Annotated in this window: 55 protein-coding genes and 1 tRNA gene (2 of these 56 running past the window's edge); 18 read left to right on the forward strand and 38 right to left on the reverse strand. The window is 60.4% G+C overall.

The genetic code is table 11. The features are described from left to right. The 3 genes from ICY20_RS11515 to ICY20_RS11525 all read left to right on the forward strand — a co-directional run. On the forward strand, positions 1–413 hold the end of the coding sequence (locus tag ICY20_RS11515; protein WP_194937514.1) for a CynX/NimT family MFS transporter. It extends 757 nt beyond the left edge of the window; the window shows 413 of its 1170 coding nt (coding positions 758–1170); the start codon falls outside the window, past its left edge; the stop codon is at positions 411–413. A gap of 97 nt (positions 414–510) precedes the next feature. After that, on the forward strand, positions 511–1431 hold the full coding sequence (locus tag ICY20_RS11520) for a LysR family transcriptional regulator (RefSeq protein WP_159960768.1): 921 nt from the start codon (positions 511–513) through the stop codon (positions 1429–1431). A gap of 113 nt (positions 1432–1544) precedes the next feature. Next, complete coding sequence (locus ICY20_RS11525) at positions 1545–1859, forward strand: hypothetical protein (protein WP_194937516.1); 315 nt, start codon at positions 1545–1547, stop codon at positions 1857–1859. 3 nt (positions 1860–1862) lie between these two features. On the opposite strand, the gene ICY20_RS11530 is transcribed toward ICY20_RS11525, so the two are convergent. Further along, a complete protein-coding gene (locus ICY20_RS11530; protein WP_159960764.1) occupies positions 1863–2936 on the reverse strand; it encodes a fatty acid desaturase in 1074 nt (357 codons plus the stop codon). 100 nt (positions 2937–3036) lie between these two features. On the opposite strand from ICY20_RS11530, the gene ICY20_RS11535 reads away from it, so the two are divergent. Continuing rightward, the gene (locus tag ICY20_RS11535; protein ID WP_159960762.1) at positions 3037–4041 is read left to right on the forward strand and encodes an AraC family transcriptional regulator; all 1005 of its coding nucleotides are present in this window, start codon (positions 3037–3039) and stop codon (positions 4039–4041) included. A 60-nt stretch (positions 4042–4101) separates the two neighbouring features. On the opposite strand, the gene ICY20_RS11540 is transcribed toward ICY20_RS11535, so the two are convergent. After that, positions 4102–4461 (reverse strand): response regulator, encoded by a 360-nt coding sequence (locus ICY20_RS11540; RefSeq protein WP_194937518.1) that lies wholly within the window; start codon positions 4459–4461, stop codon positions 4102–4104. 100 nt (positions 4462–4561) lie between these two features. Between ICY20_RS11540 and ICY20_RS11545 the strand changes: the two genes are divergently transcribed. Both ICY20_RS11545 and uraH read left to right on the forward strand, forming a co-directional pair. Further along, positions 4562–5035: a GlcG/HbpS family heme-binding protein gene (locus ICY20_RS11545; RefSeq protein ID WP_159960758.1), complete on the forward strand. Its 474-nt coding sequence runs from the start codon at positions 4562–4564 to the stop codon at positions 5033–5035. A gap of 23 nt (positions 5036–5058) precedes the next feature. Further along, the gene (gene uraH, locus ICY20_RS11550) at positions 5059–5469 is read left to right on the forward strand and encodes a hydroxyisourate hydrolase (RefSeq protein ID WP_122489353.1); all 411 of its coding nucleotides are present in this window, start codon (positions 5059–5061) and stop codon (positions 5467–5469) included. A gap of 1 nt (position 5470) precedes the next feature. Here uraH and ICY20_RS11555 read toward each other — a convergent pair whose 3' ends face one another. Further along, positions 5471–6163, reverse strand: a complete 693-nt coding sequence (locus ICY20_RS11555) for a Crp/Fnr family transcriptional regulator (RefSeq protein WP_194937519.1) — start codon at positions 6161–6163, stop codon at positions 5471–5473. A gap of 83 nt (positions 6164–6246) precedes the next feature. Here ICY20_RS11555 and ICY20_RS11560 point away from each other — a divergent pair, with 83 nt between their 5' ends. Continuing rightward, positions 6247–6774: an Mpo1 family 2-hydroxy fatty acid dioxygenase gene (locus ICY20_RS11560; RefSeq protein ID WP_194937521.1), complete on the forward strand. Its 528-nt coding sequence runs from the start codon at positions 6247–6249 to the stop codon at positions 6772–6774. 128 nt (positions 6775–6902) lie between these two features. Here ICY20_RS11560 and ICY20_RS11565 read toward each other — a convergent pair whose 3' ends face one another. The 6 genes from ICY20_RS11565 to dibA form a co-directional block, all read right to left on the reverse strand. Continuing rightward, positions 6903–7883 carry a sulfate/molybdate ABC transporter ATP-binding protein gene (locus tag ICY20_RS11565; protein WP_159960752.1) on the reverse strand — a complete coding sequence of 327 codons (981 nt, stop codon included), beginning with the start codon at positions 7881–7883 and terminating at the stop codon, positions 6903–6905. Between the two features lie 3 nt (positions 7884–7886). Further along, on the reverse strand, positions 7887–8759 hold the full coding sequence (cysW, locus tag ICY20_RS11570) for a sulfate ABC transporter permease subunit CysW (protein WP_169379036.1): 873 nt from the start codon (positions 8757–8759) through the stop codon (positions 7887–7889). A 13-nt stretch (positions 8760–8772) separates the two neighbouring features. Then, positions 8773–9591, reverse strand: a complete 819-nt coding sequence (cysT, locus tag ICY20_RS11575) for a sulfate ABC transporter permease subunit CysT (RefSeq protein WP_017736173.1) — start codon at positions 9589–9591, stop codon at positions 8773–8775. Between the two features lie 165 nt (positions 9592–9756). Continuing rightward, on the reverse strand, positions 9757–10767 hold the full coding sequence (locus ICY20_RS11580; RefSeq protein WP_095014237.1) for a sulfate ABC transporter substrate-binding protein: 1011 nt from the start codon (positions 10765–10767) through the stop codon (positions 9757–9759). 75 nt (positions 10768–10842) lie between these two features. Beyond that, the gene (oscA, locus tag ICY20_RS11585) at positions 10843–11025 is read right to left on the reverse strand and encodes a sulfur starvation response protein OscA (RefSeq protein ID WP_003170956.1); all 183 of its coding nucleotides are present in this window, start codon (positions 11023–11025) and stop codon (positions 10843–10845) included. Between the two features lie 311 nt (positions 11026–11336). Next, positions 11337–13244: a phosphodiesterase DibA gene (gene dibA / locus ICY20_RS11590; protein WP_194937523.1), complete on the reverse strand. Its 1908-nt coding sequence runs from the start codon at positions 13242–13244 to the stop codon at positions 11337–11339. Between the two features lie 166 nt (positions 13245–13410). Between dibA and desA the strand changes: the two genes are divergently transcribed. Together desA and ICY20_RS11600 are read left to right on the forward strand one after the other, a co-directional pair. Continuing rightward, positions 13411–14595 (forward strand): delta-9 fatty acid desaturase DesA, encoded by a 1185-nt coding sequence (gene desA, locus ICY20_RS11595; protein ID WP_194937524.1) that lies wholly within the window; start codon positions 13411–13413, stop codon positions 14593–14595. A gap of 188 nt (positions 14596–14783) precedes the next feature. Further along, positions 14784–15785 (forward strand): sensor domain-containing diguanylate cyclase, encoded by a 1002-nt coding sequence (locus ICY20_RS11600; protein WP_159960742.1) that lies wholly within the window; start codon positions 14784–14786, stop codon positions 15783–15785. An 83-nt stretch (positions 15786–15868) separates the two neighbouring features. On the opposite strand, the gene ICY20_RS11605 is transcribed toward ICY20_RS11600, so the two are convergent. From ICY20_RS11605 to gabD, 3 genes are all read right to left on the reverse strand, one after another. Beyond that, on the reverse strand, positions 15869–17077 hold the full coding sequence (locus tag ICY20_RS11605) for an HDOD domain-containing protein (protein WP_159960740.1): 1209 nt from the start codon (positions 17075–17077) through the stop codon (positions 15869–15871). A 139-nt stretch (positions 17078–17216) separates the two neighbouring features. Beyond that, positions 17217–18494 (reverse strand): 4-aminobutyrate--2-oxoglutarate transaminase, encoded by a 1278-nt coding sequence (gene gabT, locus ICY20_RS11610; RefSeq protein ID WP_194937526.1) that lies wholly within the window; start codon positions 18492–18494, stop codon positions 17217–17219. A gap of 182 nt (positions 18495–18676) precedes the next feature. After that, positions 18677–20119, reverse strand: a complete 1443-nt coding sequence (gabD, locus tag ICY20_RS11615; protein WP_194937528.1) for an NADP-dependent succinate-semialdehyde dehydrogenase — start codon at positions 20117–20119, stop codon at positions 18677–18679. Positions 20120–20489: 370 nt separating this feature from the next. Here gabD and ICY20_RS11620 point away from each other — a divergent pair. After that, positions 20490–20566, forward strand: a tRNA-Arg gene (locus tag ICY20_RS11620). Positions 20567–20791: 225 nt separating this feature from the next. Beyond that, entirely contained in the window at positions 20792–21799 is a 1008-nt protein-coding gene (locus ICY20_RS11625) for an Abi family protein (RefSeq protein ID WP_194937532.1), read from the forward strand. A gap of 125 nt (positions 21800–21924) precedes the next feature. Here the strand turns inward: ICY20_RS11625 and ICY20_RS11630 are convergent, their stop codons facing one another. From ICY20_RS11630 to ICY20_RS11640, 3 genes are all read right to left on the reverse strand, one after another. Continuing rightward, the gene (locus ICY20_RS11630; protein ID WP_194937533.1) at positions 21925–22530 is read right to left on the reverse strand and encodes a hypothetical protein; all 606 of its coding nucleotides are present in this window, start codon (positions 22528–22530) and stop codon (positions 21925–21927) included. Continuing rightward, positions 22527–23099 carry an RNA polymerase sigma factor gene (locus ICY20_RS11635; RefSeq protein WP_194937534.1) on the reverse strand — a complete coding sequence of 191 codons (573 nt, stop codon included), beginning with the start codon at positions 23097–23099 and terminating at the stop codon, positions 22527–22529. Before ICY20_RS11635 ends, ICY20_RS11630 begins: the two co-directional genes overlap by 4 nt. 154 nt (positions 23100–23253) lie before the next feature. After that, the gene (locus ICY20_RS11640) at positions 23254–24885 is read right to left on the reverse strand and encodes a vWA domain-containing protein (protein ID WP_194937535.1); all 1632 of its coding nucleotides are present in this window, start codon (positions 24883–24885) and stop codon (positions 23254–23256) included. Between the two features lie 209 nt (positions 24886–25094). On the opposite strand from ICY20_RS11640, the gene ICY20_RS11645 reads away from it, so the two are divergent. Together ICY20_RS11645 and ICY20_RS11650 are read left to right on the forward strand one after the other, a co-directional pair. Continuing rightward, positions 25095–25664, forward strand: a complete 570-nt coding sequence (locus tag ICY20_RS11645) for a hypothetical protein (RefSeq protein WP_228758408.1) — start codon at positions 25095–25097, stop codon at positions 25662–25664. Continuing rightward, the gene (locus ICY20_RS11650; protein WP_159960726.1) at positions 25661–26248 is read left to right on the forward strand and encodes a hypothetical protein; all 588 of its coding nucleotides are present in this window, start codon (positions 25661–25663) and stop codon (positions 26246–26248) included. Before ICY20_RS11645 ends, ICY20_RS11650 begins: the two co-directional genes overlap by 4 nt. Positions 26249–26318: 70 nt before the next feature. Here the strand turns inward: ICY20_RS11650 and lepB are convergent, their stop codons facing one another. From lepB to ICY20_RS11745, 19 genes are all read right to left on the reverse strand, one after another. Then, entirely contained in the window at positions 26319–27107 is a 789-nt protein-coding gene (gene lepB, locus ICY20_RS11655) for a signal peptidase I (protein WP_194937538.1), read from the reverse strand. A 51-nt stretch (positions 27108–27158) separates the two neighbouring features. Next, entirely contained in the window at positions 27159–27596 is a 438-nt protein-coding gene (locus ICY20_RS11660; RefSeq protein WP_194937539.1) for a hypothetical protein, read from the reverse strand. A gap of 10 nt (positions 27597–27606) precedes the next feature. After that, positions 27607–28104, reverse strand: coding sequence for a hypothetical protein (locus tag ICY20_RS11665; protein ID WP_194937540.1), 498 nt, complete (start codon positions 28102–28104; stop codon positions 27607–27609). A gap of 22 nt (positions 28105–28126) precedes the next feature. Then, positions 28127–28684, reverse strand: coding sequence for a hypothetical protein (locus ICY20_RS11670; RefSeq protein WP_159960718.1), 558 nt, complete (start codon positions 28682–28684; stop codon positions 28127–28129). A 69-nt stretch (positions 28685–28753) separates the two neighbouring features. Beyond that, positions 28754–29578 carry a hypothetical protein gene (locus ICY20_RS11675; protein ID WP_194937541.1) on the reverse strand — a complete coding sequence of 275 codons (825 nt, stop codon included), beginning with the start codon at positions 29576–29578 and terminating at the stop codon, positions 28754–28756. 15 nt (positions 29579–29593) lie between these two features. Further along, a complete protein-coding gene (locus ICY20_RS11680) occupies positions 29594–30451 on the reverse strand; it encodes a PoNe immunity protein domain-containing protein (RefSeq protein ID WP_159960852.1) in 858 nt (285 codons plus the stop codon). A 688-nt stretch (positions 30452–31139) separates the two neighbouring features. Beyond that, positions 31140–31622 (reverse strand): poly-beta-1,6-N-acetyl-D-glucosamine biosynthesis protein PgaD, encoded by a 483-nt coding sequence (gene pgaD, locus ICY20_RS11685; RefSeq protein WP_194937543.1) that lies wholly within the window; start codon positions 31620–31622, stop codon positions 31140–31142. Positions 31623–31624: 2 nt separating this feature from the next. Beyond that, a complete protein-coding gene (pgaC, locus tag ICY20_RS11690) occupies positions 31625–32965 on the reverse strand; it encodes a poly-beta-1,6-N-acetyl-D-glucosamine synthase (protein WP_159960712.1) in 1341 nt (446 codons plus the stop codon). A gap of 2 nt (positions 32966–32967) precedes the next feature. Further along, complete coding sequence (gene pgaB / locus ICY20_RS11695; RefSeq protein WP_194937544.1) at positions 32968–34965, reverse strand: poly-beta-1,6-N-acetyl-D-glucosamine N-deacetylase PgaB; 1998 nt, start codon at positions 34963–34965, stop codon at positions 32968–32970. A 12-nt stretch (positions 34966–34977) separates the two neighbouring features. Continuing rightward, positions 34978–37458 (reverse strand): poly-beta-1,6 N-acetyl-D-glucosamine export porin PgaA, encoded by a 2481-nt coding sequence (gene pgaA, locus ICY20_RS11700; RefSeq protein WP_159960708.1) that lies wholly within the window; start codon positions 37456–37458, stop codon positions 34978–34980. Positions 37459–37756: 298 nt separating this feature from the next. Continuing rightward, on the reverse strand, positions 37757–39253 hold the full coding sequence (locus tag ICY20_RS11705; protein ID WP_159960697.1) for a YdgA family protein: 1497 nt from the start codon (positions 39251–39253) through the stop codon (positions 37757–37759). 148 nt (positions 39254–39401) lie between these two features. Then, positions 39402–40034 (reverse strand): NADH:ubiquinone oxidoreductase subunit N, encoded by a 633-nt coding sequence (locus ICY20_RS11710; protein ID WP_122489325.1) that lies wholly within the window; start codon positions 40032–40034, stop codon positions 39402–39404. Between the two features lie 81 nt (positions 40035–40115). Then, positions 40116–41558, reverse strand: coding sequence for an efflux transporter outer membrane subunit (locus tag ICY20_RS11715; protein WP_194937545.1), 1443 nt, complete (start codon positions 41556–41558; stop codon positions 40116–40118). Further along, on the reverse strand, positions 41555–42427 hold the full coding sequence (locus ICY20_RS11720) for an efflux RND transporter periplasmic adaptor subunit (protein ID WP_159960693.1): 873 nt from the start codon (positions 42425–42427) through the stop codon (positions 41555–41557). The genes ICY20_RS11715 and ICY20_RS11720 overlap by 4 nt, the downstream gene beginning before the upstream one ends. Further along, on the reverse strand, positions 42424–42633 hold the full coding sequence (locus ICY20_RS11725; protein WP_159960691.1) for a DUF1656 domain-containing protein: 210 nt from the start codon (positions 42631–42633) through the stop codon (positions 42424–42426). Before ICY20_RS11725 ends, ICY20_RS11720 begins: the two co-directional genes overlap by 4 nt. Next, complete coding sequence (locus ICY20_RS11730; RefSeq protein WP_159960689.1) at positions 42630–44708, reverse strand: FUSC family protein; 2079 nt, start codon at positions 44706–44708, stop codon at positions 42630–42632. The genes ICY20_RS11725 and ICY20_RS11730 overlap by 4 nt, the downstream gene beginning before the upstream one ends. Then, positions 44705–45115: a MarR family winged helix-turn-helix transcriptional regulator gene (locus ICY20_RS11735; RefSeq protein ID WP_159960850.1), complete on the reverse strand. Its 411-nt coding sequence runs from the start codon at positions 45113–45115 to the stop codon at positions 44705–44707. Before ICY20_RS11735 ends, ICY20_RS11730 begins: the two co-directional genes overlap by 4 nt. Before the next feature lie 253 nt (positions 45116–45368). Then, positions 45369–45614 (reverse strand): DUF2789 domain-containing protein, encoded by a 246-nt coding sequence (locus tag ICY20_RS11740; RefSeq protein WP_194937546.1) that lies wholly within the window; start codon positions 45612–45614, stop codon positions 45369–45371. A gap of 36 nt (positions 45615–45650) precedes the next feature. Then, positions 45651–47216: a glycosyltransferase family 39 protein gene (locus ICY20_RS11745; RefSeq protein ID WP_324187951.1), complete on the reverse strand. Its 1566-nt coding sequence runs from the start codon at positions 47214–47216 to the stop codon at positions 45651–45653. Positions 47217–47382: 166 nt separating this feature from the next. Here ICY20_RS11745 and ICY20_RS11750 point away from each other — a divergent pair, with 166 nt between their 5' ends. From ICY20_RS11750 to ICY20_RS11770, 5 genes are all read left to right on the forward strand, one after another. Then, positions 47383–49548, forward strand: coding sequence for an outer membrane assembly lipoprotein YfiO (locus ICY20_RS11750; RefSeq protein WP_194937548.1), 2166 nt, complete (start codon positions 47383–47385; stop codon positions 49546–49548). Next, positions 49545–50249, forward strand: a complete 705-nt coding sequence (locus ICY20_RS11755; protein WP_194937549.1) for a DUF3142 domain-containing protein — start codon at positions 49545–49547, stop codon at positions 50247–50249. Before ICY20_RS11750 ends, ICY20_RS11755 begins: the two co-directional genes overlap by 4 nt. Positions 50250–50318: 69 nt before the next feature. Beyond that, positions 50319–50948 carry a hypothetical protein gene (locus ICY20_RS11760; RefSeq protein ID WP_159962951.1) on the forward strand — a complete coding sequence of 210 codons (630 nt, stop codon included), beginning with the start codon at positions 50319–50321 and terminating at the stop codon, positions 50946–50948. A gap of 14 nt (positions 50949–50962) precedes the next feature. After that, entirely contained in the window at positions 50963–51649 is a 687-nt protein-coding gene (locus ICY20_RS11765; RefSeq protein ID WP_159962952.1) for a hypothetical protein, read from the forward strand. After that, entirely contained in the window at positions 51646–52317 is a 672-nt protein-coding gene (locus ICY20_RS11770) for a protein phosphatase 2C domain-containing protein (protein WP_194937551.1), read from the forward strand. Before ICY20_RS11765 ends, ICY20_RS11770 begins: the two co-directional genes overlap by 4 nt. A 56-nt stretch (positions 52318–52373) precedes the next feature. Here ICY20_RS11770 and ICY20_RS11775 read toward each other — a convergent pair whose 3' ends face one another. The 4 genes from ICY20_RS11775 to ICY20_RS11790 form a co-directional block, all read right to left on the reverse strand. Further along, positions 52374–54827, reverse strand: a complete 2454-nt coding sequence (locus tag ICY20_RS11775) for a TonB-dependent siderophore receptor (protein ID WP_194937552.1) — start codon at positions 54825–54827, stop codon at positions 52374–52376. Between the two features lie 92 nt (positions 54828–54919). Next, the gene (locus ICY20_RS11780) at positions 54920–55870 is read right to left on the reverse strand and encodes a FecR domain-containing protein (RefSeq protein WP_194937554.1); all 951 of its coding nucleotides are present in this window, start codon (positions 55868–55870) and stop codon (positions 54920–54922) included. After that, a complete protein-coding gene (locus tag ICY20_RS11785) occupies positions 55867–56376 on the reverse strand; it encodes a sigma-70 family RNA polymerase sigma factor (RefSeq protein ID WP_122489315.1) in 510 nt (169 codons plus the stop codon). The genes ICY20_RS11780 and ICY20_RS11785 overlap by 4 nt, the downstream gene beginning before the upstream one ends. A gap of 73 nt (positions 56377–56449) precedes the next feature. Beyond that, a protein-coding gene (locus ICY20_RS11790; RefSeq protein ID WP_194937556.1) for an efflux transporter outer membrane subunit crosses the window boundary here: on the reverse strand, positions 56450–56528 show its 3' portion. Its footprint extends 1367 nt past the window's final position; only the last 79 of its 1446 coding nucleotides appear in the window; the start codon falls outside the window, past its right edge; it ends in the stop codon at positions 56450–56452.

Genomic DNA, 56528 nt, shown 5'->3' on the forward strand with positions numbered 1-56528 from the left:
CCGCGTTGCTGATGCCGGTGCTGGCGCAGCGCGGCGTCGACCGCCGTCCGCTGCTGGGTATCAGCCTGCTGGCGCAGACCGTGGGCTACCTCGGGCTGATCCTGGCCCCGCTGCAATTCCCTCATCTGTGGGTGGCGTTATGCGGCTTTGGCCTGGGGGCGTGTTTTGCCCTGAGCCTGCTGCTGACCCTCGACCACCACCGCGACCCGCGACAAGCCGGGCAATTGGCGGCCTTTGTGCAAGGCGTGGGCTTTTTGATCAATGCGGTTTCGCCGTGGATGACCGGCTGGCTGCGTGAGCTCACCGGTAGCTTTGTCAGTGCCTGGGTGTTGCTGGCGGTGACTGCGGTAGCGATGCTGGTAGTGACCCGCGTGTTCAGCCCCGCCACCTACCGCACGGCACCCGCTCTATAGATATGCATTTAAGATCTACATAAAACAAACATGCTTCATTGACGGAATAAGCACGCCCCTTAAAATCCCGGTTCCCCTCTTGGACGCCGGGCGCCCCATGGATCTTCGCCAACTGCGCTATTTCATCGCGCTCAACGAGCACCGCAGTTTCGTGCGCGCCGCCGACGCCATGGGCATCACGCAGCCGGCGTTCAGCCGCAGTATCCAGGGCCTCGAGCAGGAATTCGGTTGCGTACTGGTAGACCGCGCCCACAAAGACCTGCGCCCTACCCCCGAAGGCCAGGTGGTGCTGCAACATGCCCTGAGCCTGGTGCAGGGCGCTGCGTTACTGAGCCATGAAGTCACGCGTATGAGCAAGCTCGACGCCGGTGAACTCCTATTTGGCAGCGATGTGGTGGCGGCAGTAAATCTGGTGCCCCAAGCGATAGCACATTTCATCGGCACACATCCTAGGGTGCGCAGTAGTTTAGTGGTGGATAACTGGGAAAAACTGGGGCACAAACTCAGCCGCGAAGAAATCGAATTTTTTGTCGCCGATATACGCCACTTCGAGGCCGATCCGAACTTTCAAACCCAACCCCTAACCCGCCGGCGCAACCAGTTTTTCTGCCGCGCCGGGCACCCCTTACTGGCCAAGGACAGCGTGTCAACCAATGACCTGTTCGAATACCCGCTGGCCACACCGTTGATCCCCCCAGGAGCTCGCAAGTTGTTGGCCAACCTGAGTGGGCGTATCAACTTTTCGTCAGCCATTGAGCTGGAACACTTCTCGGCATTGGCAGCCATCGTGATGCAGTCCGATGCGATTGGTCTTGGAGCTACCGAAGCGTTTGTCGATGGCTTCGCCACTGGAGAACTGGTGGCACTGCATTGGCGCAATGTGCCGCAGAGCTTCGACAGCCTGAACAACCACTGCGGAATCATCCACCGCGCCGGGTATCGCTTGTCGCCCGCGGCCTGGAGAATGATTGAAACGTTGGTGGCGGTAGATAAGCAATACGCAAGCATTGCCATTTAGCCTCAAGATTGCCAATGACACCCCCGCCCTACGATGGCTGAAAAAGGCACCCGGATGGGGTTCATTGTATCGACTCAACGTTTTTTGGTTCTATTTACTCAGGAAGAGTGCCCATGACTGCCCTGCCCCATTTCATCCCTTCAATAGCCCTTTTTTTGCTGCCTCTGTTAGCCCAGGCCGAGCCCGTCTCGCCCGCGGTCGAAGGTTCTTTCATAGAAGTCGTGAACAAAACCAAGACCCCGCTGGATATTGTTCAGGGGAAATGGACTACCGTGGTTCTGCCGGGAGCAAGCTTGCGGGTCGAAGATACGAAAAATCCCCCCCTGACGATCGCCACGAAAACCCGCGGAGCCGCTATCCGATTTGTAACACTCTCGCACGCTCGAGGCTGTAAGGCGCAAACCTGCCTGCTGATTACAGGCGAATAAGCATCATCTAGGGGCAGGATGGTTTATCGCCAACCGAGCCTGCTCCCCACACTCATAACGATTGGCCCGCGCAAACGTCCCGAAATCATTGAAACGCACACCCATCTCGGCCATCACTTTATGCGCGACCCTGGCCGTCATCTGACGAATGTAGAACGGTTCCTTCACCACAAAATGGTGGATGCCGTGGGTGCTGCCGAAGTTGAAGCAAAACGCCTGCAACGGCCACATCCACCAGGGGTTCAGCACCTGGGTTTGCTGGATCACGTTGCCCAGCTCCACATCTCCGTAGTAATGCATGTTGGAACTGACAAAGTGCAGGCAGAACGTGCGCAACACGTTCGGGCCGATGATCACCACGGCAGCGATATCGATCACCTGCATCATCTGCAAGGTACCGGCTGACCACTCGATGGGCGCGCCCAAGAGGCTGGCGATGCCATTGGCCGCATGAAAGCCAAGGAACACATACCACGCGCCCCAATGCAGCAGCGCCAGCGGTGCGTACACCAGCAGCGAGCGCTTGAGGATGCTGAATTTGTGCTTCCAGGTCTTGGCCCGCAGCATGCGGATAAACGCCGACATGACGTTATCGCCTACCATCAACAACCGCGCGAACCCCCATGGCTCGCCGTTGGTGATGGCGCGTTCTTCCATATCGGTCTCGGTGCCCGACACCTTGTGATGGTTGAGGTGTAAGTGGCGGCGTATCCACGGGTTGATGGTGCTCGGCCGCGCCAGCCACACCAGGCCCATCATCAGGTTGTGGGGCAGGCGTTGCTTGCGAAAGTACATGCTGTGGATCAGGTCGTGTTCCAACTCGTGGGTCAGCGAGGCCAGGAATGCGTTGAGCAACAAGCACACCCACCACGCCATGTGACCGGTGATATAGAGCGCTGCCGAGCCGATCATCCCGAGCAAGGCAAACGCCAGGATGCCCGCGCCCAACGCATCCTGATGCAGCAGCCAGGGGTGTTGCTGGCGCAAGCGCACGCCTTCGGCCAGCACCACTTCGCGGATATGCGCCGAACGCTGTTGCGCGTTCATCTGCTGGGGACTTGCAGAAGTACCGTCCATGATCACATCCTCTGTTTATCGATGCGTTCATCCTGCCCCAAGCGATCTGGCAGGACGCTAGCCCCGGACGCCAACCTGTTGACCGCAAGCGCCAATCGACATGAGTGAACCCACCTCCCTTGCCAGCTGGACCCGCGCCCTGCGCAAGCAGCTCGACGCCCTGGGCCTCGACAGCGCGGCGCTGTGCCTGCAAGCCGGGCTCGATCCGCAGCAGATGGACAACCCCAATGCGCGCTACCCGCTATCTGCCACCACACGCCTGTGGGAATTGGCGGTGCAGGCCAGCAGCGACCCGGCGATCGGCTTGCGGGTATCGCGGTTTGTGAGCCCCACCACGTTTCATGCGCTGGGGTATGCATTGGTGGCCAGCGGCAGCCTGCGGGAGGTGTTCGAGCGCATCGTGCGTTATCACCAGGTGGTCAGCGATGCACTGACGCTGGAGCTTATGGGCGACGGCGAGCGTTACCGCTTTCGCCTGTTGCAACCGCCGGGCAGCCCGGCGCCGGCGTTTGAAGCCATTGATGCGTTTGCGGCGATTTATGTGCGCACCTGTCGCAACCGCCTGGGCCGCGACTATGCGCCGTTGGCCGTGTATCTAAGGCGCCCGGAACCCGCCGACCCTACGCCGTGGCACACGGTGTTTCGCGCACCGGTGTTTTTTGGCGCGCAGGAAGACCGCCTGGAGTTCGCCGCCCGCGACTTCGACAGCCACCTGGACGACGCCAACCCGGAGCTGGTCGAGCACAACGAAACCGTGCTCAAGCGCACCCTCGCCCAGCTGCAACCACTGACGTGGGAGCGCAAAGTGCGGCGAGTGATTGAAGCGCAGTTGCCCGATGGTGAACCCAGTGCCGAACGCGTCGCGCAGGAGCTGCACTTGAGTTTGCGCAGCTTGCAACGGCATTTGGCAGATGAGGGGTGCAGGTTTGATGCGTTGCTCAATGAGTGCCGGGAGAATTTGGCGTTGTTGCATTTGCGAGACCCGCAGTGCTCATTGGCGGAGATCAGTCATTTGTTGGGGTTTGCTGATACCAGCAGTTTCAACCGGGCGTTCAAGCGGTGGACGGGGATGACGCCGGGGCAGTTTCGGGAGGGGTTGAGGTAGGGGATTTGTGGCGGCTGGAAGGGCCTCATCGGGGGCAAGCCCCCGATGAGGCCCTACCAGTCACCGCCCACGCCGAAGCAGTTTCCTCACCCGCACCACCAACGCCTTATCCTCAAACGGCTTGAGCAAATAATCATCCTCATGCAGCTCCAACCCACGCAGACGGTCTTCAATCCCATCCGCCGTGGTCAAAAACAGCACCGGCGTGTCGCCTTTGTGCCGAATCGCCTGCTGCAATTTCCAGGCGTTCAAGCCAGGCAACATCACATCCAGGATCACCAGGTCGTATTCGCTGCTTTCAACAAACCGCAGCGCCGCCATGCCATTGGCCGCGACTTCTACGGTGAAACCCGCCTCACTCAGGCCCCGGGCCATGCGCTGCGCCAGTTGGGGCTGGTCTTCCACTAACAACACCTGCATGCCTTACCTCGTGGTTTGATTACAACTTTGTCATCAAATTGTGCGGTTTCTGACCCCGTGCGCTGGCTACCGTGACGGCCTGCTTTATGGAGCCTTCACCATGTATCGCACTGCCCTGTTCTTGAGTCTCGCCTTCTGCACTGCCGCCCAGGCGACGCCGCAACTGCCACGTCACGCCGAGCTTGATCTGCGCACCGCGCGCCAATTGGCCGATGCCAGCCTGGCCCACTGCACCGCAGCACTGACCGTGCTCGACCGCGGCGGCAACCTGTTGCTGGGCCTGCGGGCCGATGGCGTGGGCCCGCACAACAGCGTCGCCAGCCAACGCAAGGCATACACCGCGCTGTCGACCAAAACCCCGACCCGCTTGTTTGCCGAGCGCGCCCGCAACAACCCCGAAGCGGCCAACCTTAACAGCTTGCCCGAGTTGCTGTTGCTCGGCGGCGGCGTGCCGCTGTTTGCCGATGCCGAACTGGTCGGTGCGCTGGGCATCGCCGGTGCCGGCGGCGCTGCGCAGGATGAAGCCTGCGCCGTGCAGGCGGCCGAGCAATTGGGCTTGAAAACTACCCGCTGATCCCTCCTCGAAAGGACTTCTCAATGAAAACCTTAAGCATGACCCTCGCCGCCCTCAGCCTGAGTGGCCTGTGCAACCTGGCACTGGCGGACGGCAACCCCCTGAGCGTCCACGTGCTCAACCTGGAAAACGGCCTGCCGTCTGCCGGTGTGAGCGTCACTCTGGAGCAACAGGTGGGCGATCAATGGCAGTCGCTGTCTGAAGGCGTTACCAATCAGCAAGGCCGCATCGCCGAATTGTTCCCGGCCAACCGCAGCATGAAGCCGGGTGAGTATCGCGTGGTGTTCAAGACCGGCGATTACTACAAAAAAGCGGGCCGCGAGACGTTCTTCCCTGAGGTGCCGGTGATTTTCCAGGTCAAGCAGGCCGACCAGCATTACCACATCCCACTGTTGCTCAGCCCTTATGGGTTTTCCACGTATCGCGGTTCGTAGTTCAACCGCCGACGCCTGCGGCCTGCCGCAGGCGTTGCAGGTCCAGCACCTCAATAGCCGCGTAGCTCAAGCCGATGATGCCCTGCTGTTCCAGCGTCTTGAGCTGACTGTTGGTGGTCTGGCGCGACAGGCCCAACATCGCCGCCAGGTCTTCCTGCGGCAACTGCAAGACGCGGCGCGCCTGGGCGATTTCGCCGTAGCCTTCAGCGATCATCAGCAGCCGGTGGGCCAGGCGCTGCGACGTGCTCATCAGGCTGATCTGCTCGATGTTGATCAATGACAAGCGCAGCTTGTGGCTCATCAACAGTGCCATGTCCCGCCAATACACTGGTTGCTCACCCAGAATTTCGAGCATTTGCGCCTGCGGCACCTGCACTAGCGTGCAAGGCCCCATCGCCAATGCATCGTGGGTACGCGGCAAGCTGTCGAATAGGCAGATTTCACCGAACCAGTAGGGTGATTCGACCAGGCTCAATACCGCTTCCTTGCCCTGGGCATTCACCGCGCTGACCCGCACCGCACCTTCCAGCACGGCATACAGGCCGCAGGGCGGGTCGCCGCGCTTGAACAGGTACTCTCCAGCCGTCAGCGAGCGCAACCGCGCCGCCGCCAGCAGACTACGCTGTAGCTCAATGGGCAAGTGGCTGAACCAATGGCCGGCGACCAACCGGGCGTGCCATTTCGACGCGATCATGAGAACTCCACAGAGTGTCGCCCAGTTGACAGTTAGGCGAAGGCTGACAGGGCATGATCAAACATCCTACAGGAGGAATAACAATGAAAAGCCTCGTCGACCACCTCAGCCAATACGCCGCCTACCACCGCGACCCGCGCAATATTGCCAGCCACTTTATCGGCATCCCCTTGATTGTGGTTGCGGTGGCGGTGTTGCTGTCGCGTCCCGAATGGCCCGTGGGTGGGTTGTGGCTATCGCCAGCTGTGCTGCTTGCGCTGTTTTCGGCGTGGTTCTACCTGCGCCTTGAGCTGGCGCTGGGCGCACTGATGACCGTGTTGATGGGTTTGTCGGTGTGGGCCGGGCATGTGCTGGCAGCGCAGAGCACGCTGGTGTGGCTAAGCAGCGGCATCGGGATGTTTGTGGTGGGCTGGGTGATTCAGTTTGTCGGGCATTACTACGAAGGCAAGAAGCCCGCGTTTGTGGATGATGTGTCGGGGCTGATTGTGGGGCCGTTGTTTGTGGTGGCGGAGGTGGCGTTTTTGCTGGGGTTGCGGGATGACCTCAAGCAGCAGATTGAAGACCGCTCTGGGCCGGTGGCACGCCGCGTTCTAAAGCCGAGCGAAGTCTAAATGTGGGAGGGGGCTTGCTCCCGATAGCAGTGGATCAGTCAGTACACCTGTCACTGATAGACCGCTATCGGGGGCAAGCCCCCTCCCACATTTTGATCCCATTTCCACATTGGGTTATGGGGTGAGGTTTAGGCTTTTTGCCAGACCTTGGGTTTGAAGAACAAGGTCTCACCACGGGCCAGGCCGGTGAGGCTGTCGTGGTCTTTCACCACTTCGGCTTCAATCAGTTCGCTCTGCCCTTCTACCTTCAAGGTCACGCGGGTGGTCGCACCCAGGGGGCGGATGTCGCGCACTTCGGCGGCGTGGTGGTCTTCCAGTTCATGACGCGACAGCGACACTTCGTGGGGACGGAACAGCACGTGCTTGTCTTCACCCAAGTGCAGGCGGTTGGAGTCGCCCAGGAAGTGGTACACAAAATCGCTCGCCGGGTTTTCGTAAACTTCACCCGGTGAGCCGATCTGCTCGATCACGCCCTTGTTCATCACCACGATACGGTCGGCGACTTCCATGGCCTCTTCCTGGTCGTGGGTCACAAACACCGAGGTCAGGTTGATGTCTTCGTGCAGGCGTGCCAGCCAGCGGCGCAGTTCTTTACGCACCTTGGCGTCGAGGGCGCCGAAAGGTTCGTCCAACAATAGCACTTTAGGCTCAACCGCCAGGGCGCGGGCCAGGGCGATACGTTGGCGCTGGCCACCGGAGAGTTGTTCCGGGTAGCGGTCGGAAAGCCAATCGAGCTGCACCATGTTCAGCAGCTCATGCACTTTGCTGGCGATCTGGCTTTCGTTCGGGCGCTGGTTTTTCGGCTTCATGCGCAGGCCGAACGCGACGTTGTCGAACACGGTCATGTGGCGGAACAACGCGTAGTGCTGGAACACAAACCCGACGTTGCGATCACGCACGTCGTGGCCGGAGACGTCTTCACCGTGGAACACGATGCTGCCGTCATCCGGGGTTTCCAGGCCTGCGATGATGCGCAGCAAGGTGGTCTTGCCGCAGCCGGACGGGCCCAACAACGCCACCAGCTCGCCACTCTGGATATCCAGATTGATGCTGTTCAGGGCCTTGAAGGCGTTGAAGTTCTTGCTGACATTACGGACTTCGATCGACATGACTTATTCCTCACCGGCACTGTTGCGCAGGCGGTTGATACGGTTCTCGCTCCACTGCTTGAGCAGCAGGATGAAGAGCGCCAGGATCAGCAGCAGGCTGGCCACCGCAAACGCGGCAACGTGGTTGTATTCGTTATAGAGAATCTCGACGTGCAGCGGCAGGGTGTTTGTGACGCCGCGAATGTGGCCGGACACCACCGACACCGCGCCGAACTCACCCATGGCCCGTGCGGTACACAGCACCACGCCGTAGATCAGGCCCCATTTGATATTCGGCACGGTCACGTGCCAGAACATCTGCCAGCCATTGGCACCCAACAGGCGCGCTGCTTCCTCTTCCTGGGTGCCCTGCTCTTGCATCAGCGGGATCAGTTCACGGGCCACGAACGGCACGGTGACGAAGATGGTCGCCAGCACGATGCCGGGCAAGGCGAACACGATCTGGATGTCGTGGTCTTGCAACCACGGGCCAAAAAAGCCCTGGGCGCCGAACATCAACACGTAGACCAGGCCCGCGATCACCGGCGACACCGAGAACGGCAGGTCGATCAGCGTCACCAGGATGCTCTTGCCACGGAACGAGTATTTGCTCACGCACCAGGCGGCGCTGACGCCGAACACCACGTTGAGCGGCACCGAAATCGCCACGGCGATCACCGTGAGTTTCAGCGCCGACAGTGCATCGGGTTCGAGGATTGCGGTGAAGAACGCGCCGAGGCCGTTCTTCAAACCCTGGGTCACCACGATCAGCAGCGGCAACAGCAGGAACAGCACGAACACCAGCCAGCCGAGGCCGATCAGGATACGTCGCGACACAGCGCTGCCACGACGGGCAGCATTGGCCGAGGACGCGGCGGAAATAGACGATTGGGACATGTTCCGCGCCTCCTTATGGACGTTCGATGCGCCGCTGCAACAAGTTGATCAGCAGCAGCAAGACAAAGGAAACCACCAGCATCAGCACACCAATGGAGGTTGCGCCGCGGTAGTCGTATTGGTCGAGCTTGACCATGATCAGCAGCGGCAAAATCTCGGTCTTCATCGGCATGTTGCCGGCGATGAAAATCACCGAGCCGTACTCACCCACGCCACGGGCAAACGCCAGGGCAAAACCGGTCAACCAGGCGGGCAGCAACGCCGGCACCAGGATGTAGCGGAACACCTGCAACGGCTTGGCCCCCAGGCAGGCGGCGGCTTCTTCGATTTCCCGGGGGATATCGGCCAGTACCGGCTGCACCGTGCGCACCACAAACGGCAAGGTGACGAAGGTGAGCGCGAGGGTGATGCCCAACGGGGTGTAGGCGATTTTGAAGCCCAGGTCGGCGGCGAATTGGCCGACGAAGCCGTTAGGCGTGTACAGCGCCGTCAGGGCGATACCGGCTACAGCAGTTGGCAAGGCGAACGGCAGGTCGATCATCGCATCGATGATCTTGCGGCCGGGGAAGGTGTAGCGCACCAGCACCCAAGCCAGCAGCGTGCCGATCACGCCGTTGATCAACGCGGCGTACAGCGCGGTGCTGAAGCTCAGTTTCAGGGCCGCGAGCACGCGCGGGGCGGAGATGATGTTCCAGAACTGATCCCAGGTGAGTTGAGCGGCGTGTACAAACATCGCCGCCAGCGGGATGAGTACGATCAGGCTGAGGTACACCACGGTGTAGCCCAGCGTCAGCCCGAAGCCGGGTATGACGGGGGAGATACGACGCGACATAAGAGTCCTTGGTTAAAGGGTAGAAACCACTGTAGGAGCGCGCTTTCTGTGGGAGCCGGGCTTGCCCGCGATGCAGACACCTCGGTGTGTCAGTCACACCTTGGTGATGCTATCGCAGGCAAGCCAGCTCCCACAGAAAAGCGAGGCTCCTACAGGTACTTTGGCTTACTGCGCCGTGTAGATCTGGTCGAACACGCCACCGTCGTTAAAGAATTTCGGTTGGGCAGTTTTCCAGCCGCCGAAGTCTTTGTCGATAGTCACCAGGTCCAGTTTCGGGAACTGCTGGGCGTATTTGGCGGCCACTTTTGCATCACGTGGGCGGTAGAAGTTTTTCGCCGCGATCTCTTGGCCAGCCGGGCTGTACAGGTGCTTCAGGTATTCGGTGGCGATTTCAGTGTTGCCCTTTTTCTCGGCGTTCTTGTCGACGACAGCCACTGGCGGCTCGGCCAGGATCGACAGGGACGGCACGACGATATCGAACTTGTCGGCGCCGCCGTCTTCTTTCAGGGCCAGGAACGCTTCGTTTTCCCAGGCCAGCAACACGTCACCCTGACCGTTGTTGACGAAGGTGATGGTCGAGCCGCGAGCGCCGGTGTCCAGAACAGGCACGTGTTTGAACAGCTCTTTCACGTATTCCTGGGCCTTGGCTTCGCTGCCACCGGTTTTCAGGCCGTAGGCCCAAGCGGCGAGGAAGTTCCAGCGAGCGCCGCCGGAGGTTTTCGGGTTCGGGGTGATCACGGAGACGTCTTTCTTGATCAGGTCGCCCCAGTCCTTGATGCCTTTAGGGTTGCCCTTGCGCACCAGGAACACGATGGTCGAGGTGTACGGGGTACTGGCGTCCGGCAGGCGGGTCTGCCAGTTTTCCGGGAGGGTCTTGCCCAGTTTGGCGATTTCGTCGATGTCACCGGCCAGGGCCAGGGTCACTACGTCGGCGCGCAGGCCGTCGATCACGGCGCGGCCTTGCTTGCCCGAACCACCGTGGGACTGCTGGATTTTTACGGTGTCACCCGGGTGGGACTGCTTCCAGAAGTTGGTGAACTCAGCGTTGTAGTCCTGGTACAGCTCACGGGTTGGGTCGTACGAGACGTTGAGCAACTCGTAGTCCTTGGCAACAGCGGAACCTGCAAACACGGCGCTGGCCAGGGCGGCCAGGGCGTAACGGCGAATCGACGACATAGAAGCTCCTGAAAATTCTGGGGTGTTGGCTTTTTCTTATAAGTGCGGGTCTAGCATGCGAATCGCCGTTACTGCTTAGCTCGGTTTGTTACCCGGGTTTTGCAGGCGGAATTTTTCTTTGCGTTCGATCTGTACCACTTGGGCGTTATGCACAGTGATTTCCACCGCGCCAAACCGCAGATCGCGCAGTGCGCTCTGGATCTCACGCAAAATGGCTGCTTCGTCCTGGCCGTCGACGCTACGTAGAGATGCGCTCATGGTCTCGCTCCTGAAATGAAATGTGCGTGCCGTGCAGTGGCGGCACTGCGTGTGGCGTGAGGGCGATAGTAGATAAGCGCGGATATTCTTAAAAATACTATTTAAGAATGTTTATATAACCAGAAAGAATTTTCTGGTGGGACGTGGGGTTGCGAGCGGGTTTTTTGTGATGTCGCCGAAATTAAGCCCTGCGACGATCAAAATGTGGGAGGGGGCTTGCTCCCGATTGCAGGGTGTCAGGCACAGATGTGCTGGCTGACCCACCGCTATCGGGAGCAAGCCCCCTCCCACATTTGGACTGCATTCCACATTCAGAGACTGGGGGCCCAGCCCCAATCAATCTCCTCGGCCGGCACCGGTTTGCCAAACCAATACCCCTGCCCCAGATCGCACTCCTGCTCCAACAGAAACCGCGCCTGCTCCAACTGCTCGATCCCTTCGGCGTGCACCTGCATGCCCATGCTTTTGGCCAGGGCGATGACCACGCGCACAATCGCCGCATCATCCTCATCCCACGGCAACCCGGCGACAAAGCCCTGGTCGATCTTGAGTTTCTGCACCGGCAAGCGTTTGAGGCGCAGCAATGATGAATAACCGGTGCCGAAATCATCGATGGCCAGGCGCAAGCCCAGCTCGCGCAGGCGATGCAGTTGTTCCAGGGCTTCTTCGGGGTCGTCCATCACCGCGCTTTCGGTGACTTCCAGCTCAAGGTAGACCGGGTCCAGGCCAGTATCGTGCAGCACTTGGGCCACTTGCCCGTAGAGCTCGCGCCGGGCAAACAAGCGACTGGAGACGTTAACGGCAATAAAGCTCAACGGCGCGCCATCCGCTAGCCATTGGCACATCTGGCGGCACGACTGGTCCAGCACCCAGGCGTCGATATCGGCGATCAAGCCGGTGCGTTCGGCGATAGGGATAAACTCACCTGGCGGCACCAGACCTCGTTCCGGGTGTTGCCAGCGCACCAAGGCTTCGACGCCCACCAAGCGGCTGTCTTGCAGGTCGTGCACAGGCTGGTAGTAGACGCGCAGCTCTTGCTGCTCAAGGGCACGACGCAGTTCACCGGCGATTTCCACGCGGTTTTGCGCGTGGGCGGTGAGCTCTTCGGTATATAAGGCATAGCCTTCGCGCCCGACGCTCTTGGCCTTGAACAGCGCAGAGTCGGCGTTGCGCAGCAGTTGTTCGGCGCTCAGGGCATCGCTGGGGAACAAGCTGATGCCGATGCTGGCGCTGATGAACAGCTGGTGCCCGTCAAAGATGAACGGCTGCTTCATCGCCTCCAGTATCCGATGGGCCAACGCGGCGGCCTGCGCTACCTGTGGACAACTTTCCGCCAACACCGCGAACTCATCGCCCCCCAGACGAGCCAGGGTTACACCGGAGCCGAACAGACCCCGGAGTCGCTCGCCCACCAGCTTGAGCAACTGGTCGCCGACGTTGTGGCCGAGGCTGTCATTGATGATTTTGAAGTGGTCCAGGTCCAGCAACAGCAGGGCGCAGCCGCGCTTGTGGGTTTGCGCCGAGGCCAGCGCCTGCTCGGCACGGTCGGTGAACAGCAGGCGGTTGGGCAAGTCGGTGAGGGGGTCGTGATGCGCAAGGTGGGCCAGCTCGTGCTCGGAATCCTTGATGGCGCTGATATCGGAAAACACCGCGACATAGTGGCTGACCTGGCCTTGGTCATCGTGAATCACGCGGATGGTTTGCCACTGTGGGTAAATCTCGCCGCTTTTGCGCCGATTCCAGATTTCACCGCTCCATTCGCCGGTGCGCTCCAGGCTCTGGAACATCTGTTGGTAAAAATTCGACGAATGGCGCCCTGACTTAAACAGGCTGGGTTGCTGGCCCATGACATCTTCGCGACGGTAGCCCGTGATCTCCATAAAGGCCCGATTCACATGCACGATCAGCCCTTTGGCGTCGGAAACCAAAACCCCTTCACGGGTGCAATCGAACACGGCGGCGGCCTGGCGCAGGCGTTCGCGATTTTCTTTCAAGGGCTGCTGCAACAGGTTGGCCCGGGCAAAACGGGCACATAGCAGGTAAATAGCCAAGGCACTCAGGGCCACCCACACGTAACCGCGTACCTGCAACCAGTGCCCCAGCTCACGTGGCTCATCGAGAAAGTTGATCAATACCTGGTTACTGAGCTGGAGCCACACGATGGAAACCAGCAGGTAGATCAGCCCCACACGTAGGGCACCTCGGTATGAAAACAGCATATCGTCAGTAATCCTTACCAAAAAAACAGAATCGCCCTACAAAGGCTGCGGATTATAGAATAAGAAACATCCAGTCACTCCTATCTGAAAGGGTGTCTGGTTTTCTCTGCAGGCTTAGTGATAATGCGTGAGCTGTTTTTTTCTTTATCTGAGGGCCATACAGCCTATGTGGTACAACGGTTTTCTTGACCTGTCAGCCTGGCAACTGGTGGCAGTCACTCTGTTGATGACCCACGTGACCATTGTTGGGGTCACCGTCTATCTGCACCGTTACTCAGCCCATCGCTCCCTGGAGCTGAATGCCGGCCTGAAACACTTCTTCCGCTTCTGGCTGTGGCTGACCACGGCGCAGAACACCCGCGAGTGGACTGCCATCCACCGTAAACACCATGCCAAATGCGAAACCGTCGACGACCCGCACAGCCCGGTGATCAAGGGTTTGTCGACCGTTCTGCGCAAGGGTGCCGAACTGTACCGCGCCGAAGCGGAAAACCCCGAGACCCTGCGCATCTACGGCAAAAACTGCCCGGACGACTGGATCGAACGCAAGCTCTACACGCCCTACCCGCTGCTGGGCGTGGCGATCATGGGCGTGATCGACCTGCTGCTGTTCGGCACCATCGGCATCACCATCTGGGCGATCCAGATGATGTGGATCCCGTTCTGGGCCGCCGGCGTGATCAACGGCCTGGGCCATGCCATCGGCTACCGTAATTTCGAATGCCGTGACGCGGCGACCAACCTGGTGCCGTGGGGCATCATCGTCGGTGGCGAAGAGCTGCACAATAACCATCACACCTACCCCAACTCCGCCAAGCTGTCGGTGAAGAAGTGGGAGTTCGACCTGGGCTGGGCCTGGATCAAGGTGTTCAGCTGGCTGCGCCTGGCCAAGGTGCAGCGTGTTGCACCGATTGCCCACCGCGTCGAGGGCAAGGGGCATCTGGACATGGATACCGCCATGGCGATCCTCAACAACCGTTTCCAGATCATGGCTCAGTACCGCAAGTTGGTGATCGGCCCGCTGGTCAAGCAAGAGCTGGAAAAGGTCGATCATTCGGTACGCCATCAATTCCATCGCGCCAAGCGCCTGTTGTCGCGGGAAACCAGCCTGCTGGATGACCGCCATCACCTGCGCATTCAGAGCATGCTGGAGCACAGCCAAGCACTGAAAGTGATCTACGAAAAGCGCCTGGCGTTGCAACAGATCTGGCTCAAGACCAGTTCCAACGGCCACGATATGTTGGCCGCGATCAAGGAATGGGTACATGAGGCCGAGGCCAGCGGCATCCAATCCCTGCGGGACTTTGCCCATCAATTGAAGACCTACTCACTGCGTCCTGCAGCGGTCTGACGGTGCGGCGGGAGGGCCTGCCCTTCCGCCCATCAGCTTTTTGGCGCCAGTTCTCAGACACCGGCAATCGGTCCTGTTGACGGAACTTCACTGCAATTCCCCTCTCTCAATGAACACTTCGCCATCATGGTGGCCCCTTGTAGTGACCGCTGCTCCATCCTGCGGCGCGCCCAGAGAGAGTTGTGCCGATGGTTCACGAACAGCCTTACTTGACCGCCCCCCCTACTGCGGAACATCCACGCCCGGCTGCGGCTGCAACCCTGCTGGCGCTGATGCATGCCCAAGGTGAAGTCGAACGGCTAAGCGAGCGCGAGCAACTGCTCAGTTCACTGCTGGTCAGTGTGAACGCGGTGCTGTGGGCCATCGATTGGGAGACACGGCGCGTGCTGTACGTGAGCCCAGCCTATGAACGCGTGTTCGGGCGCTCTGCCAGCCTGCTGCTGGCCGATCATCGGGAATGGCGCAACAGCATTCACCCCGAAGACCTCGACTACGCCGAACACAGCCTGGCCCGTGTACTTGAACAAGGCGCCGTGGAAGACCGCGAGTACCGCATCATCACGGCCGACGGGCAGATTCGCTGGCTGAGTGACAAGTGCTACATGAACCAGCAGGTCGAGCCTGGGGAGCCGTTGATCGTGGTCGGCATGGCCGAAGACATTACCGAAAAAAAGCAGCTGGAGCAGGAGCTGCACCGCCTCGCTACCACTGACGTGCTGACCCAGACCAGCAACCGCCGACACTTCTTCGAATGCGCCAACCAGGCATTCGACAGCGCCTGCGCCCAAGGCGCGCCGCTGGCGTTCCTGCTGCTGGATATCGATGATTTCAAGGACGTCAACGACACCTACGGCCACTTGGAGGGCGACCAGGTATTGCGGCGCATCGCCGAGAGCGGTCGCGGGGTACTGCGCCGTGGCGACCTGTTCGGGCGTATTGGCGGCGAAGAGTTCGCCGCCGTGCTGCCCGGGTGTGCGCCTCACATGGCACTGCAGGTGGCCGAACGGCTGGGCAGGGAGATTCAGGATCTGAGCTTCAGCTACGAAGGCCAGGCGTTTACTGTGACCATCAGCCAGGGCCTGGCGAGCCTGCGTGAAGAAGATTCGACCCTGGACAGCCTGTTCGCTCGGGCCGATGCGGCTATGTATGAGGCCAAGCGATTGGGCAAGAACCGGGTGGTGGCGGGCTAGGGCCGAGCACATCCAGCTAGTTCAACACAGGTCAAATGTGGGAGGGGGCAAGCCCCCTCCCACATTTGACCTGTGTTGAACCTCTAGGCCTTGCGCACCCGAGTGAGCTCCGACAACCCCACTTTGAGCAGTCGCGCGGTCTTACCGGCGGCCAGTGTTTCAAGCCCTTCATGCTCGGTAAGGCGCGCCATCTGCGCCGCCAGGTTCACCACCAGCGCATCCCGCGCATACACCCCGCCTTCCAGCGAGTAAATCGCCGCGATCAATTGGCGCAGTTCCAACGGCAGGCGCCAACGCGCCCGCAACGCTGAACCATAGGCCGCGCCGAAGGTGTAGAGCGACTCACCAATCACCTCCTCATCCAGTGCGCCGCCGCCCTGGCGCCAGTCTTCCAGGCAACGCAACAACGCCAGGTCCCCAAGCCGATGCAAGATACCGGCGCTGTAACAGCGCTCGTGATCCAGCTCCAACATGCGTGCCAGACGGCGAGCGTAGTCGGCCGTGTCCTGGGACAACTGCCAATGCCGCTCGGCGTAGGCCACCAGCGCGGGATCACACAGCACCACGTTGTGTTTGAGGGCCAGGCCCAGGATCAGGTTCATGCTTTGCCCGGCAACGAGCTTGTGCAATGCGGCCGGCAGGGTTTGCACCGGTGTGCCGTGGTGGCCGGCACTGTTGGCAGCAGCAATCAGCACGGCGGTGATCTGCGGGTCCATGCGCACCTGGTCTTCCAGGCGCTTGAGGTCCAGGCCCTCCGGCCCCAGGCTGCGTTGCACGATGGCTTTCACATCGACCCGCAGCGGTGCGCCATCGCACGTCTCGCGGCGGCGCTCAAGAAACGCCGGCAGGGTCATGCCGGGCGCCAGCGGCGCAATCTCGCAGTACACGCTTTCGCCTTCATTGAGCAGCAAGTCTTGCAGGCGCTGCGTCAGGCTTTCCATGTTCAGGGGTTTGGTCAGGTACGCCGTGGGCGCCAGGGGCAAGGCTTCACGCACGCTGGCGCTGTCATTGCGACTGCTCAGCAAAATAAACGGCAGTACGGGCGAGCGGCGCTGCTGGCGCACGTTACGCAGCAGGCTCAGGCCATCGACGCCCGGCAGCTCCCAATCGGCCAGGATCAGGTCATAGGTTTTGTCCCGCAGCAGTGTCGCGGCTTGTTGCCCGTCTGCACACACATCCAGCCGTGCGTCGCAGCGCACGTTCAACAACACTTGCTTGAGCAGGTCCCGCGACCAAGGGTCTGCTTCGGCGATTAACACTCGGGGTACAGCGGGTAAATCAACAGCAGTCATGCAGCACGCTCCATCGGCAATGCTTGCACCTTAGTCAATGCACACGCGTACGTACAATGAACAGGGCCTGAATGTGCTGCATCGGGCACAAAAAAACCCGCCGAAGCGGGTTTTTTCGTTCGATCAAATCAGCATCCGCTTACAGCTCGGAGAAGCACTCTTCAATGATCGCCAGGCCTTTGTCCAACAGCTCGTCCGGCGCGGTCAGCGGCACCAGTACGCGCAACACGTTGCCATAGGTACCGCAGCTCAGCAGGATCAGGCCCTTGTCACGTGCCTTGGCCACTACGGCCGCAACAGCCGCCGCGTTTGGCTTGTGGGTATCGCCATCATCGAACAGCTCGACCGCGATCATCGCGCCCAGGGCACGCACTTCACCGATCACCGGGTACTTGGCCTGGATAGCTTTCAAGCCAGTGACCAGATGTTCGCCAACAGCCTTGCAGCGGTCCAGCAGGTGCTCTTCTTCGAACACTTCCATCACGGCCAGGGCCGCAGCGCAAGCGATCGGGCTACCGGCGTAGGTGCCGCCCAAGCCGCCTGGAGCGATGGCGTCCATGTATTCGGCCTTGCCGCACACACCGGCCAACGGGAAGCCGCCCGCGATGGATTTGGCGAAGGTGGTCAGGTCGGCAGCAACGCCCATCTGTTCCATGGCGAAGAAGGTACCGGTACGGCCGGCACCGGTTTGCACTTCGTCGGCGATCAGCAGGATGCCGTGCTTGTCGCACAGTTCACGCAGGCGCTTCATGAAGGATTTAGGCGCGACGTAGAAACCGCCCTCGCCCTGCACCGGCTCGATGATGATCGCGGCGATATCACGCGGCTCGGCATCGTTTTTGAAGATGCGTTCGATGCTGGCGATGGAGTCGTCATCGCTCACACCGTGCAGTTCGTTCGGGTACAGCGCGCGGAACACACCGCCTGGCATCAGGCCCATGCCGGCCGAATACGGCACGACTTTGCCGGTGAGGCCCAGGGTCATCATGGTGCGGCCGTGATAAGCGCCGGTGAAGGCGATAACGCCGGCACGGCCAGTAGCGGCGCGGGCGATTTTCACGGCGTTTTCGACGGCTTCGGAGCCAGTGGTGACCAGCAAGGTTTTCTTGGCGAAATCGCCCGGCACCTTGGCGTTCACTTTCTCGCACACTTCAACGTAAGGCTCGTAGGCCAGTACCTGGAAGCACGTGTGGGTCAGCTTGTTCAGTTGCTCGGTCACGGCCGCGATGATTTTCGGGTGCACGTGGCCGGTGTTCAGCACGGCGATACCGCCGGCGAAGTCGATGAACTCGCGACCTTCAACGTCGGTCACGGTGGCGTTCTTGGCCGATTCGGCGAAGATGGGGTGAATCTGGCCAACACCGCGCGGTACGGCGGATTCGCGGCGTTTCATCAGGGAAGCGTTGGTCTTGCTCATAAAGTCCTCATTCGCCACTCATCGGGTGGCGTGGTCCAAGGCATACGTGGCGGGGAGGCAACTACGGCAGCATGCGATGATCGACTGCCACAGCTTTCCCGGCCACTACGAATAACGAGGTGAAACACGCAAAGGGTCAGCGCTCTCGTGCCCTTTGCGTTTGTTGCAATCTCTTACAGAGCTTAGATGCCCAGGCAGAGGTATTTGATTTCCAGGTAGTCTTCAATCCCGTACTTGGAGCCTTCACGGCCCAGGCCCGACGCCTTGATGCCGCCGAACGGCGCCACTTCGTTGGAGATCAACCCGGTGTTGACGCCGACCATGCCGTATTCCAGGGCTTCGGCCACACGGAACACACGGCCCAAGTCGCGGGCGTAGAAGTACGACGCCAAGCCGAACTCGGTGTCGTTGGACATCGCGATCACTTCTGCTTCGTCTTTGAAACGGAACAGCGGCGCCAGTGGGCCGAAGGTTTCTTCCTTGGCCACGGCGGCATTTTTTGGCACGTTGGTGAGGATGGTCGGCTCGAAGAAGTTGCCTTCCATGACCTTGCCGCCAGCCAGCAACGTGGCGCCTTTGCTCAGAGCGTCGGCGATGTGTTCCTGCACCTTGGCCACGGCTTTTTCGTCGATCAGCGGGCCGGTGGTGGTGCCGTCTTCCAGACCGTTGCCGATCTTAAGCTTCGCCACAGCCACTTTCAGTTTTTCAGCGAAGGCGTCGTACACCGAATCCTGGATGTACAGGCGGTTGGCGCAGACGCAGGTCTGACCGTTGTTGCGGTACTTGGAGATGATCGCACCTTCGACAGCCTTATCCAGGTCGGCGTCGTCAAACACGATGAACGGCGCGTTGCCGCCCAGCTCCAGGGAAACCTTCTTGATGTCCTTGGCGCATTCGGCCATCAACTGGCGACCGATTTCGGTGGAGCCGGTGAAGGACAATTTACGCACGATCGGATTGCTGGTCAGCTCGCCACCGATGTCGCCGGCACTGCCGGTCACAACGCTCAGCACGCCTTTAGGGATACCGGCACGATGAGCCAGCTCAACCAGGGCCAGGGCCGAGAACGGGGTTTGCGAAGCGGGCTTGATCACCATAGTGCAACCGGCAGCCAGGGCCGGGCCGGCTTTACGGGTGATCATGGCCGCCGGGAAGTTCCATGGGGTGATGGCGGCGGTCACACCGATAGGCTGCTTGATCACGATCAGGCGCTTGTCGGGCTGGTGGCCAGGAATCACGTCACCGTAGATGCGCTTGGCTTCTTCAGCGAACCACTCGATAAAGGACGCGGCGTAGACGATTTCGCCCTTGGCCTCGGCCAGCGGCTTGCCTTGTTCGAGGGTCATCAGGCGAGCGAGGTCGTCCTGGTTTTCGATCAGCAGCTCAAACCAACGGCGCAGCTTATTGGCGCGCTCCTTGGCGGTGAGTGCACGCCAGGCCGGCAGGGCCTTGTCGGCAGCTTCGATGGCGCGGCGGGTTTCCGCGGCGCCCATCTTTGGCACGGTACCGAGAATTTCGCCCGTGGCTGGGTTGTTGACCTTGATGGTTTGACCGTTGTCCGCGTCGACCCAAGCGCCATCGATAAAGGCTTGCTGGCGGAACAACTGGGCATCTTTAAGCTGCATGTCGGCTTTCCTTAACAGCACCGCGCGCACGCGGAGCGAATTAGAGTTGTTGAAAGGCGCCTTGTGGGCTGCCGTCAGGGAAATCAGCCCCAGCGCGCGAAGGAGGGAAATGGCGCACGGGACACGGAGCGTTTGAAATCTCAAACGAATCCTAGGATCAATGGGGGTACAGGGCAATAGTCTGTTCGAAAAAAAGAACGAAAACGGCGCATTTGCCGAAACTTTCTGATCAGCGTCGTTAGGGCGGGTTCCACAGCATTGACCAATGGCGCCCGACGCAGGGCCTTTGCGCGGCAAATTCCTACGCGAGAAGGGCCAAAGACCAGCATGGACGCCCAAGGTCGACATGGGTATGATGTCGCCCGCACAAGCATCCGTAGCTCAGCTGGATAGAGTACTGCCCTCCGAAGGCAGGGGTCGTGGGTTCGAATCCCGCCGGGTGCACCATCTATAACGAAAAAGCCCCAGGTCGAAAGGCCTGGGGCTTTTTTGCGTTTGGTGTCGGCATCTTTGTCTCTGAATGCTTCTAATAGGAGTGAGGACCAACTCACCGAGGTACATTGCTCGCCGCTGGCGAGCACAAAGATACCCACTGAAAACTGAGGGATGCTAGCTCAATCTCAATAGAAAAAATAATAAAAACGGCCACTCGGCAGCCAAGGTGAATTATCAATGACACAGGGTTATCCAAAACCTTGGCAGAGCTATCAAGAACAACTCGATCTGGTCATAGCGCGCGGCATGTCTGTTACTGACCAAGCTAAAGCCCTTGAATACCTGAAACGCATCGGTTACTACCGCCTCAGCGGCTACTGGTTCGCCTTTCGCGAGCGCACAGAGCTGTGCTGTCCGCTACTCCAGTACAAAAATCAAAAACCTTCTAAAACGAAACCTGTGCGTATCCCCCTCGATACCTTCAAAACAGGTACCACCTTCCAAAATGCAATCGATCTTTATGTCTTCGATAAGAAGCTTCGCCTGTTGACCCTCGATGCGCTGGAACGCATAGAAATTGCGCTACGAGTGGATATCTCCCATACATTGGGCAAACACAACAAATTTGCTTACCTGATGCCAGAGCTTTTCCATGAAAGTTTTTCCGTTCAACTGGATGGAAAGACCGGCCTCACAAAGCACCATGTATGGCTCGGCAAACACGCAGCATTGATCAATCGCTCGAACGAAGACTTCATCAGACATAACAAAGAAAAATACGGCTTACCCTTGGCAGTTTGGGTCGTGTGCGAAGTTTGGGACTTCGGAACGCTATCAACCCTCTACTCAGGCATGAGTGAAAAAGATCAGGATCAGATTTCCAAGGCATACGGGATCACCAATGGAAGAATCTTCGCCACTTGGTTGCGCAGCCTGAACTACTTGCGAAATGTGTGCGCTCACCATAGTCGCCTTTGGAATCGCAACATCATCGATCAGCCAAAATTGCCGCCAATAGAACAAGTGCCTTCGCTGTCAGCGTTCCATAATGATGCGCACCGAAGAGCTCGACCATTTATGTTGTTGTGCATGACTCACCACCTAATGCGAGCCATAAACCCATCGTCCAGCTGGGGAAACCGTTTAAAGGTGCTGATGAAAAACGACTTCCCGGACTTGCGCCACCTTGATTTGAATTTGGAGGGTATGGGCGCCGACCGTGATTGGCAGGAGCGCGACTGGTAAATAACAAATCACAGGCAATAAAAAACCCCTGAGCAGTCTCAGCACCGAAGCGCATCAACCGACAGGGGCCGTGTTGCAAGGAATTATAAAGGTTGATAAGCGCTCGTCAACTGACGCCGGGGACCTTAACGATTACGCACCTCATCCAGCCGCGCGGGCAAATCCTCATTTGGAAAGCGTTCATGCAACGCCAGCAGCTTCTCATCCGCCGCCTTCGCCTGCCCGGCTTCACGCAACCTCACAATCTCCTGCAACCCCTGCTCCAACGATGGCTGCGCTACCGGCGCACGCTTGCTGAGCTTGACGCTGGACTCATCCGCCATCGAGCCCATGACCTGAGCACTCTCGGCCTTGGGCGCAACCGCCCTACGGGCCATCGGAGCCGGAGCCGGAGCCGGAGCCGACATCGCTGGCGGTGGCGGGCTGGCGGCCTCTTCGTGTAATGCAGAGAACGTCGCTGTGGATATCTCCGGTTGCGGCACAGGCTCGCGCATCACCACACCAATCATCAGCGCCAAACCGGCCACGGTGGCAAACGCCATCTGCCAGCGTGGGCGCTGGCAAGCTTGAAGCCAGCGCTGCCACAGGCTCGGCTGCGGCGCTGGGGCTTCGCGGCGGGCGGTGGCGAGGATGAAGGCGTCGAGGGACGCGGGCGGTTCGCCGCTGCTGTGTTGACGAAAATGCTGCAGCAGCAGGTCGTCGGGATCTGGGGTATGTCGGGAGTCAGTCATGCGGGTATCTCCTCGGCCAGCAGGCGGCGCAGTTTCTGCTGGGCGTAACGCAGGCGGCTTTTTACGGTTTCGAGCGGGGCCTTGGTGAGGGCGGCGATTTGCGGCACTTCGAGGTCGCCGTGCAGGCGCAGCAGGAAGACTTCGCGCTGGTCTTCGGGCAAGGCTTGCAGGGCGGCGTCGAGGCGCGCTTGGTCACGGCTCAGGCTCAGCTGTTGCTCGGGGCCGGCGCTGTCGTCAGGTTGGGCATGGAGTTGTTCATCGTAGCTGTCATGCAACGGGTTGTGGATGCCGTGCTTGCGCCAGTAATCGATCAGGCGGTTGCGGGCAATCTGGAACAGCCATGTGCGAAAACTCGCTCGACCCTGGGGTTGGGTGGTGCTGCGGATCAGGCTGAGCCAGGTCTCCTGGTAGATTTCCTCGGCCAGTTCGGCTTTGTTGCTCAAGAACACGAGAAACCGGTACAGACCCTGGCGATGCCGGGCGTACAAGGCTTCGAACGCGGCGGTGTCACCGGTTCGGTAGCGGGCCAGCAGCGATTCGTCGCTGGGCAGGTCATCTGGAACGGCCATGTCGATGGCGAACTCCTTTGGGTGGGGCAGTGCAAATTACCTGTGGGAGCCGGGCTTGCCCGCGTTAGCGGTGGGCCAGGCAGTATTTGCAACACTGACCCACCGCTATCGCAGGCAAGCCAGCTCCCACAGTGGGCCCTGCTGCGTTCAGGGGTCAGTGTTTCAGGCTTTGGGCCAGCTCCACCAATTGCACAAATTCATTGCGCAACCCGAATGGGTCATCGCCCCGGGCCGAGCGGGCCAGTGCAGCGGTGTCCTGCAAGCTCATGCTGCCAGTGTAGCGGCCATCGCCCTTGAGCTGTTGGGCGAAAGCGGCCACGGCGGCGGCGAAACGCAGGTCGTCGCTGGCCTGAGTGGAAACGCTGCTGATGGGCCGCTCGATCAGCTGACTGTCGCCACCCGTCGCCGGTTTGTAGCGCACCCGCAACATCGCCAGCTCAGCGGGTTTACTTTCAGCAACAGGCACTGCGGCGTAGCGCAACGGTTCCAACCACCCCTTCTCCCCCTTCGGCACAATTTCGTACAACGCAGTCACCGTATGCCCTGCGCCGATCTCGCCGGCATCGACTTTGTCGTTATTAAAGTCCTCACGCTTCAACGCGCGGTTTTCATAGCCGAGCAGGCGATATTCGCTGACCCGCGCCGGGTTGAATTCCACTTGCAATTTCACATCGCGGGCGACCACCGCCAGGGTCGAGCTGAGTTGGTCCACCAATACCTTGCGGGCTTCGCGCAGGTTGTCGATGTAGGCGTAGTTGCCGTCACCGGCGTCGGCCAGCTGCTCCATCAGGTGTTCATTGTAGTTATCCACACCAAAGCCCAGGGTCGTCAGCGATACGCCGCTTTTGCGTTGCTCCACGGCCATCTTCTTGAGGCTGTCGAAGTCGCTGATGCCCACGTTGAAGTCACCGTCGGTGGCCAGCAGGATGCGGTTGATGCCCTTGTCGATAAAGCCTTCGCGGGCCATCTGGTAGGCCAGCTCGATACCGGATGCGCCCGCTGTCGAGCCGCCAGCGGTAAGTTGCTCGATAGCGTTACGAATCTTGGTTTTGTCGCGACCAGACGTAGGTTTGAGCACCACACGGGACTCACCGGCGTAGACCACCAGCGAAACACGGTCTTGATCTCGCAGTTGATCCACCAACAATTTCAGGGTGCTTTTCACCAGCGGCAAACCTTCGCGACGGTCCATCGAACCGGACACATCCACCAGGAACACCAGGTTGGCCGGCGCCAGGTCTGCCACTGCGCGATCGGCGGCCTTGATGCCGATGCGCAGCAGTTGGGTGCGTGGGTTCCACGGTGTGGCCGCGACTTCGGTGGTCACGCCAAAGGGCGAGCCGTCGGTGGGCATCGCGTATCGGTAGGGAAAGTAGTTGACCATCTCCTCCAGTCGCACAGCCCCGTCAGGCGGCAGACTGCCTTGGTTGAGGAAGCGTCTCACGTTGGCATAGCTGCCGGTGTCGACATCCACGCTGAACGTGGACATCGGCGTCTCAGCCACGCGATGCACCGGGTTATCCGGCAGGTTTTCGTACTGTTCGCGGGGCTCGCTGCGGTAGTCCATCGCCACCGACTCCTGCACGCTCATGGGCGTAGGCATCGCCATGCGTTTAGACAATGCGCCCTGCACCGGCGCGCGTTGAAGCTCGGGGGCAGGCGCACTGACAGAAGGCGGCTTGGCCACCTCATGGGAAGACGGCAGCCCACATCCGGCCAGCGTCACCAGCAAGGTAACCGCAAAGCCCTGGGCAGCAGGACGCAGGAAGAGCAGAGGACGGGACATGGGCTGAGCCTCGTGAGTGAATGATCCGTTCACAAGGTCAGACGCAAGGTGTGCACGCTTCGGGTTATACCGAATGCAAATTGGCAATAAACTACGCGCTCAAGTTCTGCACGAACGAGTCGAGACAGTAACTTGGTTCATTCATTTATAGGGAAATTAGTGTGTTGAAAACCCTCTTCCGGGCGACGGCGCTCGTCGCCGCTTTGTCCATGACCGGCTGTGTGTCCTATACCGTGACCGGCCCCATCGGTGCCCCGCTTCACCCAGCCTCCACCAGCAGCCCGCGCAGCGCGCAAATCGCCGATGTGGCAGTGACCGACACCGACGTCAACGACGCCAACAAAACTGCGATCAGCCATTCCCTCACGGTGCAGCTCAATCAGTACGTGCGCAGCGCCGGTTACTTCAAGCAAGTCACCGAATACCCGACGCGCCTGGGCGAAGACGACGTGTTGCTGAAATTCAACATGACGTCCCTCAAGGGCCACCGTGCGCCGCACCCTGGGTACTTCCCCGGTGCCTTGCTGACGCTGACCATCTGGATCTGGGTCAACGGCCCGATCTACGTCGACACCTTTGATGTGGCCGGCAACCTGGTGATCGTCGACCGTAACGGCAAAGAGCTCGCCAGTGCCAAGGAAGAGGTCAAGTTCGAACGCAACGTAGGTCTCTACGGCCGCGAATACTGGGCGCCGACCATGGGTGCCAAACAGCTGAGTGAGTTGGTGACCCAACTGATGGATTCCGCCACCGCAAAATTGCCAAGGAATAACCCATGAAAGGAATGATCAAGCACAGCCTGGTGCTCGCGGCGGTCTTGCTGACCGGTTGCGTGTCCTACTCGCAACACGAATTGCCGGCAGTGCAAACCTGGCCACCGACCGCCAACGCACCGGCGCAGAAGCCGACTGCCTACGTGCGCGCGATTGCGCTGAACCAAGTCAACGGCGGCCCGGCCAACGCAGCGCCTGGCAAACCGGCGGCCCTGTGGGAAAAGGCCGTGGCCGATTCGTTTCGCCAGTCTGACCGCTTTGCGCGGGTAAGCACCGACAAGGTCGACTCGGATATCTACGCCGATGCCACCCTGTACAACAACGAACAATTCAGCGTGGCCTCGGCGATCATCACCGGCGCAACGTTCTTCATCATCCCGACCACGGCGAAGAACGTCTTCACCCTGGAAACGGTGTTCAAGGACAAGGACGGCAAAGAGCTGGGCCGGGTCAAGAAGAGTGAATCGGTGCGCACCTGGATGCACCTGGTGCTGATCGTGGGCATCCCGTTCCAGGCTGACGGCCGGGAAGTGGTCGAAGCGCTGACGCGCAGTACGCTGGATGAGGCCGTGCAGCGCAAGTTGCTGTAAGCCGCTCGCGAGAACAATGAACATCAAAAATGTGGGAGGGGGCAAGCCCCCTCCCACATTGATCCCGGTGTCAGGGAAAGCGGGTGCCGATGCGCGGCCGCTCTTTGGAAAACCAGATCCCCGTTACCTTGCCCACCACATCCTCAATCGCCACCTGCCCCATAAAGCGGCTGTCATTGCTGTTGTTGCGGTTATCCCCCAACAGATAGACACGCCCCGGCTCGACCTTGACCGGTGCCAGCGCCATCGACGCCGGGCCTTCGACCCGATCTGCCGGGGCATGGAACAAGCCGAGGTTTTCGCCGTTGTGGATCAACTCGCCGTTGACGATCGCCAACGTGTCGCCGCCCACACCCGCCACACGCTTGATCGCCTCGGTGCCATTCCAGCGGTATACGACGATATCGCCAACCTTGGGTGCGCCCGCCTTGAGATCGGCCACGATGTAGTCGCCCACCGACACCGTTGGCGCCATTGAACCCGTCGGGATGTAGTAGGTCTTGAACCCCATCAACGGCACCCGCAACACCTCCATCAGCACGAAGGTGATCACGATCAGCACGCCCACATACAGCGCATGGAAACGCTTGCGCGGCACATCCGGCGGGCCTTTATAGCGACGGGCCAACCTCGCCGACACGATCGCCGAAGCGAGCTTGACCGCAACAATGAAGCCGAACAGAACATACAGCCCGATAGGTGAAGCACTCAGGCCGGACACACCGAGCAACACCACACCGGTGTACAAAAATGCCGCGACCCAAATGGCCCACTTGATGCGACCAACGTAGACCAGCCCCCAGCCCGCCACCAGGCAGGACATCAGGAAGGCTTGAAGGGGAAATTTCCCGGTTTTCATGAATCATCCTTGTAAAGCGGTTGGAAAAATCTGTACATCGGCGCAGCAGGCTCAGATCAGCTGTTTTTCGATCACTTGTCTTAAAAAACGTGGAGCCGGCGTCGTTGCATAACGCTGCGCTATTTCAAAGGGGTCAATGACTTCAGTGTCTGCCCCCTCACATGAAAAGTCGCCGACCACGTACCTGGCGAAGGACGGTGACGACGGATCTTGATCAACCAGCCAGTAGCCGCCCAGCAGGGAAATTAGATACTCGCCGATGTAATAACCAATACGTGTCACCAACCAAGCCCGGTTTTCTTCGCTGATTACCGCGTGTTGAAGACCACGGTCCAGCAGCGGCAGAACCTTTTTTGGTTCAATCAAGACCTCGTGCGGCTGATCAAACCCGAGCGCTTTACAGAACTCATGCAGCACCGGTAAACGCTCGGCCCTGAAGGTCTCAAACTCAGCTATCCGTCGAGCCAATAGCTCGTCTGCCTTTTCCACACCACACCACTTATTTTTGAGCGCTCAGGTTAACCGCGCGACACTTCCACACAATCGCATAAGGCGGCTCATCGTCCACGTCGTCACGCGAGCGAAAATGATAGGTCGCGTCGGCGTTTTCCAGGCTTCGATGAATAAAAGCGCCATCCGTCATCACACGGTAGGAGGCATGCTCCATCACCCTCCCGACGGCCGCCAAGGCACGTTTGATTGGACCGTAGGTAGGCGCGGCGTCGTTTGGCAGTAACTCAACCGGGGGCGCGCCGAGCGCCAAATCGTCAGCTTCGATGTCGAACGAATAGGCTCGTCGAAATGCCGTCTCACTGACCGCCCAAACACATGAAACCAATACCAGCCGCTTTTGCCCGCTCTCAATATGGGCATCAGCCAAGCAATATTGAGTTTCTGAAACTTTGTAGACGCCCTCGTCGATGACGGACAGCGCCTGCTCGGGCACGTCAACGTCACTGCCAGCTACAAGTGCACGCAACACAGACCATTGAATCATCACCCGCCCTCTGAGCCCGGCCTCATGGAATGCCCTTGATCAATTGCATCCAGTAATCGTAAGTCTCTCTAAGTCGACCGGCGGCCTTCGAGCCATCGGCAATGCCGCTGGCAAAGGCCTGCGCAACCCGCACGGGATTGGTGGGCAGGTTGCCCGCGCTGGACACCACGGGCTGACCGTAATCGGCTTGCCGCTTGCTGCCGTTCAACGTGTGCCAACCCAGTGATGGGTTATTTCTAACCGCCACTTCGCCGTAGTACATGCCCGTCGCGACAGCCAAGGACGCTACCTCTTCGAACCCCGTTTCAACGGCAGGTGAGCTCTGCGCGCGTTCACAAATCTGCGCGGCAAACCACTCGCCCAAGGGCTCCAGGGATTCTGGAGAAAAATCCGCGCTCCACCGCTCATACCCCGAGGTTTTCCAAACCACCTGAATCAACTCGTCGAGGCAGTAGGGTTTATTGAGCATAAATGCATCAAAAAAAACCTTGAGTTCATTGGGCGTCGCAGAGGCAAATGCTGAAGTAACTGGCGAATAGGCCGTAGGATCCAATTGCCCATCTGTCAGGTGATTGTTCATCGGTGCTAGCACTCCCTGCGCCCGGCCACGAAAAATAAACTTTCGAACGGGACTAACGCTTATCACGGCTTAGTACCCCCCGGCACTGGCATCCGCCACCGACAACCAATAAGCCACAACCGCATCGAAGCTACAGTCGTCAGCCCGCGCCTGCAACGCAACAAGCGCCTGCCGTGCATCGGTGATCGACCAACCGGTAGAGTTCAAGGTCAGCCACGCACAATCAAGGCGACCGGCGCGCAGGTAGTCGTCGAACAGCGGCTTCTTCTCACGATCTGAATCAAACCACGCGGGCAACTGCCCACTGGCAGGCATGAACATCTGCTGGTCGAGAATTTCGAAGGAGCAGCTGGTTTCCCACCATGCCCGGCCAATATCGAGCGGGCTGGGAAAGTCTCCGGTGTAGGGTGCAGCGCCGTCGGCAATGCTCTCCAGCGGAGTCTTGTCGCGGAACAGTTCAACGTTGGCCAAGCCCTGCGGGTCGTCGCCAGTTTTCAACGACTGCGCCTCCAGCGCCTCCAGGCAATCAAGCCCCACCGCTTGGGCAAATTGCTCAAGCTCTGGGGTGACGCCGTCTTCAACACTGATAGACATCATGGCCAGCACGGCCATCAATTGTGCAGGGGTGCGGGCTATTTCATGCACCCTATGACTAGCACCGATATACATACGAACAAAGCACGGCTCGCGGTCCACGAACCAGTGCCTCCAGTAGCCTATGCAGGTAGGACCCGCCCCATCACTGCACACCGCAACCAATGCAGGCGGGAAGCCATACCACTGAGCCGGTGACGCCAGGGTAATGACCGGCAGGCAGATGCGCCCTTCGGCACAGGCTGCGAGGGCATGACCCAGGCCTAAGGCGTCAAACGCCACTGTCAGGTGATGGTTCATCGGCGCCGACACTCCTTAACGATTCCTTCCAATCAGCCGCGCCCACCAACCCGACTCTGCGTCAGTAATGGCCGGCGCTGGAATCTCGTTATTGACGTGCAACAGATCGCCTGGGTAATGCTCGTGCCCGATGCAGCGTTGATCATCCAGCCCGAAGGCTTTCACAGCCGCCACGGCTTCAAAGCACCAGCGTCCAAAGTAACTGCCCATCTCAAGGGGATGCTTGAGGGGGTCACCGTAGACGTACCACCAGGGTTGCTGCTTACCCGGCCGGTTCAACTCTACATACCAATGCTCCAGGAACGCCTGCAACAGCGCAGCCTGTTGATCGGGTGGCGCATCAATTGCCTTGAGCAGTCGCGCATATGGTTTGCCGTGAAGTAGTGTGCTCCCGATGAGCCGTTCAGGTTCCTGGGACGCAATGACACGGTCCAGGAGAACATCCTGGCCACCCTCGCCGATCAAGGCAACCAAGCGCAGCCACTGCGCCCGGGGGACAGAAAGAGCAAGCGCCAGACCCACCAGCCAGAAGCACCAGATGTAATAATTTAAATCCGTCAGTTCGAAACGCCAGTCTCGACAGGTCTGAAGATTGTTCTCGGCGCAAAACTCATCAGCGACGGCGTTGGACATCTCCCATGCATCCAGGATGCCGGGAAAATAAGCAGCCAGCTCAGAAACACTGTCACCCCGCGAGTAGGTTCTAACCGCTGCACGCAAGTTGTCTTTTGCAAAGTCGAATGCAAACTGCGCCCTGTACGCAGGGTTCGCCGAAGGCTCCTCCAGAACTTTGCTGGCTCGCGCTATCCACTCCCGATCCTTGGCCTTGCGGTCGCTCCAGTACTGTTGATCTCCCAACGTTGCGCGAATCATGGACGAACCCCATTGAGATTGCGTGAAGGTAATATTTTCGAACTCTCCACCGCTTTGGCTGCGGGGGTCTATTCCATCTGTGCCTGCTTGGAGGGCAAGCGGCACGTCACGCGACCATTAAAATAAACAGGCAGTAAAGTGCACAGAAGATACCGAGTCCGTGGCGATAACAGAGACATGTTCGATCCGTCGAAAATCAAGGGGCGGCAAACTAACATCGAACTTCCAATAACCCTACACGCTGGATTAGTTGGACTTCCGTACTAGCTACTCATGCAAGCCACTGATAAATAAAAACAATAAATTATCAAATAGATAACACACCTGTATCTGGAATCATTATTCCGACAAGCGGCAGCACTATTGATAGCGATTCGTCGGATAACTTGAAAGTTGCCACTAGTTGGCCATCAAGTTATTGCCGAGATAAGTTAGTACCGAAAAATGCAGAAAAGTTCGCGGGGGTTTTGTGAATTGGATCCCATTATTGGGATTGCAGAGAGCAGGGCTCCTCACATCAAACGCCAGAGCAAGCCACTATTTTTCCTGATACATGGAGATCAAAAATGTGGGAGGGGGCTTGCTCCCGATTGCAGTGGGTCAGCCAACATATTTGTTAGCTGATACACCGCTATCGGGAGCAAGCCCCCTCCCACATTTAGGTTGCAGTGTGCCTGCAGCTCGGTGTTCAGCTGGCGTCTTTGTTTTGATCCTGGCCAGGCACCAACGTCAGCCCCGGCTTTTCCACATCGCGGGAAACATGGGATTTCACATCCGCCACACCGCCCTCTTCATCGTTGTGGATCACCAACACCCCAGGCCGGCGCAGTTGCTCAAGATCGCCTTCGCCCAAGCTGAAACTCTCGCTCAGGGTCTTATCGCTCAAGGCATTGGCTTGCGCACGGCGCTGGGCAAACTTGCGGCCTTTGCGTTGCTGGTAACGCGCCCACGTGACCAGGATCACCGCGTTGAACAACGCAATCCACAGGTAGACCTGCAAGGTATTGAGCGCCGCAAAAATCGGCGCCTCGATACGTGGGCCGCCGTGGGTGTCCAACATCGAGTTGATCCCGCGTGCCAGCAGCCAGATTAATCCGGCCCACGCCATCAGGGTCAACAGCACATCAATGATCCACATAATGGACCGTTGGCGAGTTCTGACCAGTTTCATGGTCACGCCTCCTCTTCAGCAGGTTTGATACCGCGATCCGGGCTGACCCAGCGCGCGCGCTTCTGATGCTGGTTGAACAGCACCTTGGGGAAACTGACCAGGGTGGTAAACAGGCTGACCAGCCAGAACACCATCGGGTACCACACGGTCCAGAACAGGGTTTTCCACAGGTCTTTCTCGTAGCGCCGGTCGATCAGGATGCTCACCGCGAACTGCACCAGACACACCATCGCCAGCACCAGGCCGGTAAACGCTGGCGGTACCAGGGAGTCCACGGCAATGGCCGGCGGCAGTACCATGAACTTGCCCAACACGTAGAAGATCACCGACAGCAAGAAGGTAAACGCCCAACCGGTCGAGAGGCAGTACTCGAACAACAGCGGCCACAGGTAGCGATGGCGCCATTGCCAGATGCCACGGATGTTCTTGAACAGCACTTCGGCGCCGCCCTGGGCCCAGCGCAGGCGTTGCTTCCACAGCCCGCCGACGGTTTCCGGCATGAGGATCCAGCACAGGGCACGAGGCTCGTAGAAGATGCTCCAGTGATCAAGCTGCAGCTTCCAACTGACATCGATGTCCTCGGTGATCATGTCGGTGCTCCAGTAGTCGATGCGGTCCAGCGCCTTTTTACGGAACGCCACCACCACACCCGACACCGTGAAGATCCGGCCGAACACCCGTTGCGTGCGCTTGATCAAACCGATGATCGAAGAGAACTCGCCCACCTGCACCCGACCGATCAAGGTCGAGCGGGTACGAATGCGTGGGTTGCCGGTGACCGCACCCAGGCGCGGGTTATCGAGCATCGGCGCAACCATATAGGCCGCCGCGTTTTTATCCAGCAACGCATCGCCGTCTATGCACACCAGGTATTCACTGCGTGCCGCCACGGCCCCCATGCGCAAGGCCACGGCCTTGCCCTGGTTTTGTGCCAGGTGCAGCACCCGCAGGCGTGGGTGTTCAAGTGCCAGGGCATCGAGTACGGCGGCGGTGTTGTCCTTGGAGCCGTCGTTGACCGCGATCACTTCAATATTGGGATAAAGCTGATCCAGCGCCGCATGAATAGTGTCGGCAGCGTTATCACCCTCGTTGTAGCAAGGGATGATGATCGAGATCAGCGGGTTGCCGGCCAGGGTTGGGGCCGGGGTGTCTTCTTTCCAGGGCCAGTGGCGCTCCCAGTGCAGCCAGAAGTACAAACCGCCTGAGATCCACAACGCCGACATGAACAGCGGGTAGAAAAACACGAAGTCCATCAGGAACTGCCCGGTGACCAGGAAGATCAGGCCCAGGGGCACGCCCAATACCAATGCCAGCACGAATAAAGCCAGGATTCTATCGAACATGGTCAAGGGTTCCATTGGTTGGAAAGGGCCGGACGCACTGTCTTCAAGTCCGGGGAGTTTTCCAGGAAGTTGTCCGGGTAGTAACCAAAACTCGTGACACCCTGGCGTTTGAGTACACCCATCCATTCAGCCATCTGCGCACCGCTGATATCCGGGGCAGCCTTGGTGCGCCAATCTTTGGCTTGCAGTTCGAATACGGTTCGCTCCATCGCACCGGGACGAGCCTTGACCGTGGCGACCAGTTTCTCCAGCCACACATTGGAGGTCTTGTACTCCTGCCCTTCCATCAGCGGCATGGCCATGGGCGCGGTCCAGTCGTAGGTCTGGAGGAAATCATCAAGGTTTTGCGCGAACCAGGCTTCACTCTCCGGGTTGAGCATCGGCTCGGCGAAGATGTTGCGCGCGGTCAGAATCGCCGGCCCACGGATAGCGCGAACCTTGGTGGTCAGCTCCTTGGTGAAGTCGATCAGGTAGCGGCTCTTGAAGCGCGTCCAGCGCTGCATCACGGCCGGGTCGGCGCGCAGGGCGGCGATGGTGTCCGGCAGGCCGGCGGCGGCGTAGGCCTTGAGCGCGGCGGGGCTGGCGTCTTCGAAGTCTGACAGCACCGCGTCGTCGTGGAACAAGATGCCATCTACCGCGGCATTGCGTGCCAGGTCTTCATAGATCTCACCAATGATCTTGCGCACTTGCGGGTCGAACGGTGACAGGCGTTTGTATTGATCGGGGTCGACGCCGACCTTGCCGCTCTCCGGGTCCCAACGCGTCACGCGCGGCAGCTTGGAATCGAGGGCGAAACTCATCACCGGCATCCACGCATACACACTGGCGTGGGCGCGGGTGTGCAACTGCCAGGAGACGCGGTTGAACAGGTCGGCACGCACCGGCAGGTGACGGTTGGGGAAGTACAGCGAATGCACCAGGCCATCGCCCACGGGGTCGGCAAAGGCTTGCAGGAAGACAGTGCTGGCGCCCATGTCCACCACGCGCTGTACCAGTTGGTCGAGGTTGCGCGCCTGTTGGGCAGGGTCCGGGTCGTAGACGTTGTCCAGGTCCACATGCAGCACGCGCAGTGGGATAGGGGTTTGCACCGCCACCATGCTGTTGGCGAAGTGCTCGCCGTCCGGGTCAGAGGCCACCAGGAAACGCGGGCTGTTTTTCAGGTCGCCCAGGCTGTCGAGGCCGTCTTCCAGGGTCAGCGCCATCTCATAACCGTGCTCACCCACTACCGCCAGCGATGTGCCGTCGGCGGCACCGTAAGGCCACACCCACACACGCGGCGCCTTGCCGGTGACGGCGCGGATTTTGTTGGTGATCGACTCCACGTCGGTACGCATACGCGCCTGGAACTGCGCTTCGGTTTCGTAGCGCTTGGTCGCCGGGTCATAGCGGCGGGTAGCCGCTGCAGGCTCCAGGTTGCCCTGCGGGTTGGCCAGGATGCCCTTGTGGTTGGCATCGGTGTGTGCGGCGATTTCCACCAGGCCCGACTGCGACACTTCGCGAATCTGCTGCCACGTCAGGAACTCGCCCCGTGGGCGCGGCAAGCCGGCGAAATCCACGGGCTTATTGAGCGGCGTATCAATCCAACTGCCCACCGGCGCCAGCACGGCTGGCCAGCGATAGGCACGCAGAATCGGCATCACACGGGTATAGAAGCTGGAGTAACCGTCATCGAAGCTGAGCATGATGGCTTTGGGCGGCAACGGCGGGCCACCTCGGCGCGCCGCGAGAATCTGGTCGACGCTGACCGCTTGGTAGCCGTTTTCACGCAGCCAGGCCAACTGTTCGATCAGGCGCTCGGTGCGCACCGCCACCACCGCTTGGTCGGGGTCGCGGTCCTCGACGTCGTGGTAGGCAATGCCCAGGAAGTGATTTTTCGGCCACGGCGCTTCGGCGGCGGCTTTGGGCCGCTCGGCGGGTGGGGTGAACGGCGCGGGTTGCTGGGCACAGGCACTGGCCAGCATAACGCCCAGAATCAACAGGCAACGGCTGAGGACGGTCATGGTCAGGCTCTTCTAGAAACGGTAAGTGAGGTCGACGAGCAGACGCAGATCGCGTTCACGATCGCCGTCATAAGGTCGGCTGATCAAGCTCAGGTTGGCGCCGGCTTCCAGTACGTCGTTCCAGCGATAACGTTGGCCGTAGCCCACTAGACCGATGCCACCGGTTGAATAATCCTGCTGGCTGTAGGTACCCGCACCGACCTGGAACTGCTGACTCCACTGGGTCTCGTAGCGGTGATAGAGCACATGATTGATGTTGAGGACCGGCAGCACGGTGAAGTCCGACTTCGGGTTGAAGTACACCGTGTCTTCTTTGCTGTTGCGGCTGGCGGCCACTTCCAGGCCCAGGTCCACTTGCACCCGCGGCGAGCTGTAAAGGCCCTCGCGGCCACTGAGCAAGGCTTCGAAGCGGTCGTTGCCGTCGCTGAAATGGGACGGGCTGAGAGTGAGCTTCCACTCGCGGCTTTCATTGGCGCGCCAGCGGATAAAGCCGCTGCCGCCGTTGGCGGTGATGTCCGCGTTCAACGCCCGCAGGGGTGTCGTGGACAACAGGTAGCCGAGGCTGCCGCCGTATTGCCAGTTGTCGTTGATGTCACGGGCAATCGACACGGCAGCGCCTTGCTTGGTGCCATTGCCATAGGAATGGTTGGAGACTTCGGCTTCGACGGTCATGTCGCGGGTACGCCGCTCTACGCCAATCACCTGCCAGCGATGGTGGCCGGTGCCTTCTTCGAAGTCAGCGGTGGCATAACCGGCACCGGCGAACAGGCGCCAGTCTTCGTCGATAGGCGGTGTGTAGAGACGGCTTTCAATGCCCCAGTCACGGCTGCCGGCCACTGCGCCAGCCTCGTTGTTATTGCCGCCACCAAAGCTTTTGCCGGTGTAGGCCTCGACCCGCAGTTCGGCCATGTCGTGCACATCGCGCAGGCGGCTGAGGCGCTGCACCTGACGGTTGTCCGGGTTGCGGGCGAGCACGTCATCGGTGAGCACGTCGAGTTGGCGCCACTCTTGAAGGTCCATGGCGGTGTACGCCTGGCTGACTTCCAGGCCGATATCACGCGGGGCCTGGGCTTCGGTTTCCTTGAGAATGCCTTCGGCGCGACGCGGTAAATCACGGGCGCGGTACATGTCTGCCTGGGCCAGGCGCAGGCCAACGTTACCCGGCGCTTTGGCGACCAACGCCTCCAGGCCGGCTTCACTGCCCGGCAGGTCGCCACCGTAGACGCCGGCCTGGGCCGACAGTTGCTGCGCGTCCATCCAGGCATCGTTGGGGTTGCCAACGGGCAGGCCCTTGAGTTCAACCCGAGGCTTCTGGCTGTTGGCGAGACCGTTGGCGACTTCGCGGGCGTCTTCGCCCTTGTCGCTTTCTTGCAGGGCGTAGTACAACGCGGTGCTGTCTTCGACCCGATCATCTGGCTCGGCGTCCGAGGCACTCAGCGCCTGGCGATACAGCGGCTCGGCCTTTTCTGGCTGGCGCTGGTCGAGGTAGGACGCAGCCACCCAACGCACCGCGTAGGTGGGCAATTGCACGCCCTCGCCCTTGAGCGTTTCGTACTCGCGAATCACTTGCGCGGTGCGCGCCCGAGCCTTGAGGGCACCCAGGCGGTCGATGCGCCAGCGCACCACGTCGTCATGGGCAGTGGCGTCTGGGGTCCAGCGGGTGAGCAATTTGTCGTAGTCGGCCAGGGCGCGGTCGGCAATCACGTAGCGCTCTTGCTCGGTGCGGGTGGCGAACTCGGCCATGCGCACGCGCTCGGCGGCAAGGTCGCCTTCAAGGCGGCGCTGGGTAACCGGGTCCAACAGGCCGGGGCGCTTGGCTGCAAGGCGCAACGCAGGCTCCGGCATGCGTGCCTTTTGCAGGGCAACGATGTACTCGCGGGCAACTTCCGGTTTGTCGCCGGCGCGAATAAAGGCTTGGTCGAATTCAAACAAAGCGTCGTAGTTCAAACCGGCGCGCGTCAGCGCATAGCCCAGCGCCATCCGCCGGTTGGGGTCTTCGGGCTTGGCAGCCACCAGTGCGCGGGTGCGTTGCACGGCTTCGCTGGCTTTGCCACCGTCGGCCTGGGTGAGCGCCAGGCCCAGTTGCAGGTCGACATTGTTCGGCTCACGCAGCAGCGCCTTGCGATAGACCGCCTCAGCCTGCGCCCACTGCTTCTGGTTGCGATAGGTGCGCGCGACGGTGGCCAGCGCCTGGGCGGTCAAATTGCGATTCTGGCCCTGGGCCTCGTACACCTTCAGCACTTCGGCATCCTGCCCCGCCCAGCCGGCGATCACCAGGTGGTCGCTGATCTGGCCAGGCGTCTGGCGCTCGGCTGGTAATTGGCGCAGTTGCGTCAGCGCGGGGGTGAAGTTGCCATTGCGCGCCTGAATAATCAGGGCGTCATAGGCCGGGTCGGCCATGGCAAAAGCGGGTATCAGCAGTTGGCTGCATAAGGCTGCACCGATGAGCAGTCGCAACCGGCCTGATGCACTGATTGGTAGGTTTCGCAGCATATCGTGAGCTTCCTTACACACGGAAAGCTGTAACGATAGGTGGTCCTGAGCAATTTGCATCAGGGTGTCGGCGTCTAGTGACCCGACCTAGCTTTCCTGTAGGAACTATCACCGAGCTGTGTATCAAAAAGGAGAATTCAGAACAATTGTTCAGAATTGAGCGCAAATCTGAAAAACGAATGGGGGAGCGGACTTGCCTGCGATAACCGGGTAACAGTCGACGTGAGTGTCGACTGTTTGACCCTTATCGCGGCAACCCCGCTCCCCCATTATTTATTTCTGGGCGGTGGCAGATTTTTTACTGCGCGCGGCTCATGCCACCCACTTTGGACATGATAAAACCCATGAATTGTTCGACGGTCATTTTCTGGCCGTTGAACGTCACTTCATTGTTGGCGTAATGCAGCTTGGAAACCACGTCGCTGCCGACCAACGTCGCCAGTTGAGTGCCGACCGCCATGCCGCTGACCATTTCGGCCGCCATCTGGGATTGCTGCTCGATGGCTTTAGGGTCGGTCAGGCCACCGATCTGCGCCTGCAATGCAGACACGTCAGCGATCATCGGCTTGGACAGGGTCAGGTTGGCATCCAGCAGCGCGATCATCTGCTTACCCAGTTCAACCGGTGGCAGCTCCATGGACGCAGGCTTGGCCAGGTCCACAACCAGGTTGAACTTGCTTTCGCCGTGGGTGGTTTTCAGCGACAGGTTTTCCAGCGCCACTTGCGGCTTGGCGGCCAGCAGTTGGTTGACGTTGGCTTCGGCCAGGGTTTGCTCGGCTTCGGTCAGTTGCAGCTCCGGCACCGGTTGGCCGGCGGCGGCAGCGGCTTGCACCGGCTGCATCTTGTCCTGGTACAGCTTGGTCAGCACCAGCCCCGACGGCACGTCGATGTTCTTCACGCTCAGGCTCATGGCGGCGGAGCCGACCGCTTTGCCCTGGTAACCGATCTCGTCGATCTTGTAGTCAACGCGGCCCGCCAGGTTGTTGTCCTTGATGTCGCTGGAGTCTTTCTGCTCGAAACCCTTGAGGGTCAGCACGGCTTTCTGCGGGCCGAAGGTGACCTTGGTGTCGGTCAATTCAACGGTGTTTTGCCCGGTGTAGAAACCGAAGGTGGACTTCTCCAGATTGCTGGCCACGGTCAGGCCGGACAGCTCAGCGTTGAACGGCGCGCCGTTGCCGTCGATCGCAGACACCTTGAGGCTGTTCATGAAGCTATCGACCTTGACCTTTTTGCCTTCGGCGGTGCTGTCGAAGTTCAGGTTGGCGCCAGAGAAGCTCACGGTGGCGGTCTCGCCCTTGAACTCCGCAGGCACAAACTCGATATTGCCGCTGACCGAGCGGCTGTAGCCGATACTGGCCACGCCCTTGAGCGGCGACACGTCCTTGGTGGCTGCGAACCATTTTTCGGTGGTGGCGTTCTTTTCCAGGGTGTAGTGACTGGTGGCCATGACCGGCAGCCACTTCAACGAGACCAGGCGCGAGAACGGCAATGGGCCGTGTTCGATATGCTCGAGAAACAGCAGCTCCGGGTTCGGGTTCTGCTCACCAAAGAACGAGCCCTGGCCTTTGAGGCGATAGTGCGCAGTGCTGCTGAACAGGCCACGGTCCAAGGACACAAGCTCCAGGTCAAGAGTGCCATCGACACCCGCCATGGAACGACGCAGTTCCTTGTTGGCGTCCTGCACCACCGTTTGCAGCACCGGCTCCAACTGTGTGCCGGTGTACCAGGCGCCGCCTGCACTGACGACGCCAACGGCGACAACAAAACCCAAAAGAACGACTGCTGGCTTATTCATGAAGTGACCTGATCAAATCCTGTGAGAAGTGGGCTGTCTTCCTTGAACCCCGTGAGGGTTGGCTCAAGCCCGCCAAAATGCGGGGGAAGATTAGCACTCGCGACCGATAACGGCCCAGCTTTTCAGAGGGGCAAACGCCCGCAGGAGTTCAGGTGTATTCCAGCTCAATTTCATCGAGCTGGTGATCAAAGCTCTTCAACCGCGCCGTCCAGGTGTACACCAGCACCTCAAACTCGCGATGGATCACCGCATTGCTCGGGGTGTCGGCCTTGGGGTCGCAGAAGTCCAGTTGGTAGCGTTCACGGGCCATTTGCGTGGCAACGTCAGACAGTTCCCGCGCGTTATTCAGCCAATGCCTACCGTCGGCCACTTGCTGGTCGAGGGCCACACACTGTTTTTTCAGGGCTTCGAGGCTTTTTTCCAGGGGGGTGCCGGTGAGTTCGCCCATGACTTCCTGGAAGGTGCGGCCCGGCTGCCAGTAGCTGCCCCAGAAATAGCGGTCGAACACGGTTTCGACGCGGCGCAGTGCGACCTTGGTGTCCCAGATCGCCACGCGGGTCTTGCCTTGTTCGAGCAGTTTTCGCTTGATCCGGTGGTTTTGGTAGGACGCCCAGGCCACCACGCCAATGGACAGGGTGCCGATCACCAAACAGGCGCTGTCGAGAAACACCATGGCCTTGTCGATTTGGTGAGCGAGCATGACGCCGTAGAAGTAGGCAGCCGATAACAACACCAGTGCGAAGAACACGCACCAGAAAGCGGGAGCATAAGGGTTTTTCATTATTGGAATCCCCATGAGCAAACGCGAGCAGTGTCAGGCAGGCCTTCACGGCGGCCTGCCTGTCAAAGCATAGCTATTCGCTCAGGGTTTGCTGGCTGGCGCAGCGTGCGTTCGTCCGCTTTCCCAACCGCCGCCTAACGCCAGGAACAGATCGATCTGGCTCATGGCAACCTGAGTGTTAGCCGCCGCCAATTGCGCCTGCACATCGGTGTAGGTGCGGGTGGCTTGCAGGTCGGCCAGGAACGACGCGCGGCCGGCCTGGAAGAAGCGGTGAGTCTGGTCTGCCGCCTCTTTGGCCGACTCGCCAGCTTCGTCCAGTGCATCACGGCGTTGCAGTTGCGCGGTGTACTGCGCCAGGCCCGTCTGGGTTTCGCGGATGGCATTGAGCACCACGCCGTCAAAGTGCGCCAAGGCGCCCTGGGTGGCCGCTTCGGCTTCGTGGATGCGGGCGCGGGCGCCGTTGGTCGGCACCGACCAACTGATCAGCGGGCCGAAGCCCCAGCGGTTGGTGGGCGCAGTGCCCAGGTTGTCGAGGATGCCGACCGTACCCACTGTGGCGCCGATACTGATGTCTGGGTACAACGCGCCGGTGGCCACACCGATGCGTGCGGTGGCCGCGGCCAATTGACGTTCAGCCTGGCGCACATCGGGACGGCGCTTGAGCAGTGCCGCGCCGTCGCCCACCGGCAGCAACTGGGTGATGTGTGGCAGTTCGGCGCACGTACCGGTGCCCGCTGGCAGTTGGTCTACCGGTTTGGCCAGCAGCATCGACAGGCGGAACAAGCCCGCCTGGCGCGCCGCTTCGTAGCGCGGCATGTCGGCGCGCAAGGATTTGTATTGGGTTTGCGAGCGCGTCACCTGGGTTTCATCGCCACGCCCGGCGTCGCGCAGGCGCTGAGTCAGCTTGGTGCTCTGGGCTTGCAGGTCGAGGGACTCGTTGGCGATGGCCAGCTCTTCATTGGCCGCGCACACCTGGGTGTAGGAACGCACCACATCCGCAACCAGGGTAATACGGGCGATATCGGCAGCGGCTTGCGCGGCGTCGGCGCTGGCTTGGGCGCTTTCGATGCCGCGCTGCAAGGTGCCCCACAGGTCGAACTGGTAGGAGGTACTGATGCCGACGCTGCCGATATTGGCCACCGGCACTTTGTCTTCGAGCAAAAACGCTTCGCCTGATTCCTGCAAGCGCTGGGCCTCGGCCTTCACGCCGGCATTCCAACCGCCAGCAGACTCAGCCTGTTGCACCTGATAACGCGAGCGTTGCAGGTTGGCAGCGGCCACGCGCAGGTCGGTGTTGGAGGCCATGGCTTGGCGCACCAGCTCATCTAGGCGCGGGTCGTTGTAGAGCTTCCACCAATCGGCCGGCACCGGCGCCGACACCACGTTGTTGCCCTCGCCCGCAAGCTGGCCTTGCAGGTCGCCGCGTTTGACGGCGGCTTGGTCTGGCAGCGTGTAGTCCGGGCCTACCATTTGGCACGCCGACAGCAACAACCCCAGCGCAGCGGTGGCAAGCAGTTGCTTCATGGCTTGTCTCCGATGATCGATACCGTGGCCGTACGCCCGGCGATCATGCGGAAGTCAGCCGGGACATCATCGAACGCGATACGCACCGGAATTCGCTGAGCCAGGCGCACCCAGCTGAACGCCGGGTTGACGTTGGGCAGCAGGTTGGAGCCGCTGCTGCGGTCGCGGTCTTCGATACCGGCGACGATGCTCTGCACGTGGCCACGCAAGCGGGCGTTATCACCGATCACACGGATATCCACCGCCATGCCGACATGGATGCCGTCGAGCTTGGTCTCTTCGAAATAGCCATCGATGTGGAAGGAGTTGCTGTCCACCACCGACAACACCGGGCGCCCGGCCGTCACGAACTCCTGATTGCGCGGCGCACGGTCGTTGACGTAACCGTCCACGGGGCTGCGAATCACCGAGCGGTCGAGGTTGAGCTGGGCGGCGTCCACCGTCACTTGCGCTTCGGCCAGCGCCGATTGGGCACGGGCTACACGGGACTGGCTTTCTTCCAGTTGCTCGCTGGGCACCAGGTTGCCGAGGCCACGGTTACGCTTGTACTCGCGGCTGGCCTGGGCCATGGTTTCCTGGCGGTCTGCCACGGCGGCCTGGGCTTGGCGCAGGGCCAGCTTGAAGCGGTCCTGGTCGACGGCAAAGAGCACCTGGCCCTTGGTCACCAACTGGTTGTCGCGCACGTCGACGCGCTGGATCAACCCGGACACGTCCGGGGCGATCTGCACGATGTCGGCACGGATGTGCCCGTCACGGGTCCAGGGGGCAAACATGTAGTACATGACCATGCGCCACACCACGACGACCGCAAACGTCACGATCAACAACGTGAGCACTACACGGCCGATGGTCAAAAAAGGTTTTTTCATGTCATCAGGTATCGACTGAGTGAGTCCACAGCGCCCAGCAACAGCGCGTAGAGCCCCACGTTGAACAATGCCCGGTGCCAGACCAGGCGATAAAAGTGCAGGCGGGTCAACAGCCCGTGCACCAGCAGAAACAACACGTACGTAATGCCCATCAGCACCAGCAGCGTGGGCAAAAACACCCCGCTGATATCCAGATCACCGATCATAAAGGCGCTCCATCGGGTAGCGGCGCTTCCAGTTCGGCGCCGCCAATGAATTCCACCCCCGGCAACAACGCCAGGCGCAGGCCGGCCAGCGCATGCAGCAGGTGCACGCGGGTGTCGTCTTCGTCTTGCAGGCCCTGGCCGTTGAGGGCGCGGCGCGTGCGGTCCAGGGTCATCAGCAGACCGCTGGGCGCCGGCAAGCGCTCACCGGCCTTCAGGCAAGCCTTGAAGTAACCGCCCACGCCTTCGACGACTTGGTTGAGCAACACCCGTGGCACGCCAAGGATGCGCGGCGAGTAGGCCAGCAGGTCGAGCAGGTTCAGCGCCACGCGAAGGTCGCGCAGGGCGATGCCGGTGTCTTGGTTGGTCAGCGCCAGGCGCGGCAGGTGCTGCATCAGGCGGTCGAGCATTTGCGCGGCCATGTGCCGGTGTTCCGCGAGGGTCGCAGGCTCAGTCATGCCGACGATGTCGCGCCAGCTGAAACGGGTCAGGCGCTTGGCCGCCAACTCGGCGCCGAAGGGGCGTGCGATCAGCGTCCATACAAAGGCGAACAGCAAGCCCACCGGGCCAGCCAGGTTGACGTTGGCGAAGTTGAGGAAGTCGGCGTCATAGGCGCCCTGGATGCTGATAAACGACGAGGTGTTCACCAGTGTCAGCAGCATGCCCAGGTAGAAACGCGGCTGCACAGTAAGGGTGCCGATGCAGATGAACGGCACGGCAAACGCCAGCACCAGCATGGGGAAGTCGTGCAGGTTGGGCAGCACCAAAAACAGATAGAGGCTGGCAAACAGCACCGACATCGCCGTCCAGAAAAAGAACCGGTAGATCTGCGGCGCCGGGTCGTCCATCGTGGCAAAGAAGCTACAGGCCACGGCGGCCAAAATCACGGCGCTGCCGCCGTCTGTCCAGCCGAGCAATATCCACAGCACCGAGGCGACGATGATCGCGCTGACGGTAGAAAACGCCGAGTAAAACATCAGGCCACGGTCGAGGAACGGCGTCAGCCGGCCCAGCCGCCAGTGGCGGTAGACGGCGCGCCAGGTGTCTTGGCTTTCGCATTCGATGGCCGCTTGCAGGCTGCGGCAGTCTTGCCACAGGTCGATCCATTCGGCGAGGCGATATAGGGCGTTGGAGAACAACAGGGTGTGGCGGTCGTCCAGCGCTTCACCTGCCGGTTGCAGGGCGTCGAGCTGATCACGCAGGGTGCGCCAGCTTTCAAGCGAGGCGTCTTTTTGGGTGCTTTCCAGCCACCGGTTGGTCGCGTCCAGCAGGGGCGTGAGTTTTTCCATGAACTGCGGCGCGCGTTGTTCGACGGCGTACAGCGCGTCGTCGAGCTCTTCCACCACTGGCAGCAGATGAATCATGCGCCCGCGCAGCTCCTTGGTATTGCGTACCGTCTGCGGCCGGGCGCCTTCGTGGGGCAACTGGCCGATCATCAATTCCAGGGTGTTGAAGGTGGCGACCATGCCGCCGCGCAAGGTGCTGACTTCTTCGGGCGTGACGTTGCGACTGAGAAAACGTTGGCTATAGACCTGGGCGTCGGCAAACCACTTGGCCACCGAGCCGTCAAACACCGGCATCAAGCGGCGCGGCCAGAACATCGCGCCGACTACGGCGGCAACAGCAATGCCGAGGAAGATTTCTTCGGTACGCGCCTCGGCCACATCCCACACCGCCAGGGGGTTATCCACCACCGGCAAGGCGATGAGCGGCAAGGTGTAGCCGGCCAGCATCAGCGCGTAATTGTTGGCGGTGCGAAGGTGCATGGAGAGGAACAACAGGGTGCCCGTCCACAAGGCAATCACCACCACCAACAGGTACGGTGACTGCACAAACATCGGCACAAAAAACACCGCCGCCGCCGCCCCCATCAAGGTGCCGATGGCGCGGTACAGCGCCTTGGAACTGGTGGGGCCGACAAACGGGCTGGAGACGATATACACCGTGGCCATCGCCCAATACGGCCGCGGCATTTGCATGAGCATGGCGATGTACAGGGCGATCATGGAGGCAGCGAAGGTACGCACGCCATAGAACCAGTCGCGGGCGGGCGGAAAGCCAGTGAAAAATCCGCTCAAAGCGTGGCCACCTCAAAGGCGCGCAATACCCGCAGCGCTGCCTCCATATCGGTAGACGGGATGTCCGCCAAGACTTCCTTGCGCAGGCGAACGAGCTGCACTTCCACCGCTTGCACCAGCTCACGGCCACGCTCGGTGAGGCTCAAGGCCTTGGCGCGACGGTCGTGGATGTCTTCGGTGCGGCACACGTAACCGCCGTTGCACAACTGATCGAGCAGGCGCACCAGCGACGGGCTTTCCATGCCGGAAGCCTGGGCCACTTTTACCTGATGCACGCCGTCGCCCAAACGGCCGATCATCAACAACGGCACCGCGCAGGCTTCGGAAATACCGTAGCTCACCAGCGTGGTCTGGCAGATTTTGCGCCAGTTACGGGCACCCACCACCATGCTGCTGCTGAGGTTCATCTGGAGTTGTTCGAGGGATTGAGGCACAGGATTGTTCGCATACAGTTAGTTTGCTAACTATCAATATGGTGGATGAAGCGGGAACCGTCAAGTTTTGAAACAAATTAGCGGATGGATGGTGGGAGGGGTTTTTGTGGGAGTGGGCTTGCTCGCAAAGGCAGTGGGTCAGTCACCTGATGCGTTGGCTGACACGCCGCATTCGCGAACAAGCCCGCACACATTTAGATCAGTGCTGGCCTCAAGCCCGGTTTTTTTACACCCCTCGCCCACCCCGCAGCATCAGATTCAATTCATCCACCACCTCAGCCCAATCCGCATCCTCCAAAATCTCCTCACGCAAAAATGCTCTTTGGCTGTCGGTCCAAAAAAACGCATCCGCCAACTTCAAATCCGCCTTGAGCGGCGAATGCACCGCCACAAACTTATCGATGCTGACCGGGTCGTCCGGCAGCCCCAGTTGTTTGAACAGGGACTGCAAGTTATGCACAGGCGGCTCCATGGGTGTGGCTCCTGATGAATGAAGGTTCAACCGAGTCTAGCGGCAACCCTCGGGCTGCACCGACGGCACAGTGCACAACACAAACAACCGCGCCCGGGCGCCACCGCCGTCTAGGCGACTGAGTTCGCGCCAGCCCTCGGGCAATGGTGCAAATTCGTCGGGAGCCTCGATGCTGCTGATCAACCACACGCGGCGGGTTTCGGCGGGGATTGCCGACAGGTGGTCGAGGTAGATGCGCCCTCCATCTTGGTCCACCAGGGTGCCAAAGCCGTAAGCGTTGGGCCGGGTGGGTGTACCGTCGGGTTTAGGCGGGGTGTAGAGCTGCAGTTGGGCGTCGGTCTGGTCGTAATACACGTAGCTCAAGTACCACATCATGTCGCTGAGGACGATGCGGTCGTCTTCCTGGTAATGACGGTTGACGTACTCCACGGGCACGTTGAATTGGTCCTGCTCGTCGACGGTGAAATTATTCTTGAGCCCGACCAGCTCGACCCCGACGAACAGCACGAACAGCGCGGCGCCCAGCCATGGCCGACGATCAACGGCGATTGCGACCAGGATCGGCAGGCCCAGTGCATACACCGTCAGGTAGCGCTCGATAAATACCGGCGAAACAAACGACACCCCGTATACCAGCACTAGCGGAAGCAGGAAAAACAGCCCCAGCAGCGTTGCCGAACGGTGGCGTTCGCGATCACACCAGACAGTGCCCACCACGACCGCCACCAGCAGCAGCGGCACCAGCCAGAACAGCGGCGGCCAGAAATCCACGCCCTCGTCCTGGATCACAAACTGCCAGATCATTGAGGGCAGGGATAACAGGCCGACAGGCTCTTCCCAGCCAATATCGCCGCCCACTTTAAGCTGTTCGACGTGTTGCACCAGGTCCAGCAGGCTGGGCAACCAGGGCAGGTACATCAGCACAATTGCCACGTTGGCCGCCCACCATGCGGGGCGCACCAGCAGGCGTTCACGCCACAGCACTCCCAGGTAGGCCCAGTGCACCAGCACGCACAGCGCGGTGAAGTAGTGGGTATAGAAGCCGGCGCCCATCAACACTGCATACGCCGCCAGGTAACGCGTGCGCTCAGGCTGTTTCACCCAGTACACCAGCGCCAGCGTGGCCCCCAGCAGCCACACACCCAGCAGCGCATACATGCGTACTTCCTGGCTGTAGCGCACCGCCGTCGGCAGTAGCGCCAGCAGGATACCCGCCAGCACGGCAGCACGACGGGTAGACAGCTGCCGCGTCAGCCACACGCCCAGGCCTACGGCGATCACGCCGGGGAGGGCGCTCATGCTGCGGATCGACCCGATGCTGTCACCGAACAGTTCGATCCAGCCGCGCAGCAGCAAAAAATACAACGGCGGGTGCACGTCGTGCGCCGCGTGAAACCACAGGTCACTTAACGCATATTCGCTGAGCAGCAGGCTGGAGCCTTCGTCGCCCCAGATCGCCGCAGACGTCAGGTGGTAAAAACGCAGGGCCATGGCCAGCGCGAGGATGGGTAACCACCACAGTCGGCTGATCCACGCTGCACCGTCCCACGTCAGGCGGTTGAAGGCAGACAATGTCCCGACCTTTTCGCTTTGCTCTGCCACACGGTTCCCCTGCCACTGCCCTGACCACAGCGCCACTTTAGGGCAAAAGCCCATGACTCGTCGCTGGATTCAGACAAATCAGCAATTTGCGTAGGCCTTCACCGAAGTGCCCGTAGGAACAGGCTATGATTGCCGCCCTCCAAGGACTCAGGATCAAGGACACGTCATGCGCATCGGTTTTCTGTCACCCCTGGCACTGGCATTGCTCGTCGGCACTTCCCAGCCGGTATTGGCCAGCTCCGACGACTCTTGCTACCCCGACTGGCGGGTCTCCCGTGACACGCTCGACACCTGCAACAACCTGCCCTTCCTGAGCCCTGGCAACGACAGCCGCGTCAACCTGCGCCTGTTGCTGGCCGACAAAAAGGCCCTGCCACTGGCGCCCAACGCTCTGGACGAAGACGACCTGTCCCAGGGTTTCGGCCCCGTGCCCTTCGCGGTGTATCGCCTGACACCACGGCCGGACGCCGAGCCCGACAACCAGCCCGACAACTCGCGCACCGCCGAACTCGACACCCTGCTCGCCCCCCTGGGCATCAAGCGCGACGACTACAAGACCGCCGGCGAAGCCTTCCTCAACGGCGAAGGCAGCCGCTGCCGCAGCAACGATGATGACAGCGCCACCGCGTTTGTCAGCCAGGTGGTCAAGGCCGACATGCCGGCCGCCGAGCGCGATTTGCTGGTCAAGGCACGCCTGCAACTGCTGACCACCTGCAGCTGGGACGGCCCGGTGGTGGCGGGCCCGCAGCAGATCCAGTCCAGCGACGGTCAACTGCTGCGCACCTACCTGCAAGCCGCCGCCGACTTCTATACCGGCCGCTTTGCCGAGGCCGAGCGGGGTTTCTCCGCGATCAGCAGCGCCAACCTGCCCTGGCTAAAAGAAACCGCGCAGTACATGAGCGCCCGCACGGCGCTGAACCAGGCCCAGGCCAACACTTACGACGAGTACGGCGTGCCGCAGCTCGAACGTGTGGATAAACCCGCGCTGGCCCAGGCCGAACAAGGCTTCAAGCACTACCTGAACACTTATCCACAGGGCCAATACAGCGCTTCCGCGCGGGGCCTGTTGCGCCGGGTGTATTGGCTGGCGGACAACAACACCCAACTCGCCGAGGCCTTCGCCCATGAACTCACGCAGGTGAGCGACGCACAGCGCAATGTGTCGATGGATGAGCTGGTCGAAGAAGCCGACACCAAGTTGCTGACGCTCAGCGGCGAGAACCGCTTCACGCCGCTGATGCAAGTGGTCAGCGACCTGAAGATGATGCGCGCCCACACACCGCCGCTGCTGAACCGCGCCGACCTCGAGCAGCAAAAAGCCGCGTTTGCCAACGAGCCTGCGCTGTACGACTACGTGCTCGCGGCGTATGCGCTGTACGTCGAGCACCAACCGGATCAGGCCTTGCAGCGCCTGCCCAAGGACGTACCGTCGAGCCTGGATTATTTCGCGTTCAGCCAACAGACCCTGCGCGCGCTGGCACTGGAAGCCAAACAGGACTGGCAAGGTGCCGAAGCGGTGTGGCTCAAACTGCTGCCGTTGGCACAACAGCCCCTGCAACGCGACCAGCTCGAACTGGCCCTGGCGCTGAACTATGAGCGCAGCGGGCGGCTGGCCAAGGTATTCGCCGCCGACTCACCGATCAGCGCCAAGCAGGTTCGCTACGTGCTGCTGCGCAACGTCGCCGGGCCCGAGTTACTGCGCCAACAAATCGCCCAGGCCAGCGACCCGCTGGAGCGCGAGACGGCGCAGTTTGTGCTGCTGTATAAAAACCTGCTGCGCGGTCAGTTCGAAAGCTTCCTTGATGACCTCAAGCAGCTGCCTACACCCGCCCCGGAAGACAAGCTCGGCACCAGCCTGGGCTATGTCTATAGCGCCAGCCAAACCTTGAAGTTGTTCCAGTGGAACGGCGACAAAGCCGAATCCGGCTATGCCTGCCCAAGCATCGCGCAAACCGCCGAGACCTTGCAGGCCGACGCCAAAAACCCTCAGGGCCTGAACTGCCTGGGTGAATTCATACTGCGCAACAACCTGGACGGCATGCCGTTGGAGCAGGCTCGTGCGGCCGGCAGCCTGGGCAGTACACCCTCGGGTTTCAAGGGTGAAACCTTCTCGCGTCTCGACGGCTACAAACGTGTGATCGCCGACGCCAAGGCGCCGAAAAACGACAAGGCCTACGCGCTGTTCCGCGCGGTCAGCTGCTACGCCCCGGCCGGCTACAACAGCTGCGGCGGTCAGGACGTTGAGCCTGCCGTGCGCAAGGCCTGGTTCCGCCAACTCAAAAGCGGGTTTGCCGACACCCAGTGGGGCAAATCGGCGCAGTACTACTGGTGAAGCATCTGTGGCTCGGCTTGCTGTTGCTGGCAAGCCCGGCTTTCGGCGCCGTCGACGCCCGCGACTATGACGCCTTCTGGCTGTGGAGCGGCGTCACGCCGCAGCCGGTGCTCCAACAGGCCAAGACCCTCTACATCCTCCAGGGCCAAATTAACTCCAAGCGCCGCGCGCCGGAGCGTGGCGTGCAGATGATCGCCCAGGGCATCAGCGTGCCACGCCTCACCCAGGGCGAAGTCTGGGTGGTGTACCGCGCCCACACCCTCAAATGGCCCGAAGCGGTCTACACCCAACTGCTCGGCCAGGTGCAACGCTGGCGCGACGCCGGCAACCCGGTGGTGGGTATCCAGATCGACTTCGACGCCCGCACCCAATACCTGCACGAATACGCCAGCTTCCTGCGCGACCTGCGCCAACGCTTGCCGGCTGACCTGAAACTGAGCATCACCGGCTTGATGGACTGGAGCAGCAACGCCGACCCGGCCGCCATCGCCCAGCTCAAAGGCGTGGTGGATGAAGTGGTGGTGCAGACCTATCAGGGGCGGCACAGCATCCCGGATTACGCGGCGTATTTGCCGCGCATGAACCGCATGGGGCTGCCGTTCAAGATTGGGTTGATTCAGGGTGGGGTGTGGGAGGCGCCGGGGTATTTGCGGGGGAATGAGTGGTTTCGGGGGTATGTGGTGTTTTTGCAGAATCGTTGACATCAGCTTCAACTTCATGCAAGAAAGTGTCCACGGTCCATGGACAGTGGACACTCGCCTCGAGGCACTATGAAAAGTCAGGACGTCGTAATTTTATTCAAATTGATCAGCCTGGACCTTCAGGCAAGAGACATGCGAATCAATGAACGAAGGCGAGCAACCGTCGACTCGAACCACCCCCTACACTGGAAAGGCTGGGAGGACGCCGTTGATGACGGCCCTGGTTCGCTCAACAGTGACAGTTATTCGGTCCGAGCGCTCTCTGCGTCGTTGGCCTTGAGCAAGAGCGAAGTATCCAACGCCCTCAATCGTTGTCGAGATATTGGCCTCATCCACACTGACCGTGTCAGCGGACAACCCGTGGTCAGGTGTGATGCACTTTTGGATTTCGTTAAGTACGGAATCCGCTACGTCTTTCCCGCAAAACCGGGTCCAATTGTGCGTGGCATCCCTACCGCATTCGCTGCCCCAGTCCTGGCAGGCAAAGTGATGAGCGGCGGCGATCTTATACCCGTCTGGCCCGACGCCTATGGAAAAAGCAAAGGCCAGGAAGTCACACCTCTATACAAAACCGTCCCTGGCGCCGTGAAAAAGGATGAGCTTCTCTATCACTTCCTGGCCCTTGTCGATGCCATCCGCATCGGAGGGCCACGCGAAGCCAAAGTGGCAGACGCGATGCTGAGGGAGTGGATCTTGTGAGTCCTAATAGAACAATGATGCTGCAAATGCTTGAGGAGGTCGCCGAGGCGCTGGGTGAGGAGTTACGCAGCCGGGTCGCCTTTGTCGGCGGGTGCACCACGGTGTTGCTCATCACCGACGAATACACCCTGGAGTCGATTCGTGGAACAGATGATGTGGACTTGGTCATTCATCTGACGGGGACAACAGACTGGTATCGGTTGGAAGAAAATCTGAAGCCCAGAGGGTTCAAGAACACCGGTCAGGACTCAATCACTTGCCGACTGCGCCTTGGCGCCCTGAAAGTCGACTTCATGCCCACTGACGAAAAAGTACTGGGTTTTTCTAATACCTGGTTCGTCTCCGGTCTGGAAAATGCCATCGACTACACGCTGCCAAATGGAGTACCGATCAAAGTATTCGCAGCACCCTGGTTTCTCGCAGCAAAACTTCAGGCGTATCAGGGCCGTGGATGCGGCGACGTACTGATGTCCAACGACATTGAGGACATCGTCGCTTTGCTGGACGGCCGGGAAGAGCTTATCGAAGAAGTGAAACAGGCACCTGTCGAACTGCGGCGCTTCGTGAGTGAGCAATTTTCGGCCTTGCTGAGGTTATCGGCGTTCCAAGACGTCATTCAAAGCACCGCCCAGAACGCCGATCGAGAGGCGTTGCTGCACGACAGACTGCGGGCATTGATTGGGTTCGGAGCGCTCTCTTGATCTTGCGCGCAAGCCTCAGCCAACAAGGCATCGGCAGGACAGAAAACCGCGATGCCAGCGGGTCGGCACACAATGCAGGCGCTTACCTGTATGTGATCACCGACGGTTCCTCAAGATCGGGTAGCGGCGAGTTGGCGCAAGCCCTTACTGATCATATGCTTGAGTGTTTTTCCCAGGCCGCGCCTCCTGTTGTGTGTAGCCCTGACAAGGCATTGAAGCTGGCGCTTGCCGCGCTGGAAGAAGCACATTCCAACCTTTGCCCAGACTTCCCTTTTGCCTCTACCAGCTACCTCGCCTTACTGGTCGTTGGCTGCACCACCATCACTATTCACGCGGGTGACTGTTGCCTAGGGTATCTGGGAAAAGAACAGCGCATGGTCTGGCTAACCCCTCCTCACTGTGGACCCAACTGGCAAGGTGACCTGAGCCACGCATTCATCGCCCGCAGCCCGCACCGCAAGCAACTGCTCAATTGCATGAGCCGTCGACGGCCTCATGAGCCAGCCGTTCAATTCATAAAGACCGGGCCGGACACGACGTGGGTTTTGGCAACGGACGGCTTTTGGGCCGAACTGTCAGCCGAACACCAGCTCAAGGCCATCTCAACGCAAACCCTTGAAGGCTGCCCAACGAAAGACGACGCCACCTTCATGGTAGTGCAGACCTAAAAGCCGCCCTCACGCATTGTCCGGACTAAATCGAGAGCAGCCAGACAAGTGACCACCTACCAGTCATAGGTCAGGCTCGACACGGCCGTGCGCCCTTCGCCGAAGTAGCAATCCAGGTCGCTGGTGCATTGTGATACGTAGGTTTTATTGGTGAGGTTCTGCACATTCAGCGCCAGCTTCACGCCTTTGAGTTTAAGCGGCGAGCGGCTCAGGTCGTAGCTCAGGCTGGCGTCGTAGACGCTGTAGGACGGCACGGTAAAGGCACCTTCGTAGTAATCGCCCAGGCTTTGGCGGGCGTAGCGAACGCCCAGGCCAGCGCCGAGACCGGCCAACGGGGTGTCGCCGAGTATGGTGTAGTTGACCCACATCGATGCGGTGAGCGGCGAGATACCGGCAGGGTGGCGGCCTTCGCGGCCGTCGTTGTCCTTGGTGTACTTGATGTCGTTGCGCGAGGCCGAGGCGATGATGTCCCAGGCATCGCTCAGGGCCGCCTTGGCTTCCAGCTCTACGCCGCGCGAGCGCATGGCGCCGCTTTGGGTGCTGTACAGGGGATTTTGTGGGTTGGTGGTCAGCACGTTTTCCTGGTCGAGCTGGTAGACCGACACCTGCACAAAACTCTTCTGGCCCGGCGGTTGGTACTTCACGCCGACTTCATATTGGTTGCCGGTAGAGGGCTCGAACGGCTTGTCGTTGGCGTCAGTGCCGGTTAGCGGCAAGAAGGATTCGGAGTAGCTCACAAACGGCGCCAGGCCGTTGTCAAACAGGTACACCAGGCCTGCGCGGCCGGTGAAGGCTTCGTCCTTGCTGGCGAAGCGGGTGTCTTGCACCGGGTCTTTGTTCACAACGCTGGCCCAGTCATAGCGCCCACCGAGCACCAAGGCCCATTTGTCCAGTTTGATCTGGTCCTGCACGTACAGCCCGGTCTGGCTCAGGGTGCGGTCCCAGCGAGCAACCGGGCCGAAGTTCAGGCGCTGGCCATAGACCGGGTTGAACAAGTCGATCAATGGCGGACTGTTATCCCGGCGCCCGCTGAACAGCGAGCCGGAGTGGTAGTAATCCAGGCCGACGATGACGGTATGAGACAGCGCGCCGGTATCGAATTCGGCCTGGGCGATGTTGTCCACGCCAAACACTTTGTTGTTCTGCTTCCAGTCCACCCCGAAGCGCTCCTGATAGCGCTGATCCATAGCGCCAGTGACAGGGTTGGCGGCAAACCTGTAGCCGTGCAAAGGCGCGATGTAGTGGTCATCGACCTCGGCATAACGGGCGTTTTGCTTGAGGGTCCAGGTGTCGTTGAGACGATGGGAAATCTCGTAACCCAGTACGTATTGCTCACGGTTGTACCGGTTGACGCCCGGCTCGCCAATAAACAGGTCGCGCTTGATCTTGCCATTGGGGTTGGCCCATAGCGTGCCGGAGGCTGGCAGGCCCTGGGCCTCGGGCACGCCTTTGTCTCTCTGGTACTGCGCGAAGAGGGTCACGCTGGTGTCATCGTTGGGTCGCCACGTGAGGCTTGGGGCGATGAATTGGCGTTTGTTTTCGACGTAGTTGATTTCATCCTGCCCGTCGTTGGCCAGGCCGGTCAGGCGATAAAGAAACTGCCCTTGCTCATCCAGCGGGCCACTCAAGTCGATGGCCGCGCTTTTGTGCTCGTAGGTACCGGCTTCCAGTACCACTTGGTGTATTGGGGTTTCACTGGGGCGCTTGCTCACCATGCTGACGATGCCACCCGGCTGGTTCTGCCCGTACAGTACCGAGGCTGGGCCCTTGAGCACTTCGATGCGCTCCAGGGAGTACGGCTCGATCTGCAACGCACCACCGGTGCTGCCGCCACCGTAGGGCAGGTGCAAACCGTCGAGATACAGCGGTGTAGGCGAGAAACCGCGCGAGGTCGGCTCATCGAACAATTTAACCCGATCGGCAAAACCGCCAGCCGCCATGCCAGGCGTGTAAAGCAGCGCTTGGGTGACGCTCTGGGCGCCCCGCGCCTTGATCTCAGCCGCGGTGATCACGTTGATGGTCTGGGGGATTTCAACCAGCGCTGAATCAGTCTTGCTTCCCGATGCGCTGCGGGTGGCGACGATGCCGTCCACCGGGCCCCAAGCGCTTTCCTGGTTTTGCTGGCCGCTGATTTGTGTGGCACCGAGCTGCACTGCGTCGCCCTGCGCAAGCGACTGCAACGACCACCCACCCTGGGACTGCATGGCAGCCAACCCGCTGCCTGCCAACAGCCGCTCCAACCCCGCGCCCACCGCATAACGCCCTTGCAGGCCGGCACTGCGCTTGCCTTCGGTGAGCGTGGCGTCTACCGACAACAAGATGCCCGAGGCGCTGGCGAAGCGGTTCAACGCTTGGTCCAGGCTGCTCGCCGGGATGTTGTAGGTGCGGACTGCTTCGGCGCTTTGTTCAGCATGAACCAGGGTCGGCACCAACGGCACCGTCGCCAGCAGGCCGACAAACAGGCCACGGCGCAGTGCGCGGGCCAAGGGTTGGATTGGGTGGTGCGGCATTGCAGGACTCCCCGTGAGATCGCTTCTTGATTGGCTTTCAAGAGGTATCCCGAGCGGGGTGCAAAAACCGACAAGTTTTTTAGAAATTTTTTTCAGGCCCGCGCCTTGATCGTTACCCAGTAGGGCGTCACTGCCTGCACGTGCACCGGCAGTGAGCGCTCCAGGGCATTGAGGATGGCGTCGGTATCGTTCAGCGGAAACACCCCCGTCAGCAACAAACCGGACACGGCCTGATCACAGCGCAACAGCCCCGGACGATAACGGCTCAGTTGTGCGACGAACTCGCCCAGCGGCTGACGCTCGGCGATCAGCCGGTGCTCGGTCCAACTGCTGGCATTGGCGCCTGCTGCCGGCAGCGCTGAGCTTTGGCGTGGGTTGAACCACAGGCTGTCACCGGCGTTCATCTGCACCGCTGCGCCCTGTACCGGGGTGACGCGCACGCGGCCTTCGTACAGGTCGACGCGGCTGCCATCGGGTAACTCGCGTACGGCAAAGCGGGTGCCCAGCGCCTGTACATCGCCAGCCGGGGTTTCAACGATAAGCGGGCGCAGTGGGTCGTGGCCGCTGGTGAGCAGGATCTCGCCACGGATCAGGCGAATACGTCGTTCACTGGCGCTGAAACGCAGGTCTACAGCGCTGTCGCTGTTGAGGTCCAGGCGCGTGCCGTCGCTGAGGGTGACGTGGCGGATCTCGCCGGTGGCGGTGCGCTGCTCGGCAAACGCCGCTTGCCAGGGCTCGCTGCGCTGCGCCAGGTAGCCACTGCCGCCGGCAAGCAACAGCACGCCGAGCAACTTGAGGGCAGCGCGGCGCTGGGTGTCGGGGCTGTCGCGCAACACGGCGCGGGCGCTGTCGGCGGGCACACCACCGAGGGTTTGCTGCAAGTGTTGTAAGCGTTGCCAAGCGCGACGGTGCTCCGGGTCAGCGGCCTGCCACTGGGCAAACGCCTGGCGTTGCTCACCGTGCAGGTCGCCGCCCCATTGCAGCATGAGCCATTCGCTCGCCTGCTCGACCACGGCCGGGGCGATGGGCGCGTCGTGTCTCATTCTTCGAAGGCCACTTGGTAGCAGGCGACGATGGCACGGGTCATGTACTTCTGCACCGAACTGACAGTGACGCCCAGACGCTCGGCAATCTGCGCATAGGTCAGCCCTTCGAATTGCGACAACATAAAGGCGCGGCGCACGTTGTCGGGCATGCGGTCGAGCATGGCGTCGATCTGCATCAGGGTTTCGAGGATCAGCGCACGGGTTTCCAGTGACGGCGACTCGGGCTCCGGCAGGTGCGCGATGCTTTCCAGGTAGGCGCGCTCGATACGCAGGCGCCGCCACTGGTCAATCACCAGGTTGCGGGCGATCTGCGCCAAATAGCTGCGGCTTTCCTTGTCACCGGGGAAACGGCCGGATACCAGCAGGCGCAGGAACGTGTCCTGAGCCACATCGGCGGCGTGCTCGCGGTCGCCCAGGCGCTTGCGCAGCCAGCCTTGCAGCCAGCCGTGATGGTCGCGGTACAGGAGGTGAAGCTGTTGCTGGCCGTCAGTCGCGGTGTCCATGAAAAGCTCAGATACACTATTGAGAGCAATTATCATTACACCTTATTTCGCGACTGACAAAACTCTTTGTGTATCAGTGCGCGGCGGCTTGCAGCGGATACACCGACTCCCAACCCCCGCCCAACGCTTTGTAGAGGCCAACCATGGCCAGG

The sequence above is a fragment of the Pseudomonas pisciculturae genome, assembly GCF_015461805.1.
GTDB classification, from domain to species: Bacteria; Pseudomonadota; Gammaproteobacteria; order Pseudomonadales; family Pseudomonadaceae; genus Aquipseudomonas; species Aquipseudomonas pisciculturae.

Bases quoted from the DNA above. Each gene is read 5' to 3' on its own strand.
- ICY20_RS11560 (WP_194937521.1), top strand. From the start codon at position 6,247: ATGAAAAGCCTCGTCGACCACCTCAGCCAATACGCCGCCTACCACCGC.
- ICY20_RS11675 (WP_194937541.1), bottom strand. From the start codon at position 29,578: ATGAACCATCACCTGACAGTGGCGTTTGACGCCTTAGGCCTGGGTCAT.
- ICY20_RS11520 (WP_159960768.1), top strand. From the start codon at position 511: ATGGATCTTCGCCAACTGCGCTATTTCATCGCGCTCAACGAGCACCGC.
- pgaC (WP_159960712.1), bottom strand. From the start codon at position 32,965: ATGTTCGATAGAATCCTGGCTTTATTCGTGCTGGCATTGGTATTGGGC.
- ICY20_RS11580 (WP_095014237.1), bottom strand. From the start codon at position 10,767: ATGTCGTCGATTCGCCGTTACGCCCTGGCCGCCCTGGCCAGCGCCGTG.
- ICY20_RS11720 (WP_159960693.1), bottom strand. From the start codon at position 42,427: ATGAAAAAACCTTTTTTGACCATCGGCCGTGTAGTGCTCACGTTGTTG.
- ICY20_RS11565 (WP_159960752.1), bottom strand. From the start codon at position 7,883: ATGTCGATCGAAGTCCGTAATGTCAGCAAGAACTTCAACGCCTTCAAG.
- lepB (WP_194937538.1), bottom strand. From the start codon at position 27,107: ATGAAAACCGGGAAATTTCCCCTTCAAGCCTTCCTGATGTCCTGCCTG.
- ICY20_RS11640 (WP_194937535.1), bottom strand. From the start codon at position 24,885: ATGTCCCGTCCTCTGCTCTTCCTGCGTCCTGCTGCCCAGGGCTTTGCG.
- ICY20_RS11725 (WP_159960691.1), bottom strand. From the start codon at position 42,633: ATGATCGGTGATCTGGATATCAGCGGGGTGTTTTTGCCCACGCTGCTG.
- ICY20_RS11705 (WP_159960697.1), bottom strand. From the start codon at position 39,253: ATGAATAAGCCAGCAGTCGTTCTTTTGGGTTTTGTTGTCGCCGTTGGC.
- ICY20_RS11750 (WP_194937548.1), top strand. From the start codon at position 47,383: ATGCGCATCGGTTTTCTGTCACCCCTGGCACTGGCATTGCTCGTCGGC.
- desA (WP_194937524.1), top strand. From the start codon at position 13,411: ATGTGGTACAACGGTTTTCTTGACCTGTCAGCCTGGCAACTGGTGGCA.
- ICY20_RS11525 (WP_194937516.1), top strand. From the start codon at position 1,545: ATGACTGCCCTGCCCCATTTCATCCCTTCAATAGCCCTTTTTTTGCTG.
- gabD (WP_194937528.1), bottom strand. From the start codon at position 20,119: ATGCAGCTTAAAGATGCCCAGTTGTTCCGCCAGCAAGCCTTTATCGAT.
- ICY20_RS11680 (WP_159960852.1), bottom strand. From the start codon at position 30,451: ATGATTCGCGCAACGTTGGGAGATCAACAGTACTGGAGCGACCGCAAG.
- ICY20_RS11715 (WP_194937545.1), bottom strand. From the start codon at position 41,558: ATGAAGCAACTGCTTGCCACCGCTGCGCTGGGGTTGTTGCTGTCGGCG.
- ICY20_RS11635 (WP_194937534.1), bottom strand. From the start codon at position 23,099: ATGGCCGTTCCAGATGACCTGCCCAGCGACGAATCGCTGCTGGCCCGC.
- cysW (WP_169379036.1), bottom strand. From the start codon at position 8,759: ATGTCCCAATCGTCTATTTCCGCCGCGTCCTCGGCCAATGCTGCCCGT.
- ICY20_RS11540 (WP_194937518.1), bottom strand. From the start codon at position 4,461: ATGCAGGTGTTGTTAGTGGAAGACCAGCCCCAACTGGCGCAGCGCATG.
- ICY20_RS11665 (WP_194937540.1), bottom strand. From the start codon at position 28,104: ATGATTCAATGGTCTGTGTTGCGTGCACTTGTAGCTGGCAGTGACGTT.
- ICY20_RS11780 (WP_194937554.1), bottom strand. From the start codon at position 55,870: ATGAGACACGACGCGCCCATCGCCCCGGCCGTGGTCGAGCAGGCGAGC.
- ICY20_RS11760 (WP_159962951.1), top strand. From the start codon at position 50,319: ATGAAAAGTCAGGACGTCGTAATTTTATTCAAATTGATCAGCCTGGAC.
- ICY20_RS11785 (WP_122489315.1), bottom strand. From the start codon at position 56,376: ATGGACACCGCGACTGACGGCCAGCAACAGCTTCACCTCCTGTACCGC.
- ICY20_RS11710 (WP_122489325.1), bottom strand. From the start codon at position 40,034: ATGAAAAACCCTTATGCTCCCGCTTTCTGGTGCGTGTTCTTCGCACTG.
- ICY20_RS11535 (WP_159960762.1), top strand. From the start codon at position 3,037: ATGAGTGAACCCACCTCCCTTGCCAGCTGGACCCGCGCCCTGCGCAAG.
- ICY20_RS11645 (WP_228758408.1), top strand. From the start codon at position 25,095: ATGACCGGCTGTGTGTCCTATACCGTGACCGGCCCCATCGGTGCCCCG.
- ICY20_RS11670 (WP_159960718.1), bottom strand. From the start codon at position 28,684: ATGAACAATCACCTGACAGATGGGCAATTGGATCCTACGGCCTATTCG.
- gabT (WP_194937526.1), bottom strand. From the start codon at position 18,494: ATGAGCAAGACCAACGCTTCCCTGATGAAACGCCGCGAATCCGCCGTA.
- oscA (WP_003170956.1), bottom strand. From the start codon at position 11,025: ATGAGCGCATCTCTACGTAGCGTCGACGGCCAGGACGAAGCAGCCATT.
- ICY20_RS11650 (WP_159960726.1), top strand. From the start codon at position 25,661: ATGAAAGGAATGATCAAGCACAGCCTGGTGCTCGCGGCGGTCTTGCTG.
- ICY20_RS11555 (WP_194937519.1), bottom strand. From the start codon at position 6,163: ATGATCGCGTCGAAATGGCACGCCCGGTTGGTCGCCGGCCATTGGTTC.
- ICY20_RS11530 (WP_159960764.1), bottom strand. From the start codon at position 2,936: ATGGACGGTACTTCTGCAAGTCCCCAGCAGATGAACGCGCAACAGCGT.
- uraH (WP_122489353.1), top strand. From the start codon at position 5,059: ATGAAAACCTTAAGCATGACCCTCGCCGCCCTCAGCCTGAGTGGCCTG.
- ICY20_RS11735 (WP_159960850.1), bottom strand. From the start codon at position 45,115: ATGAACCTCAGCAGCAGCATGGTGGTGGGTGCCCGTAACTGGCGCAAA.
- pgaA (WP_159960708.1), bottom strand. From the start codon at position 37,458: ATGCTGCGAAACCTACCAATCAGTGCATCAGGCCGGTTGCGACTGCTC.
- ICY20_RS11545 (WP_159960758.1), top strand. From the start codon at position 4,562: ATGTATCGCACTGCCCTGTTCTTGAGTCTCGCCTTCTGCACTGCCGCC.
- pgaD (WP_194937543.1), bottom strand. From the start codon at position 31,622: ATGAAACTGGTCAGAACTCGCCAACGGTCCATTATGTGGATCATTGAT.
- ICY20_RS11605 (WP_159960740.1), bottom strand. From the start codon at position 17,077: ATGACTGCTGTTGATTTACCCGCTGTACCCCGAGTGTTAATCGCCGAA.
- ICY20_RS11600 (WP_159960742.1), top strand. From the start codon at position 14,784: ATGGTTCACGAACAGCCTTACTTGACCGCCCCCCCTACTGCGGAACAT.
- ICY20_RS11625 (WP_194937532.1), top strand. From the start codon at position 20,792: ATGACACAGGGTTATCCAAAACCTTGGCAGAGCTATCAAGAACAACTC.
- dibA (WP_194937523.1), bottom strand. From the start codon at position 13,244: ATGCTGTTTTCATACCGAGGTGCCCTACGTGTGGGGCTGATCTACCTG.
- cysT (WP_017736173.1), bottom strand. From the start codon at position 9,591: ATGTCGCGTCGTATCTCCCCCGTCATACCCGGCTTCGGGCTGACGCTG.
- ICY20_RS11630 (WP_194937533.1), bottom strand. From the start codon at position 22,530: ATGACTGACTCCCGACATACCCCAGATCCCGACGACCTGCTGCTGCAG.
- ICY20_RS11775 (WP_194937552.1), bottom strand. From the start codon at position 54,827: ATGCCGCACCACCCAATCCAACCCTTGGCCCGCGCACTGCGCCGTGGC.
- ICY20_RS11765 (WP_159962952.1), top strand. From the start codon at position 50,963: ATGATGCTGCAAATGCTTGAGGAGGTCGCCGAGGCGCTGGGTGAGGAG.
- pgaB (WP_194937544.1), bottom strand. From the start codon at position 34,965: ATGACCGTCCTCAGCCGTTGCCTGTTGATTCTGGGCGTTATGCTGGCC.
- ICY20_RS11740 (WP_194937546.1), bottom strand. From the start codon at position 45,614: ATGGAGCCGCCTGTGCATAACTTGCAGTCCCTGTTCAAACAACTGGGG.